Origin of the sequence: Pseudonocardia sp. HH130629-09, from assembly GCF_001294645.1 — a bacterium.
GTDB lineage: Bacteria > Actinomycetota > Actinomycetes > Mycobacteriales > Pseudonocardiaceae > Pseudonocardia.
This window is the reverse complement of sequence record NZ_CP011868.1, coordinates 57,672-114,138: the sequence shown is the minus strand read 5'-3', so window position 1 is coordinate 114,138 and position 56,467 is coordinate 57,672. Positions and strand designations below refer to the sequence as shown.

The following is a 56,467-nucleotide window of genomic DNA, read 5'->3' as shown; positions in this document are numbered from 1 at the left end:
GCCGGGCGGCCGAACAGCAGCGCGACCCCGGCAGCGGCGACGCCGACGACCAGCACCGCGAACACGGGCTGCCCGCCGATCAACATGATCAGCAGTAGTGGGAGCCCGTAGAGCACGAGCAGCACGATCAGCGCGATCCGCGCCCCGGCAGCACCGAGGAACGCGGCGATCGCCAGCGCGATCCAGACCAGTGCCAGCACCAGGAAGACCACGCCCATGACCCGCACCGCCTGGCCGAACTGGGCCATCGTCATCCCGGACGCGGCCAGCGCGGCGTCGAACTCCCCTCGCGGGATGCCGGAGTCGTTCAGCAGCGACTCGTTGACGGTCACGAACAGCGAACCGATGCCGGTGACCACGAACGGCACCGCCGCCGCGATCAACGCGACGAGCGCGGTCACGACCTGACGAGGCCGGGCCGGACGCCCCTGCGGCCCGCTGCCGAGACCCGCCGGGGGCGGTCCCCAGCCCGACGCGGTGTTCCACTGCGGGCCCTGCCCCGCCTGCGGCCCGGGGCCGGACTGCTGCCCGGGCCGCGGCTGCGCTGCAGAACCCGGCTGCGCTGCGGCGCCGGGCTGCGCTGCGGAGCCGGGCTGCGCTGCGGAGCCCGGCTGTGCCGTCGAGCCCGGGTGCCCGGTCGAGCCCGGCTGCGGTGCCGGCGAGGCGGGTGCCTGCGGCGGCGACGCCGGCGGCGTGGAGCCGCCGTGCCAGCCGTTCGGGTACGGGTTCTGCGGGTACTGCGGGTAGCGCCCCGTCGACGGCCCGGGCCGGTAGTACTGCGGGGCGTCGTGCTGTCCGGGGTCGCTGCTCACGTCGTCCACGGTAGCCGTGCCGGTGTCCGGTTTGCCACGTTCGGCGGTACCCGACGGCGCGATTCACTCTTCGCCGGACGCCCGGCGCCGGGGCCGAGATCGGGATCGGGATCGGGATCGGGATCGGGATCGGGATCGGGATCGGGATCGGGGCCCAGGGTCTGCGAACTCGCTTACCGGGTAAGCGAATTCGGAGAAAGGTGGCCTCGCTGGAACTTCCCCGGGCCGCCCACGGCGGACGCGCTCTCCACCGCGTGAGCAGAACAGAAGTCGTCCCGACGGTGGCGGGATCAGCCCCGGTCGAGCCAGGACGCGACCTCGGTGGCCCAGTAGGTCAGGATCACGTCCGCACCGGCGCGGCGGATCGAGGTCAGCGTCTCCATGATGGTCCGCTCGCGCTCGAGCCAGCCCCGGGCGACGGCAGCCTCGACCATCGCGTACTCACCGGAGATCTGGTACGCCGCGACGGGCACGTCGGCGACGTCGGCCACCCGGCCCAGGATGTCGAGGTAGGCCAGGGCGGGCTTGACCATCACAATGTCGGCGCCCTCGTCGAGGTCGAGCGCGAGCTCGCGCAGGGCCTCGCGCGCGTTGCCGCCGTCCTGCTGGTAGGTCTTGCGGTCACCCGTGAGCTGCGAGTTCACCGCCTCGCGGAACGGGCCGTAGAACGCCGAGGCGTACTTCGCGGTGTAGGCGAGGATGCCGGTATCGGTGAACCCGGCCTCGTCGAGCGCGGCGCGGATGACGCCGACCTGGCCGTCCATCATGCCGCTGGGCCCGACCAGGTGAGCACCCGCGCGGGCCTGCTCGACACCCATCCGCGCGTAGATCTCCAGCGTCGCGTCGTTGTCGACGCCGCCGTCGGCATCCAGCACGCCGCAGTGGCCGTGGTCGGTGAACTCGTCGAGGCACAGGTCGGACATCACGACCAGGTCGTCGCCGACCTCGGAGCGCACGTCGCGCAGGCCGACGTTGAGGATGCCGTCCGGGTCGACGGCGCCGGAGCCGGTCGCGTCGTGGTGCTCGGGGACGCCGAACAGCATCACGCCGCCGACGCCCGCGGCCGCCGCCTCCGCGGCCGCCTTGCGCAGCGAGTCGCCGGTGTGCTGCACGACCCCGGGCATCGAGCCGATCGGGACCGGCTCTGTCGCGCCCTCACGGACGAACATCGGCAGCACCAGCTGCCGCGGACGGACCTCGGTCTCGGAGACCAGCCGCCGCATCGCGGGGGTGGTCCGCAACCGTCGGGGACGCTGCGCCGGAAAACCCATGCGGACCAGGCTACGACCGCGCCGGACACACGTCGGCCCCGCACCACCTCGGGGGGCGGTACGGGGCCGGACGGGGACGGCTCAGCGGCAGTGCCGATGCGCCCTTCGCACGCTCAGCGGCGGCGAGCCTTCACCTTCTTCGGCGGCGGCAGGTTGCCCTCGGCGCGCAGCTTCGCGGTGTGGCTGGCCAGCGCGTCGACCAGGGTCGGGACCCGGGACTCCTCGGGCTGCACGTCGACCCGCAGGCCGAACTCGCGCGCGGTCTCCGCGGTGGCCGGGCCGATGCAGGCGACCAGGGTCCGGGCGTGCGGCTTGCCGGCGATGCCGACCAGGTTCCGCACCGTCGACGACGAGGTGAAGCACACCGCGTCGAAGCCGCCGGTCTTGATCGCCTCACGGATCGGCGCGGGCGGCGGGGCGGCCCGGACGGTCCGGTAGGCCGTCACGTCGTCGACCTCCCAGCCGCGCTCCTGCAGCCCGGCCGACAGCGTCTCGGTGGCGATGTCGGCGCGCGGGAGCAGCACCCGGTCGACCGGGTCGAGGACGTCGTCGTGCGGCGGGAAGATGTCCAGCAGGCCCTCGGACGTCGAGGACTGAGCCTCGTCGATGTCGGGGACGAGCTCGGGCTCGATGCCGAACTCGCGGACCTTCTCCGCGGTCGAGCGGCCGACGCAGGCGATCTTCACGCCGGAGAAGGCGCGGGCGTCGAGGCCGAACTCACCGAACTTCTCCCAGACGGCCTTGACCGCGTTGGTCGAGGTGAACACGACCCACTGGTAGCGGCCGTCGACCAGGCCCTTGACCGAGCGCTCCATCTGCGCGGGCGACCGGGGCGGCTCGACGGCGATCGTCGGCACCTCCTCCGGGATGGCGCCGTGCATCCGCAGCCGCTCGCTCATCACGCCGGCCTGGTCCTTGGTGCGCGGCACCAGGACCCGCCAGCCGTAGAGCGCGCGCGACTCCCACCAGGACAGCTCGCCACGGCGACCGGCGGCCTCGCCGACGGTGAGGACGAGCGCGCCCTCCAGGTCACCGCCGTCGGCGGCGATCCGCCCGACCGACGACGAGATGGTCCGCTGGGTGGAGGTGGTGCCGCCCGCGGTGATCGCGACCGGCGTCTCGTCCGGGACGCCCTGGGCGGTCAGACCGGCGGCGACGTCGCCGAGCAGCGCGCTCGTCGCGTGCAGCACGACCGGGCCCGGGCTCGCGGCCAGCGCGGCCCAGTCGACACCCGCGCGGACGTCGGCCTCGACGTGCGCCGACCCGAGCGCGACACCGGCGTAGGCCGGGACCGCGGTCGAGGACGGGACGCCCGGAACCACGTCGAACGGCGTGCCCGAGGCGGACACGGCCATCGCCTCGGCGACGACGGCGTCGTTGGTCAGCGGGTCACCGGAGACCAGCCGGGCCACCGAGCGGCCCTGACCGGCCTCGCTGAGCAGGTCGCTCGCGATGTCGGCGGGCTGCCCGACGGCCGGGCGCACCTCGGCGCCGTCCGCGGCCAGGGCGAGGATGCCCTCGGGCACGTCCGGGTCGGTGATGACCAGCGGCGAGCCGGTGAGCACGTCCCGGGCACGCACGGTGAGCAGCGCCGGGTCCCCCGGTCCGCTGCCCACGAAGGCGATCCGCCCCGAGGTGTTGGCAGGTCCTGTCATTGAAGAAACTCCCGAATCAGCGGTTGGCGGGACCACCGGGACCTGCGGGGCGCAGGTCCTCGGCTCCCAGGTCGAGAAGCTCGAGGGCGACCGCGGCCCCGATCTTCTCTGCGTCGTCCATGTCTCCGGTGGCGGAGGCGCGCACCACGTCGCCCCCCGCGATGTCCCCGATCCCCAGCGCGCCGCGCAGCGACAGCCGGTCGACCGCGCGGCCGTCGTCGTCGAGGTCGGAGACGACCTCGGCGAGCGCCCCGACGGGGGTGAAGCACTGGGCGTCCAGGCCCGCGAGCACCGCACGCTCGGCGGTGACGGCGAAGCGCACCCCGCTGTCGTCCAGCACCGCGGCCAGCGCCGCCACCAGGTCGGTGTCGGCGGTGCGGCACTCGATCGCCAGCGCGCCCTGGGCCGGGGCGGGCAGCATCTGCAGCGGGTCGATCAGCTCGTCCGCCTCGTCGACGCGGCCCAGCCTGCGCAGTCCCGCGGCGGCCACGACCACCGCGTCCAGCTCGCCGGACCGCACCTTCCCGATCCGGGTGTCCACGTTCCCGCGGATCGGCAGCACCTCCAGCCCCAGGCCGAGCGCGTGCAGCTGCACGGTCCGGCGCGGGGATCCCGTCCCGACCCGGGTACCACGGCCCAGCTCGCCGAGCACCCGACCGCCGGTGACCAGCGCGTCGCGGACGTCCTCGCGCTCGGGGACCGCCGCGATCGTCAGCCCCTCGGGCTGCGCGCTCGGCAGGTCCTTGTACGAGTGCACGGCCACGTCGATCTCGCCGGCGTAGAGCGCGTCGCGCAGCTGCGAGACGAACACCCCCACCCCGATCTGCGGGATCGGCGCCGACGAGCGGTCACCGCTGGTCGAGATGGTGACCAGCTCGCACGGGTGGCCGGCGGCGACGAGCCGGTCGGCCACGGTGGTGGACTGCGCGACCGCCAGCTTCGACGGCCGGGTACCGATCTTCAGGACGCTCACGAGATCTGTTCCGGGGGACGGGACCCGATCGACGGGGTGACGTCGAACGGCACGGCGGGGTCGCTGAAGCGCAGGGCGGCGGCGACGTCGCCGCCGTCGACGCTGGCGTCGGCGCCACGGACCGGGGCGGCGACCGCGGCGGCGGCCTGCGGGTCGAGTTCGAACAGGGTGCGCAGCGCCGCGGCGTAGCTGTCCCCGTCCGGGCCCTCGGCCAGGCGCTTCACCTGGACGGTGGGGGTGTGCAGCAGCTTGTCGACGACCCGGCGCACGGTGCGGGAGAGCTCCTCGCGGACCCGGGCGTCCAGATCGGGCAGCCGCGAGTCGAGGCGCAGCAGCTCGGCGTCGACGACCTCCGAGGCGCGCCGGCGCAGCGCGGTGACCGTCGGCGTGACCTCGGCCGAGCGCTGCCCGGCCAGGTATTGCTGGGCCTCGGCGTCGACCATCTTCTGGGCCACGGCGACCGAGCCGCCGTCGGCGACGTCGAGCAGCCGACGCTGCAGGGTGATCAGGTCGACCATGCGCACGCCGGCCAGCTCGCCGACGGCCGGGTCGACGTCGCGCGGCAGGCCCAGGTCGCACACGACCAGGGGGGTGGTACGGCCGTTCAGCGCCTGCGCGACCGGCTCGACGTCGACGACGTGGCCGATCGCGCCGGTACAGGCCAGCAGCAGGTCCGTCTCGCGCAGCTCGGCGGCCAGGTCGTCCATCACCGCGAAGCGCGCCGTGGTGCCCGGGTCGGCGTGCTCCAGGATCTTCTCGACGAGCCGCTCGCCGCGCTCGGCCGACCGGTTCAGCACGACGATCTCGCCCGCCCCGGCGCGACGCAGGTGGGCCGCGGCCAGCGCGCCCATCGCGCCCGCCCCGACGATGACGGCGCGGCGCCCGGCCAGACCGTCCCCGCCGAACTCGCGGTCGGCGTCGCGCAGGGCCTCCGACACGACCGAGGCGCCCGCCTCGTCGATACCGGTCCCGGCGTGCACCCGTTTGCCGACCCGCAGCGCCTGCTGCACCAGCTCGTGCAGGACCTTGCCGACGGCGCCCGCGGTGTCCGCGGCCGCGTAGGCCCCGCGCAGCTGGCCGAGGATCTGCGACTCGCCGACCACCATCGAGTCCAGGCCCGCCGCCAGCGCGAACAGGTGCTGGACCGCCGAGCCCGCGTAGTGCACGAACAGGTGCTCGGACAGCTCGCCGATCGGGAACCCGGCATGGGCACCGAGCACGTCGGTGATGTCGCCGAGGCCGCCGTGGAACGCGTCCACGACCGCGCAGATCTCGATCCGGTTGCACGTGGAGAGGACGATCGCCTCCTCCACGTGCGAGCGGTCGAGCATCTCCTCGAGCAGCTTGGGCACGTCACCTGGAGCGACCGCGAGGCGCTCCAGCACCTCGACCGGCGCGCTGCGGTGCGACAGGCCGACCACGAGGACGCTCATGGCTCTACGACACCACCGATTCGTTCGTCTTGTCCGTCACCGCGGCGGCACCGGTGTGCCGTCGCACCACGTGGAACGCGAGGACCTGCAGCTCGACCGACAGGTCGACCTTGCGGACCTCGACGTCGTCCGGGACTGTGAGCAGCACCGGAGCGAAGTTGAGGATGGACTGCACACCCGCCGCCACGAGCAGGTCGCAGACCTTCTGGGCAGCCGGTCCCGGCGTCGCGATCATCCCGATGGTGACGCCGCCCCCGGCGCACACCTCGGGGATCTCGCGCGCGTGCCGCACCCGGATGCCGTTGATCTCGCTGCCGACGAGGTCGTCGTCGACGTCGAACAGGGAGCTGACCCGGAAGCCGCGGCCCGCGAAGCCGGAGTAGCCGGCCAGGGCGTGGCCCAGGTTGCCGACGCCGACCAGCGCGACCGACTGCCGCTGGTCCATGCCCAGCTCGCCCTGCAGCCGACCCTGCAGCGAGGCGACGTCGTAACCGACGCCGCGCACACCGTAGGAACCCAGGTAGGACAGGTCCTTGCGGAGCTTGGCCGAGTTGACGCCGGAGGCACCGGCGAGTTCCTCGGACGACACCGTCTCGACGCCCGCGTCGCGCAGCTCACCGAGCACGCGCAGGTACACCGCGAGCCGGGACACGGTCGCCTCGGGCACCGGGCGCGCGGGGCGCTCGCCGGTGCCGTCGGGCGCGGCGACGCCGGACTCGGGCGGCAGGGTCACGGGCCGTCCTCCTCGGGCGTCGGTCGGCGGGCGGCCGGGGTCCCGGCGGCCGTCCTGCTCACGGGGGCTTGTCCGCGGGCGGTCGGTCATCGAGACTGGGCGTGCTCCGTTCGGGGATGTACAGGGGCCGGTCGTCGGCGTGCTCGCGGCACGCCCGCGAACCTGCCGGGCGGGGCGGACGGGCTGCGGACGGACGAGACCCGGCGTCCTCGGCGCCGCAGGGGCACCGTGCCACCGGGACCGGCGACGGGAACCCACGGTAGCCGCTTGTGAAGGCACGCACAAAGTTGCGATCTTGGTCCTCTCCGTGCTCGGCCCCGCCCCTGACCTGGAGCTACCGGTGATCGACGGGCAGGAACCGCTCGTCGTGCGACGACCGCCACGTCGTTCCCCACGACACCACCGTCACGCAGTCCTGACGACCGCTCGTGACACAGCTCTCCGCGCGGAGGGGGCCCGCCGGGATCCAGGTCGGCGCCGCCCATCGGCGTCTCTCAGGTCACGGTGACCGTGCGGGTCGGCCAGCCGGTCGCCGCCCCCGGCAGCGGGGAGCGGCGCTCGGCGGTCTGGACGACGCCGTCGCCGTCGGTGGCACGGCACACCAGGGTGTACCCGCCCGGCGGCAGGTCCAGCTCGGCGCGCCACTGCCGCCAGGTCGCCCCGCCGGCGGGCACCGGCGCGAGCTCGGCGGTGACCCAGGACCCGGACCCGCCGCCGTCCTGCACACCGACCTCGACCCGGCGGATCCCCCGGGGGACCGCCCAGGCGGTGCCGGTGACCACGACCCGGCCGGCGGGCACGCTCGCGTACGAGGCGGGCGACTCGATCCGCGCGGCCGTCTCCATCGGTCCGGGCGGGGCCCACCCGCGGGCGCGCCAGTAGTCGGCGCGCGCGCCGAACGTCGTGAACTCGATGTCGGTGACCCACTTGGTGGCCGAGACGTAGCCGTAGAGCCCGGGGACGACGATCCGCACCGGGAAGCCGTGCTCGGGCGGGAGCGCGACCGGACCATCCGGGCCGGCCATCGCGACCGCGAGCAGCGCGCCGCGGGCGGGGTCGAGCAGCAGCGACGACGGGCTGCCCGCCGTCCAGCCGTCGGTGGAGGTGGACAGCGCCTGGTCCGCGACCGGGTCGGGCTCCGCGGCCGCGAGCAGCGGCGCGAGCTCCACGCCGGTGAACCGGGTGGTGGAGACGAGGTCGCCGCCGACCTCGTTGGAGACGCACGCCATCGTCACCCAGCGTTCGACGAGCGGGCGGGTCAGCAGGTCGTCGAGGGTGAGGGTGAGCTCGCGCCCGACCCGCCCGTGCACCCGCAGGCTCCACGACGCCGGGTCGACCGACGGGACCCGCAGCGCGGTGTCGATCCGGTAGAAGTCGTCGACCGCGGTGGTGAACGCGGCCGCGCCGGGTACCTGTGCCCCCGCGGGCAGCGCCGGTGCGGCCGCGATGCGGCCCTGCGCGGCGAGCATCCGGATCCGGGCGGTGAGCGCCTCGCGTGCGGGCCCGATCCGGCCCGAGGGCAGCAGCGGCGCGGCAGCCGCGGCCCCGGTGCCCAGCACGACCCCGCCCGTCCCCGCCAGCGCGGTGGTGCGCAGGAACCGCCGCCGGGTCAGCGACGACCGGACCGGCCGCCCGTCGGGCAGCGTCCCGTCCGCGGTCGGGGCGGGGATCCGGGCCGCCAGCGCGTGCAGCTTCCGGAACACCGTCACCGCGACGACCGCGGCGGCACCCGCCGGGACCATGTCGAGCTGACCGGCGCCCGACGCCGTCGCCGCGGCGACCACGCCCGCCAGCCCGAGCACCGCGAGCCCCCACGCACCCGGCCACGGTGAGCGGCGCGACAGCGCCCCGAGCCCGGCCGCGGCGAGCGCCAGGACGACGAGCACCCCGGCGACGACGGTGTAGCGGCTGCCGATCCCGGCCCCGACCGTCGCCGCACCGGCGAGCGCGGGCGGGGTGAGCGCCACGACCTGCTCGGCGACGGCGTTCACCGGCCCGGCGGCCGGGGCGATCAGCAGCGCGAGCGCCTGCCCGGCGCCGACGCCCAGTGCGGCCGCGGCGAGCCCGGCCAGGGCGGTGCGGGCGGGCGGCGCGGGACGGGCCAGCCGCGTCCCCCTGCCGGCCGGGCCTCCGGCGGGGAAGGCCCGACCGTCGACGGTGGAGGCCGGACCGCCCGGGGCCGGGCTCACCGCCGGGCCAGGTCCGCGCGCAGGCGCTCCTCGTCGACCCGGAACGAGTCGTGCTCACGGCCGTCGAGCAGCACCACCGGCACCTGGTCGCCGTACTCGGCACGCAGTTCGTCGTCGGAGTCGACGTCGACGGTGTCCCAGCCGGTGTCCGTCTCGGCGCACACCCGGGCCAGCACCTCGGCGGCGTCGTCGCACAGGTGGCAGCCCACCCGGGTCAGCAGTCGTACCCGCATCTCACATCCTCGCCAGTGTCCTCCGGGCGATCTTGCCCGTCGGGGTGCGGGGCAGCTCGTCGACGAACGCGACGACGGCGGGCCGCTTGAACCGGGCGAGCCGGGCCGCGCAGTGCTCGGCGACCGCCTCCTCGGTGAGCTCGGCGCCCGCGACGGGCACGACGACCGCCTTGACCGCGGCGCCGGTCCGGTCGTCGGGCACCCCGACGACGGCGACCTCGGCCACCGCGTCCAGCTCGGCGACGACCTGTTCCACCTCGCGCGGGTAGACGTTGAAACCGTTGACGATGACCAGGTCCGAGGACCGGTCGACGAGGTGCAGGTCGCCGTCGACGTCGAGGTAGCCGACGTCGGCGGTGACGAACCAGCCGTCCTCACCGGGGCCGCCGCAGCCCTCGGGCCAGTAGCCGGAGAACAGGTTGGACCCGCGCAGCGCGATCAGGCCGGTGTCGTCGGCGGGATCGGAGTCGTCGTCGTAGTCGAGGTCGTCGAGCGGGTCCTCGCCGCGCGGTGCCGGCTCCGGGTCGCGCTGCGGCAGCGGCTGCCCCGCGGGGTCGACCAGACGCAGCTCCACCCCGGGCAGCGGCCGACCGACCGAGCCCGGCTTGGCCGGGCGGCCCAGGTCGTTGCTGGTGACGACGGGCCCGCCCTCGGTGAGGCCGTAGCCCTCGTGTAGGTCCAGCCCGCTCGCCGCGCGGAAGTCCGTGAGCCAGCTCGCGGGCAGCGGGGCGCCACCGGAGGTGCACAGCCGCACTCCCGCCATCGCGGCGCGCAGCCGCTCGGGCCCGAGGTCGAGCAGCATCCGGAACATCGACGGCACCCCGGCCACGACGCTGACCCGCTCCTGCACCACCGCCTCGGCCAGCCGGTCCGGGGAGAACCGGCCGGGCAGCACGACGGTGGCGCCGGTCCAGCAGACCTGCAGCAGCCCGGCGGCGAGCCCGTAGACGTGGAACAGCGGCAGCGCCAGCAGGACCCGGTCGACCGCATTGACCGGTGCCGGGCGGAGCTCCCCCGCCTGCTCGCGGTTGGCCAGCAGTGCGCGGTGCGACAGCCGCACCCCGCGCGGACGCCCGGTGGTGCCGGAGGTGAACACGACCAGCGCGATCCGCTCGGGGTCGGCGGGGGCCCGGTCGACCGGGGCGTCCGGGACCGGGGCGGCCAGGTCCGGCGGGCCCAGCAGCGTCGCGCCGACGCCCTCGGCGCAGCCGGCCGCGACGGCGTCGTCGGGCCGGGCGACGACCGCGACCGGCCGGGCCTGGTCGAGCACGACCTCCAGCTCGCGGGTCACCGCGCCTGCGCCGAACGGTACGACGACCGCGTCGGCCCGCAGCGCTCCGAACAACGCCACGCAGTAGTCGGCCCCGTCGGGCAGGCCGATCGCGACCCGGTCGCCGTGGCGGACACCCGCCGCACGCAGCCGGGCGGCCTCGGCGGAGACCGCCGCGTCGAACGCCGACCAGGTCAGGGTGAGCCGTGCCGCGCCGGACAGGTCACGGACGGCGTCGTGCCCGGGGCGCTCGGAGGCGTTGCGCGCCACCAGGTCGGCGAGGTGGGTGGGCCGCTCGGGACGGTGGCCCGGCGCGGGGTCGGAACTCGGCACGGCGGTCTCCATCCTCGGACCCCGCCGGGGCGGGCTCGGCTCGTCGGCACGCGTCACGGCCAGTGTTCCAAACCCGGCCGGGACCGTCGCGCCCCGAGGGACCGTTCACCGCTGTGTACGCCACGTGTCGATTCGGACACGCTTCGCGCACGGTTCGTCCACCGCGCGTATCGGGCCGCTCGCCGGAACGGCACGCGACGAGAGGCGGCGAGTGCGCTGCGCCACTCGACAGACGTCTATGCTCCGCCGCTACATGTAGTTCAACGCGTGAACCGCCGGTTCGTCGCGCGACTCACCCGAGGGAGTGGCATGCAGCTCGACGCCAGCGCGCCACGGTGCACACCGTGCCGCGCCGCGCGGGACGCGCCGGCGGTCCCCGCCCGCCGGGTCGCCCGCCGAGCCGTACCCCGTCCGACCCCCCGGGATCCATGACCCGGCCTACGCGACCGCACCGGCTGCTCCGACAGCAGCGCTCCGAGACCATCCCCGAGACCGTCCGTCCGCCCCGGGCCCCCGAACCCGGCCAGGACAGACCCGACACCGTCCGCCCCCAGCCGGACGGGGAGGTGTCCGTGACTTCAGCGACCTCTGCGCCGTCCCAGCCGACGGGGCCGATCGCGTCCGCTCCGCTGGTCGACGCTCCCCCCACGTACCCCGCAGGCCCCGCGCTACACCGCCCGGACGGCCGGACCACCCGGTCGGGTCCGCCGGGCCGTACCGAGCAGGACATGCCGATGCCACGACGGGCACCGCAGATCTCGCAGGAGCTGCAGCGCCCGGAGGCCGACCCGGCCGACGAGGCCGCCCGCACCGTCGAGGACGCGAACAGCTCCTGGGCACTGGTCGAGGCCTGCCAGGCCGGCGACGTGGCCGCGTTCGGCGAGCTCTACGAGCGCTACCACGACGTCGTCTACCGGTACGTGCTGTTCCGGATGGGCGACCGGTCCTTCGCCGAGGACGTGACACAGGAGACCTTCGTCCGGGCCCTGCGCCGGATCTCCTCGGTCAGCTACCAGGGCCGCGACATCGGGGCCTGGTTCGTCACCATCGCCCGGAACCTGATCTTCGACTACGTCAAGTCCAGCCGCTTCCGGCTGGAGCAGACGACCTCGGAGATCGTCGAGCTGTCGCCCAGCACCGGTGGCCCCGAGCAGCAGGTGCTCGACATGGCCACCAACGACGAGCTGCTGGCCTCGATCGCCAAGCTCAACTCCGACCAGCGCGAATGCATCCAGTACCGGTTCCTCAAGGGCCTCTCGGTCGCCGAGACCGCCGAGCTGATGGACCGCAACGAGGGTGCGGTCAAGGCGTTGCAGCACCGCGCGGTGCGCCGCCTCGCACAGCTCCTCCCGGACGGCCTGCGGTGAGCGGGTCTCCCGCCGGATCAGCCGGAACGCGAGAGGGTGTGTCGATCACTGCGCCGAACGCACTACTCGATGCGGTGAACGGTTGGAAGGCCGTAACTTCGTCCGCAGTCGGTCGTTGTACCGACCGGCGCGCACTGACGGCGCCACACGCGCCGACGAGCAGCGCGAGACTGCAGTGAGGACGGACGGCATGCCCAGGGCATGGGACGACGGGTATCCCGGCGACGACGGTTTCGACCGCGCGCCGGCGGGGGCCCCTGCATCGGAGGAGCTGGCGCACGAGATCGCGCTGGCCGCCGCGCTGGACCGTTCGCGGCGTGACCTCTCGCCCGATCCGCACGCCTCGGCCCGGATGCGGGCACGGCTGTTCGAGGTGCTGGCCGAGGAGGGCGTCGGGGAGCAGTCCGGCGGGCCCTCGTTCGGTGACCGGTTCGGCCGCGTCGACCCGGCCGACCTCACCGCGCCGATCGGCCCGCCGATCGCCGACGACCTCGACTGGGACGCGGTGTCCAACCGCCGCGCCGCCGGCGAGCACGCCCCGGCCGCGGACGACCCGACCGGTCGCGGCGGCCGTCCGCGCCGTGGCCGCCACGTGCTGCCGTCGGACCACCCGGACCACCCCGAGCAGGTGAGCGCCCCGGCCGGACCGGCCCGCGACGCCGAGGCGGGGCCCGGCCGCGACGACTCCGCCCGCCCGGCGCCGTCCGGCGCCCGGATGCTGGACCGCCGCCGCCCGAGCGTGCGCAAGCGCTTCGGCGTCGTCGTCGGCGGGTTCGCCGCGCTCGCGGTGATCGCCGGTGTGACCTCGACCGTCAGCCGCGACGCCCTGCCCGGCGACGCGATGTACGGTATGAAGCGCGCCAGCGAGAGCGTCGGCGGAGTGTTCACCGTCGGCCAGCAGGCCGAGGCCGCCCGCCAGCTCGACCTGGCCCGCTCCCGGGTCGACGAGCTGGAGAGCCTGGTCGCGCGGTCCACGCCGCCGTCGCCGGACGCGGTGGCGTCCGCGATGGGCGACTTCGACCGGGCCACCAGCACCGGCAGCAGGCTGATGCTGGCCGGCGCGGGCACCGACGGCGCGGACACCTCGCGTCTGGCCGAGCTGCGGACCTGGGCGGCCGCCCAGTCCGGGCGCATCACCCGTCTGCAGTCCGACCTGCCCGCCGAGAGCCGCGGGGAGACCTCGCAGGCCATCCGCCTGCTGGACCGGGTGCTGACCCGGGCCGAGGCGCTGCGGGCCGGCACCGGCTGCGCCGCGGACAGCGGCGGTACCGTCGACGACCTCGGCCCGGTGCCCGGCGAGTGCCGCACCGCGGGTGGGCCGTCCTCGGCCCAGGCCGTCGAGCAGTCCGCACCGGTGACGCCGTCGGAGACCGCGACCGGCACGCCGTCGCCGACCTCCGGTCCGGCCACCTCGACCTCCCAGACCCCGACCACCTCGGGGTCCTCGCAGGACGGCGGTGGGCTGCCGCTGCTGGACGGCGGTGGTTCGGCCACCTCCGAGAGCGGGTCGAGCAGCTCGTCGGAGCCGTCGGCGGAGCAGAACCGCCTGCTGCCGCCGATCACGATCCCGCCGCTGCTGCCGGGCCTCGGCCCGGTCACCCTCGGCTGATCCACCCCGGAGACCACGGGCACGGGCCCGGCGCCCGGTACGTCGACACGTGTCACGTACCGGAGGCCGGGCCCGCTCCCGCGTTCCGGCAGTAGGCTGGGGCCGCGCCCCGATCCCCTCGGGACGCGAGACGCCGTCGCACCAGGAAGGCCGCCGTGGTAAGTGATCCCGGGTCCGTCCCCCCTCTCGACCAGAGCGGGACCCGCGAGTCTCACCCGCCCATCGACACCGGGCTCTCCGAGGAGCCGGGGGTGCTGGAGCGGGCGACCGCACTCGACTCCGCGCAGCGGGCGGGGCAGGCCTCCGCCGCCGCGGCCGCCGCGGCCGTCGCCGCCGAGGCCGACGACCACCCCGACGGTCCGGAGGGCGGGGACGGCGCACCGCCGGACCTCACCGCCGCCGCGTTCTTCGACTGCGACAACACGATGATGGTCGGCGCGTCGATCTTCCACTTCGCCCGTGGGCTGGCCGCGCGCAAGTTCTTCACCACCTCTGACCTGGCCGGGTTCGCCTGGCAGCAGATCAAGTTCCGGGTCGGCGGCCGGGAGGACAAGGGCGGCATCGCGGGGCACCGCGACACCGCGTTGTCGTTCGTCGCGGGCCGTCCGGTCGACGAGGTCGTCGCGCTCGGCGAGGAGATCTACGACGAGCTGATGTCGGACCGGATCTGGGCCGGGACCCGGGCGCTGGCCCAGATGCACCTCGACGCCGGCCAGCGGGTGTGGCTGGTCACCGCGACGCCGATCGAGCTGGCCCGCATCATCGCGCGGCGGCTCGGGCTGACCGGGGCGCTGGGCACCGTCGCGGAGTCCGTCGACGGGCTCTACACCGGGCGGCTGGTCGGCGAGATCCTGCACGGTCCGGCGAAGGCGCACGCGGTCCGCGCGCTGGCCGCGTCGGAGGGTCTGGACCTGCGTCGCTGCACCGCGTACTCGGACTCGGTGAACGACGTCCCGATGCTCTCGGCGGTCGGCACCGCGGTCGCGGTGAACCCGGACTCGGAGCTGCGCGACGTCGCGAAGGCCCGCAACTGGCAGATCCGCGACTTCCGGACCGGCCGCAAGGCCGCCAGGATCGGGGTGCCCTCGGTGCTCGGCGCGGGCGCCGTCGCCGGTGCGGTCGCGGCCGGGATGGCCTACCGCAAGCGCTGACCCGCCCGGCCGCTCAGGGGTGGCGGGGCCCCGCGGTAGCGCTCGGCGAAGCGGCGGGCGGCCTCGGCCCGCTCGTCGGCGGTGGCCTGCAGCCGGGTCGCGCGGGCGGTGCCCGCGGGGTAACCGGCCTTTCACCACCCGGTGCTCGACGGACTCCTCCATCACGAACAGCGCGTACTGCAGCGACACCAGCCAGCCGAGCAGCAGGGCGCTGAGCCGCAGCCACGGCGGGCCGGGGATCACCAGGGCCAGCGGCACCGACAGCAGCGTCAGTACCGCCGCCGTGCGCGCGAAGTGGCGCAGGTGCCAGGTCCGGCAGGTCGTGTCGTGCAGCACTCACCCGCGGTACCGCGCGGGCAGCCGCCCGCCGGCTGCGTACCACAGCCACCGCAGCGGGTCCGGCCGTCGGATCATCCCAGGAAGACGTTGCGGCGCTGGGACAGCAGCCGGTACAGCGTGTGCTGGATCGTCTCCCGGACCTGGTCGGTCAGGTTGAACACGAGCATCGGGTCGTCGGCGTCGGACGGCGCGTGGTCGTCGGTGCGGATCGGCTCGCCGAACTCGATGTACCACTTCGACGGCAGCGGGATCAGCCCCGCCGGGCCGAGCAGCGGGAAGGTCGGCGTGACCGGGAAGTACGGCGCGCCGAACAGCCGGGCCAGCGGCGCCAGGTCACCGATCTTGGGGTAGATCTCCTCGGCGCCGACGATCGAGCACGGGATGATCGGGACCCCGGTCCGCAGCGCGGCGGAGACGAACCCGCCGCGGCCGAACCGCTGCAGCTTGTAGCGGTCCCGGAACGGCTTGCCGATGCCCTTGAACCCCTCGGGGAACACCCCGACGAGCTCGCCGGAGGTCATGAGCCGCTCGGCGTCGGGGTTGCAGGCCAGCGTCGCGCCGGCCTTGCGGGCCAGCGAGCCGGACACCGGCATGGTGAACATGAGGTCGGCGCCGAGCAGCCGCAGGTGCCGGTGCGACGGGTGGTCGTCGTGCACCGCGACGGTGGTCATGACCGCGTCGAGCGGCAGCGTCCCGGAGTGGTTGGCGACGATCAGCGCGCCACCGGTCTCGGGGATGTGGTGGGTGCCGATGGTCTCGACCCGGAACCAGCGCTTGTAGAGCGGGCGCAGGGCGGGCAGCACCATCGCGTCGGTGAGCTCGCGGTCGAAGCCGAACTCGTCGATCGGGTAGTCGCCCGCGAGCCTGCGGCGTAGGAACTCCAGGACCTGCTCCAGCGCGGCCTCCCAGGCCGGGCCCTCGGTCTCCTCGGGCTCGGCCGCGGAGGGGACCGGCGCGGGTCGTGACGGCTCCTCCGCCCGCGCAGGCCGGGCAGGCCCCCGGTTGCCCCGGATCGGGATCACCCGCGCCTCGGCCATGCCGTCGCCCTTCCTCGTGCCACCGCGGCCGCCCGGCCGGCCCTGCTCGTGTGCCCGCATGCCGCCGTCCCGGCCCGTCACCGCAGCGCCCGGGCCAGGCCGAGCACGCCCCGTTCGATGGAGGCGATCCGTTCCGGGCCGAGGACCGGCGCCAGCGCCTTGCCGCGCACGAAGTCGTCGAACGCCTGGGTGGTGGTCCACCGTGGTTCGAAGCCGAAGTCGTTGATCAGCCGGGTGAGGTCCACGACCCGGCCGAAGTTGAGGAAGCGCATCTGCTCCGGGGAGAAGTCCACGACGCGCGCGCCCCGCAGCACCCGGCTGACCGGCCCGACCGCACCGCTCGGCACCGGGACGGCGATCTTGCCGGCACGGCGGATGGCCTGGGACAGCATCAGCACTCCGTGCGCGGCGACGTTGAACACACCCGGCAGCTCGTGGGTGGCGGCACGCTCCAGCACGGCGAGGCCGTCCTCCTCGTGCAGTAGCTGGATCCGCGCGTCGTAGCCCAGCACGGTGGGGACGACCGGCAGCGCGAAGTAGCGCGACAGCACGGTGTCCATCCGCGGGCCGATGAAGTTGGCGAACCGCAGGACCGTGGTGGTGACGTCCGGGCGGCGACGGCTGAACCCGCGCAGGTAGCCCTCGATCTCGGCGGCGTCCTTGGCGTACCCGCCCGACGGCAGGTCCTTGGCCCCGATGGCCTCGTCGAACACGGCGGGGTCGCGCGGGCTGGAGCCGTAGACCGCGGTCGTCGACTTGAGCACGACGCGGCGGACGCTCGGCGCCTTCTGGCACGCGGCGAGGAGCTGCATCGTGCCGATGACGTTCATCTCCTTCATCGTCGCGCGGCCGCCCGACGATGCGGGGCTGGCCGAGAGCGACGCGTGCACGACCGTGTCGACGCCTCCGGAGGAGATGACCTTCGCGATGAGCGGGTTGCGGATGTCGGCGCGCACGAACTCGGCGCGGCCCATCCGCTTCAGCAGGTCCCGGGGCGGCGGGACGGTGTCCACACCGAGCACCCGGTCGATGGACGGGTCGGCCGCCAGCCGGGCCGCGAGGTGCCCGCCGAGGAAGCCGCTGACCCCGGTGACCAGCACGACGTTCGGGGTCGGCCGGTCCATGGGCGCTCCGTTCACCGGGGGCTGACGCGAGATCGTCCGATCGTAGACCCGCCCCGTCACACCGGGCAGGTACGCGGACACGTGAGGTGCGCGACGCGTCCGACCGGGGTACGGACCGCCACAACGACACCGGCCGCGCACCCGTCGGAGGGCGGGCACGCGGCCGGTGCGCGAGTCACTTGCCGAGCTTGCGGCGCTGCACCCGGGTCTTGCGCAGCAGCTTGCGGTGCTTCTTCTTCGACATCCGCTTGCGGCGCTTCTTGATGACCGAGCCCATGTGGGTGCTCCTCCTGTGTCGACGCAGATCGTCAGCGACCGCTCCACCGGGTGACCTCGGAGTGGGCCGCCCGCACGATCCGTGCACGTGGACACGAGGCGCGGGCCGGGCGACGCCCGCCGGAGCGGGCGACGACGCGATGCGACCGGTGGGGGTCGGCAGCCGGTTCACCAGTCTACCCGGGCGTACCGGCCGTCACCCCACCGGGGATCAGCCCGCGTCGAAGTAGGCGTTGCGCAGGTAGTCCTCCACCGCGCGCTGCGGCACACGGAACGAGCGACCGACCCGCGCAGCGGGCAGCTCGCCCGAGTGGACGAGCCGGTACACGGTCATCTTGGAGACGCGCATCATCGACGCGACCTCGGCCACCGTCAGGAACTGGACCTGGGACGACCGCAGGGGCTCGGGTCGTTCCGCCGCCATGGGGCACCGCCTTCCTCCCCCGAGAGGGGTTCCCCGGTTCGCCCGGTGGTGGGGGATGCAGATGCAGTCTACCGGGGCGGATGTGACGATCGGTCCGCCAGAGGCGGGCTCGATCGTGCTATGGCACGGCGCGTCCGAGTGACTTTCCGTCACACGATGCGCTGAACGAGGTACCGCTGGTCCGGTCAGCCGCGACCGAGCGCCACCGAGCGGTCGTACGCTGCGGTGACCGCGTCGGCCAGTGCCGCGCGCAGCCCGTGCCGCTCCAGCTCGCGCAGGGCGGCGGCCGTGGTCCCGGCGGGCGAGGTGACGTTCTCCCGCAGCACCGCGGGGTGCTCGCCGGTCTCGCGCAGCATCCGCGCGGCGCCGAGCGCGGTCTGCACGGTCAGCTCGGTCGCGTCCGGGCGGGTCAGGCCCAGCCGGACCCCGGCCTCGATCATCGCCTCGGCGACGAGGAAGAAGTACGCGGGCCCGGAGCCGGACAGGGCTGTCGCGGCGTCCTGCTTCGCCTCGTCCAGGCGCAGCACCGCACCGACGGTGGACAGCAGCGTCTCGGTCTCGTCGAGGTGCGCGGGCGTTGCGTGCGCGCCCGGGGAGATCGCGCACATCGCCGCGCCCAGCAGCATCGGGGTGTTCGGCATGACGCGCACGACCGGCGTGCCCTCGGGCAGGGCGCCCTCGAACAGCGAGGTCGGCAGGCCCGCGCACAGGGACACGACGAGCGCGCCCGGCTCCAGCACTCCGGCGACCTCACCGAGCAGCGTGACGACGTCCTGCGGCTTGACCGCGACGACCACCGTCCCGGCCCCGCGCACCGCCTCGTCGACCGGGGCCGCGGTCACCCCCAGCGACGCGGTCAGCTCCTGCGCCCGGGCCGGGGACCGCTCGGCCACCACCAGGTCACCGGCGTCCCGCCCGGCCGCCAGCAGCCCGCCGAGCAGCGCCTCGCCGATCCGTCCCCCACCCAGTACCGCGATCCTCGTCATGGGAGGAGCGTAGGAACCCCTCAGCCGGCCTGTGGGGCCAGGGCGAGCTGGCGGGCCTGGCAGACGGTGCGGCCGTGCGCGTCGACGACGGTGACGTCCTCGTCGAACTGCGCGCTCGACACCCCACCACCGACCGACGGGCTCGCCACGGCGCAGGAGCGGGACTCGACCCGCAGCCAGCCCGGAGCCGGGCGGCCCCGCAGCAGCGCGGTGAGCTGCACCGTCGGCGCCCAGCCGAGGGAGCCGCCGAGGTTGAACACGGTCGGGGGCAGGATGTCGCCGGACATCAGCGCGAACAGCACGTCGGGCTCCTCCCCGCGCGGGCGGACCCAGCCGGCCATCTCCGGCGGCCCGGTCTCGCCGCGCAGGAACGGCAGGGCACCGCGCGGGTAGCGCAGCTCGCAGGCGGCGGCGAGGCCGCGCGCGCCACCCTCGGCCGAGGCCGGGTCGAGCGCGTCCGGGTCCGGTTCGACGGCGAGCGCGGAGCCGTCGTCCAGGCGCGGGGCGTCGGTCGGGAGCACACCGGCGGTGACCGTGGAGTGCAGCATGAGCCGGCCCTGCTGGTGCAGTCGGACGGCGACCGTGGACACCGTCCGCCCGATCTTGAGCGGGTCGGTCGTGATCTCGACCGGCCCCAGGTCCGGCGCGCGCAGGAAGTCCACGGCGACGGCGAGCGGGTCGGGTGCGGGTGCCTCGTCGGCCGCGAGGCGGGCCAGCCCGGACTTGGCCATGAGCACCATCAGCAGGCCGCCGAACGCCTTGTCCCCGATCGCCCAGGTCCCGTCGAGCCGGGCGCGGAACCGGCCGTCCCCGAGGTGCTCGATGTCGTGCGCGTCGGCGAACGGCCGGACCGTCGTACTGCTCATGCGAGCATGTTACCCACGGGTAGGAGCGATGGCGGACATCGTCGGCGTGAGGTGCAGCCGGGCGAACAGCAGCGACTCGGCGAGCAGGCCGGTGCGTTCCTGGCGGGTCCGGCAGCGCCGGGTCGACACCTCCAGCACGACGGTGCCGCCGTCCGCGGCGAACCGGGAGTCGGCCAGGCGCTCGCACACCTCGGCGCACGGCTGCGTCCCGCGGCCGGGGACCAGGTGCTCGTCGCGCGGGGCGCCGGAGCCGTCGGTGAGGTGCAGGTGGGTGAGCCGGTCGCCCATCCGCTCGGCGAGGTCGAGCGCGTCGACCCCGGCCGCGGCGGTGTGCGACAGGTCCAGGGTGTACGCGCCGAACCCGATCTCCGTCGGGTCGTGGCCCAGCGCGTAGGGCACGGTGCTGATCGCGCCGCGGGTCACCGGGAACATGTTCTCCACCGGCAGCGTGACGTCGTGGACCTCGTGGGCGCGGGCGACCTCGTCGGCGAAGACCCCGGCGTAGCGGCGCTGCCAGCGGAACGGCGGGTGCACCACCACGGTGCGCGCGCCCAGCCGGGCGGCGACCTCGACGGTGCGCCGCAGCCGGTGCACCGGGTCGGCGCCCCAGACCCGCTGGGTGACGGCCAGACAGGGCGCATGCACCGCGAGGATCGGCACCCCGTGTCGGTGGGCGAGACGCTCGACCGCTCGCGGGTCCTGGCTGACCGGGTCGGTCCAGATCATGAGCTCGACGCCGTCGTAGCCCAGCTCGGCGGCGATCTCGAACCCGGCGGCGACGCCCTCCGGGTAGACCGAGGCCGTGGACAGCGCGACGGGTGCCGACCCGGTCGGGTCGGCGACGGGCGGGCGCGACGGTGTCACGAAACGTGGAGTCGTCGCGCCGTCGCTCATCGTTACCGGTCCAGCAACACCAGGATCGCCGGGGACACGGTCAGCAGCAGTCCGACGAGAACCGCGAACAACGTGGTCTTCAGGTCGTCGTTGCGCAGCAGGGCCCGCACACCGAGCACCAGCCCGACGGTCAGCACGACCGCGAGCGACAGCGCGACGATCGGCAGCGAGGTCCACAGGAAGCGGAACAGCACCCAGATCGCCGCACCGGCGACGGCGCCGCCGATCCACTGGGCGATGACGACCGCCCAGGCCTGGCCGGTCCCCGCCGCACCGGCCGGAGCCTCGTCGTCGAGGCCCGCGGGCGGCTGCGCACCGCTGTCGGTGACGGCGTCGCGGCGCCCGGAGCGGCGGCGCGGGGGCTCGTCGTCCTCGACCGCGCCAGCGGCGAGCTCGCCGTGATCCTCGTAGCCGTCGTGGTCGCGGTCGTCCTGCGGGCGCTCGGGGGCCATCACACCGGTGCGACCGCCGTCGGCGGAGCCGGGCCCGTCGTCGTACCCGGCGGGGCCGTGCCGGCCGTCGTAGCGGGGGTCGGCGTCGTAGCCCCGGTCCCGGTCGCCGTAGCCCTGGTCCCGGTCCTGATAGCCCTGCCGGACGTCGTAGCCCCGGTCGTCGTAGCCCTGCCGGACGGCGTAGTCCTGCTGGTCGCCGTAGCCCTGCCGGTCGTCGTAGTCGTCGGCGAACGGGTCGTAGGCGCCGGTGGGCGGGCCCGCGTCGGCCGGACGCGCACGTCCGGTGGGACCGTCGTGCTCGTCGTCCAGCGGCGGGGCGCCGAACTGGGTGGGCGGGCCACCGTCGTCGTCGGCCGTGGGGGCCGGGCGGCGGGCGCCGAGCCGGCTGGTCGGGATCTCGTCGGCGACGCCGTCGGCCGTGCCGGGCGGGGGGCCGTACGGACCGGACGGGCGCGGGGCGTCGCCGCGGGGTCCCCAGTCCTGGGTGGCGGGGCCGTCGTCGCGGCCGTTCGGTGGGCCCTGCGGCTCGGGGGCGAACGGACGGGCCTGCGTGGCCGGCCCGGGGCCCGCGGCCCACTGCCCGGGGGGCGGGCCCTGTGGCCTGCGGGGCGGGGCGCCGCCGAAGGCCGCGGCCCCGTTCGGGCCGCTGCCGTTCGGGCCGCCGCCGTTCACAGGACTGCCGTGCGGGGCGCCGCCGTTCGGAGCGCCACCGTGGGCGGCACCGCCGTTCGGCGCGTTGCCGTTCGGCACGAACGGCTCCGGCGCGCGCCCGGTCGAGCCCTCGGAGGGGTCGGGGCGGCGCGCGGGCGGGAACGAGGGGTGGTCGAGGGGCGGCGGACCGTCGCCGCCGCGCGGGGCGAACCCACCCGCGCCCTCGGGCGGGCGGACACGGTCGGCGGCCGCCGGGCGTCGCGGCGGGGCCGCCACGTCGGTCCGCGCGGGTGCCGCGGACGACGGGGCACCGGGGCCCTCGTCGTCCTCCGCGGCGCGACGACGGCGGCGTCGTCCGGGCTGCTGGCCGCCGTTGGCGGCCAGGAGCTCCGCGACCGTCCGCTGGCGAGGCTCTCCGCTGTCCACACTCATCACGACCACCGTGCCCTGTGCGTTGTCAAGGGTCCAAGCCCGCCCGGGGATGTCTGCGCCGAGCGGTCGTCCCCGTTCGTCCCATCGAACATGTCGAAGCGCCGGAGGATCACTCCCTCGCGCAACGCCCACGGACAGATCTCGAGTTCGGTCACGCCGAGGGCGTCCATCGCCGCCTGGGCGACGACCGCTCCGGCGACGAGCTGATGCGCCCGGCTGGCGCTCACGCCGTCGAGCTCGGCGAGGTCGGGACCCGACATCCGGGGGATGAACGCCGACAGCTGGCGCAGGCCCTGCGCGGTCAGCGTACGGCGGGCCCCCGGCCCGGCGCTGGACGGCGCGGCGCCGGCCAGCCGGGCCAGCGTCCGGAAGGTCTTGGAGGTGCCCACGGCCCGGTCCGGGCGGCCCGCGGCACGCAGCCGTCCGGCGATGGGGGCGATCTCGTCGCGGACCCGTTCGGTCAGCGCGGCGACCTCCGCCCGCGACGGCGGGTCGGAGGTGAACGCGTCGCGGGTCAGCCGCCCCGCGCCGAGCGGCGCCGACGCGGCGACGTCGGGGGTCTCGTCCCGACCGACGGCCAGCTCCAGCGAGCCGCCGCCGATGTCGAGCACGAGCAGCCGCCCGGCCGACCAGCCGCACCAGCGGCGGACGGCGAGGAAGGTCCAGCGGGCCTCGTCCTCGCCGGGCAGGACCTCCAGCGCCACCCCGGTCTCGCGCTGCACCCGGGCGAGCACCTCGGCGGAGTTCGTCGCGTCGCGCAGCGCGGAGGTGGCGAACGCCAGGAGGTCGTCGCAGCCGGCGGCCCGGGCGGTGTCCCGGGCCCGGTGCACGCTCTCCAGCAGCGCCTTCACCCCGTCGCGGCTCAGCGCGCCCTTGCGGTCGAGATGCTCGGCCAGACGCAGCTGGTCCTTCTCCGACGACATGGGCTTCGGATGGGCACCCCGGTGGGCGTCCACCACCAGCAGATGGACGGTGTTGGACCCCACGTCGAGAACGGCCAGGCGCACCCGGTCAGGTTACCGAGCCGTTATCGACCGTCGGGCAACCCCTGGCTCACATGTCGAACTTGTAGCCGAGCCCGCGCACCGTGACCAGGTGCTTGGGCGCCGAGGGGTCGCCCTCGACCTTGGACCGCAGCCGCTTGACGTGCACGTCGAGGGTCTTGGTGTCGCCGACGTAGTCCGCGCCCCACACCCGGTCGATCAGCTGGGCCCGGGTGAGCACCCGTCCGACGTTGCGCAGCAGGTACTCCAGCAGGTCGAACTCCTTGAGCGGGAGCGCGACCTCGTCGCCGTTGACCGACACGACGTGCCGCTCGACGTCCATCCGCACCGGGCCGGCCTCCAGGACACCGGTGCCGCCCTCGGCCTCGCCGCCGGCCTCGCCGCCGCGGCGCAGCACCGCGCGGACGCGGGCGATGAGCTCGCGCGCCGAGTAGGGCTTGGTGACGTAGTCGTCGGCGCCGAGCTCCAGCCCGACCACCTTGTCGATCTCGCTGTCCCGGGCGGTCACCATGATCACCGGCACGGCGGAGCGGGAGCGCAGCGCCTTGCAGACGTCGGTGCCGCTCATGCCGGGCAGCATCAGGTCCAGCAGCACGATGTCGGCACCGTTGCGGTCGAACTCGCTCAGCGCGTCGTTGCCGTTGGCCGCGACGGCGGTGGTGAACCCCTCCTTGCGCAGCATGAACGCGAGCGGGTCGGCGAAGGACTCCTCGTCCTCGACGATCAGCACCCTGGTCATCTCATCCTCCGGTTCCGGCGGTCTGGGGGGAGCTGCCGACGGCAGCCTCACCGTGCGGGGCGCCGCCGATGCCCATCCGGGCGGGCAGGCGCATGGTGAAGGTCGATCCGGTGCCGGGGCGGCTCCACAGCCGCACCTCGCCACCGTGGTTGGCGCAGACGTGCTTGACGATCGCCAGGCCGAGCCCGGTGCCGCCGGTGGCCCGCGAGCGGGCCGGGTCGACCCGGAAGAAGCGCTCGAAGACCCGCTGCTGGTGCTCGGGGGCGATGCCGATGCCGCGGTCGGTCACGGCGATCTCGATCGAGCCGTCGACCGCGCGCCGGCTCACCGACACCGACGAGTCCGCCGCGGAGTAGGCGATCGCGTTCTCCAGCAGGTTCGTCAGCGCGGTGACGAGCAGCGTGCGGTCGCCGTCGACGACCAGCCCCGAGTTCTCGTCGGCGGTGATCTCGACGGCGTGCGACTCGGCGGAGTTGCGGCTGCGGGCCAGCGCCTCGGAGACGACCTCGTCGACGTCGACGGCGGCCAGCGCGGGCAGCCGTTCGGCACCGGTGAGCCGGGACAGGGCGATCAGCTCCGAGACCAGGTTGCCCATCCGGGTCGCCTCGCGCAGCAGCTTGTCGCCGAACCGGCGGACCTCGCCGACCGCGTCCGGGTCGGGCTCGCCGCCGTCGGCGCGCTCCAGGCCGTCGAGGCTGTCGAGCAGGGCCTCGGCCAGCAGCGCGACCGCGCCGACGGGGGTCTTGAGCTCGTGCGAGACGTTGGCGACGAAGTCACGTCGGGTCGCCTCCAGCCGGGCAACCTCGGAGGTGTCGACGGCCTCGACGAGCGCGAAGCCGTCGCCGAGGGAGCGGATCCGGGCCTGCACCGCGACCGGGCCGCGGGGCGTGCGGTCCAGCGGCGAGAGGTCGACGGTGTAGTCGCCGGAGGCGAGCAGCCGGTCCCCGCCCTGCACCCGTCGGCAGGCGGCGAGCGCGCGCGGGTCGAGCCGCTCGCCGGTGACGGCGCCGAGCGCGGCGGCCCGCCGGTTGTGCAGGAGCACCTCGCCCCCGGCCCCGACGACGGCGAGCCCGGAGCTCGACTGCCGGAACGTGCGGTGCAGCAGCTCGCCGAGGGTGGGGCCGTCGACGGCGACGGGGTCCGCCGGAGGGCGGCCGGTGCCGGGGCTGGTCCGGCCGTGCGACGACCGTCGCGCCAGTGCCACCCCGGCCGCGAGACCGAGGAGCAGGGCGAGGGCCGAGATCAGCCACGCGAGCGTGGTCACGGGTGCATGGTAGGCAGCCGGGGGTACCCCCTGACCAGCGCCGGACACCGGATGGTGACGCCCGCGACCCCTCCGCGCGACACTGTTCGGTCCCCGTTCACCGTGGGTTCAGCGAACCCCGCCCCGAGGTCCCCAGGGTCACTTTCGAGGCTGAGAGCGCCGCGAGGGTGCCCCTGGGAGCACGACGGGGTGGGGTGGGGTCAGCGGCCCTGGTTCGCCACCCCGGCGATGGCCTCCTGCGCCGCGGCCGGGTCGAGGTAGCGCCCGCCGGGGTTCGTCGGCGCCAGGTCGTCGTCGAGGTCGTAGACGAGCGGGATGCCGGTGGGGATGTTGAGACCGGCGATGTCGGCGTCGGAGATCCCGTCGAGGTACTTCACCAGCGCGCGCAGCGAGTTCCCGTGCGCGGCGAGCAGCACGACCTTCCCGTCGCGCAGGTCCGGCACCACGGCCTCGGTCCAGTACGGCAGGAACCGGTCGACGACGTCGGCCAGGCACTCGGTCAACGGCGCGTCGACACCGGCGTAGCGCGGATCGGCGTCCTGGGAGAACTCCGAGCCCTTCTCGATGGGCGGCGGCGGGGTGTCGTAGGAGCGGCGCCAGAGCATGAACTGCTCCTCGCCGTACTGCTCCAGGGTCTGCTTCTTGTCCTTGCCCTGCAGGGCGCCGTAGTGGCGCTCGTTGAGGCGCCAGTCGCGCCTGACCGGGATCCAGTGCCGGTCGGCGGCGTCGAGGGCGATGTTCGCGGTGGAGATGGCACGACGCAGCAGGGAGGTGTGCACGACGTCCGGCGCGACGCCCGCCTCGGCCAGCAGCTCGCCGCCGCGGCGGGCCTCGGCCTCGCCCTGGGAGGAGAGCGGCACGTCCACCCAGCCGGTGAACAGGTTCTTCGCGTTCCAGTCGCTCTGACCGTGACGCAGCAGTACGAGGGTCGGCATGGCTGACAGCCTGCCACCTACCCGCGGGAAAGGTCTCCGAGCACGTCCCCGAACGTGTCCACCAGCACGTCGACCTCGTCGTGGGTGACCACCAGCGGCGGGGACAGCCGCACCGTCACGCCGTGGGTCTCCTTGGCCAGCACCCCGCGCCGGGCGAGCGCGACGCACACGTCGCGGCCGGTGCCGATCCGCGGGTCGACGTCGACGCCGAACCACAGCCCCACCCCGCGCACGGCGGTGATCCCGGGCAGCGCGCGCAGCCGCGTGTCCAGGTGCGCACCGAGCTCGCGGGCCCGGGCCTGGTACTCCCCCGTCGCCAGCAGTGCGCACACCGCGGACCCGACGGCGGCGGCGAGCGGGTTGCCGCCGAAGGTGGAGCCGTGCTCGCCGGGGCGTAGCACGCCCAGCACGTCGCGCCGCCCGACGACGGCGCTGACCGGCACGATCCCGCCGCCGAGCGCCTTGCCGAGGGTGTAGAGGTCGGCGCGCACCCCGGACAGGTCGGTGCACAGCGTCGCCCCGGCCCGGCCGAGCCCGGACTGGATCTCGTCGCAGACCAACAGTACGCCCCGCCGCTCGGTGAGCTCGCGGACCGTGCGCAGGTAGCCCGGCGGCGGCACGAGGACCCCGGCCTCGCCCTGCACCGGTTCGAGCAGCACCGCGACGGTGTCGTCGGTGAGCGCGGCGGCGAGCGCATCGGCGTCGCCGTAGGGGACGCGGTCGAAGCCGGGGGTGAACGGGCCGAAGTCGTCGCGGGCGACCGGGTCGTCGGAGAAGGAGACCACCGTCGTCGTGCGGCCGTGGAAGTTCCCCGCGGCGACGACGATCCGGGCCGCCCCCGGTGCCACGCCCTTCACCCGGTAGCCCCAGGCGCGGGCGACCTTGACCGCGGACTCGACGGCCTCGGCCCCGGTGTTCATCGGCAGCACGGCCTCGGTGCCGGTCAGGGCGGCGAGGTCGCGCTGGAACCCGGGCAGGCGGTCGTTGTGGAAAGCCCGCGCGGTCAGGGTCAGCGTGTCCAGCTGGGCGTGCGCGGCCGCGGTGAGCGCGGGGTGGCAGTGCCCGAAGTTGAGCGCGGAGTAGCCGGCGAGCGCGTCGAGGTAGCGGACGCCGTCGACGTCGGTGACCCAGGCGCCGTCGCCGTGGGACAGCACCACCGGCAACGGCGCGTAGTTCGCCGTGCCGAACTCCTCGGCGAGGGCGATCTGCCGGTCGGTGCCCGGGACCACGGCGGTCACGACCGCAGCTCCAGCGTGGCACACTTGATCCCGCCACCGCCGCGGCGCAGCTCCGAGGTGTCGACGCCGACGGTGCCGAACCCGCGCTCGGCGAGGTCGGCGGCGAACTTCTCGGCCTGCGGCGCGTGGACGACGGTGCGGCCGTCGGAGAAGCAGTTCAGACCCAGCACCGACGCGTCCTCGTCGGAGACGATCACCGCGTCCGGGAAGCGGAACCGCAGCACCTCCTGGGAGGCGTCGTCGAAGGCCGCCGGGAGGTAGGCGACCGCGCCCGGCCCGCCGGCCGGGTCGAGCACCGCGAACGCCGTGTCGAGGTGGTAGTAGCGCGGGTCGACGAGCTGCAGGGACACGACCTCGCGGCCGAACACCTCCGCGGCCTCGGCGTGCGCACGCGGGTCGGTGCGGAACCCGGTGCCGGCGTAGACGGTGTCGCCGACGAGCAGCAGGTCGCCCTCGCCCTCGTTGACGTGGCGGGCCTCGTGCACGGCGAACCCGGCGGCGCGGAACCAGGCGCCGAACGCGGGCCCCTCGGCGGCGCGCTCGGTGTGCCGGAACCGGGCGGTCAGCGCGATCCCGTCGATCACGGTGCCGCCGTTGGCGGCGTAGACCATGTCCGGGTACCCGGGCAGCGGGTCGACGAGCCGGACGTCGAACCCGAGGTCCAGGTAGACCGCGTGCAGGGTCTCCCACTGGGCCAGCGCGAGCCGGGTGTCGGTCGCCTGCTCCGGACGCATCCAGGGGTTGATCCGGTAGCTCACCGTGAAGTGCTCGGGGCGGCACATCAGCACAGAGGTCATGTGCACAGCATGGCGCGCACACCCCGTGCGCTTCCCGGCATGAAGCGCACGATCCGCGCGTGCTGCATCGGTTCTTAGCCGGATCCGGGCGTGCCGGGCTAGCATCCGGCGTCGTGGACGGGATCGACGCGATCGACCGCAGACTGCTGGACCTCCTGCGGGTCGACGGCCGGGCGAGCTGGGCGGACCTGGGCGGGCGAGTGGGCCTGTCGGCGTCGGCGGTGCGGCGGCGGGTGGACCGGCTGACCGCCCGCGGCGTGGTGCAGGGCTTCACCGTGCAGGTGGACCCGGACGCCGAGCGGACCCCGGGCGTGGCGGCCTACGTCGAGCTGTTCTGCCGCGGCACGGTCGCGCCGGCCGAGCTGCAGCGGATGCTCTCCGCAGTGCCCGAGGTCGTCACGGCGGGCACGGTCACCGGGGAGGCCGACGCACTGGTCCTGCTGCGCTCGCGCGACGTGCAGTCCCTGGAAGACGCCCTGGAACGGCTGCGACTGGCAGCGAACGTCGACCACACCCGCTCGGCCGTCGTCCTCACGTGGCTGGTCACCCGTTGAACTCGCCGGGGCACGGGCGTACCGTAAGAGTTGAGAGTTCAACTTCGTTCGATGGAGACCGGGATGCCCGTCCAGCGCCTCAACCACGCCGTCCTCTACGTCCGCGACGTCGCACGCAGCGTCGACTTCTACCGCGACACGCTCGGCTTCCGCCCCGTCGTCGAGCTCCCCGGTGGCCGTGGCGCGTTCCTGCAGGCCGAGGGGTCGACCAACGACCACGACCTGGCCCTGTTCGGGATCGGCGCGCAGGCCGGGGCCTCGCAGGCGGGCCGCGGCACCGTCGGGCTCTACCACCTGGCGTGGGAGGTCGACACGCTCGGCGAGCTCGCCAGGGTCGGCGAGCAGCTCCAGGCGGCCGGGGCACTGGTCGGCGCCTCGGACCACGGCACCACCAAGGCGCTCTACGCGCGGGACCCCGACGGGCTGGAGTTCGAGGTCTGCTGGCTGGTCCCGGCCGCCCTGGTCGACGGCGCCGACGACCACGACATGCGCATCGAGCCGCTCGACCTCGCGGCCGAGATCGCCCGCTACGGCGCGGACACCCGCGGCGGGATCGGCGTCTCGGTCCCGGCCTGAGGCCCTCCGACCCCGGCCCGAGTCACTCCGGTTCCGGCGTGCGGCGTTCCGATCCCGGCCCGCGGCGATCCGGTTCCGAGTGCGGCGTTCCGGCCCCGGTCCGAGGCGCCCCGGTCAGTTCGGCTCGTTGAGGTCCACCCGGTAGCCCGAGCGGGCCGAGAACTGGGCGGTGACCGAGAACCGGTCGCCGCGGACCAGGGTGTGCCGCCACTCCACGGGACGCCCGGCGGACAGGCCGAGCCGCTCGATCGACAGCGCGGCGACGCCCTCGTCGATGCCGAGCAGCTCCCGCTCGCCGCGCCCGGGCAGCACCGCCCGGATGTTCTCCATGCCCCCGTCGACACGGATCCCGCAGCGGCGCCGGTACTCGGGGTAGATGCCGGTGTGGGTGAAGTCGACGTCGAGCAGGGGCGCCGCCAGCTCCTCGGGCAGCCACACCCGATCGACGGCGAGCGGCTCGGCGTCGGCGAGCCGCAGCCGCTCCAGGTGCACCAGCGGCGTGGACTCCTCCAGCCCCAACCGGGCAGCGACCACGCCGTCCGCGCGGACCTCGAAGGTCCGCACCACGCTGCGCTGGGTGCGCCCGGCCGACTCGACCGCCACGTAGAGCGAGTACGGCTCGTCGAGCGGCTGCTCGATCTCCGAGCGCACCGTCGGGCGGGCGACCCGCCCCCGCCCGGCGACGACGGCGCCGTCCTCCCGCAGCCGGCGCAGCGCCTCCCGCACGGTGTGCCTGCTGACCGCGTAGTCGGCGGCCAGCGCGAACTCGCCGGGCAGTGCCTCGTCGAACTCGCCGTCGGACAGCCGGCGGCGCAGGTCCGCCAGCAGCTGCTGCCACAGCGGCATCGCGCCGTTGCGGACCAGTGCTCGCGCCGTCATCGCCCACCCCCTTCGCGCGTGATCACCGTAGGCGAGCGCCGCGGGCTCACCGCACGGCGGCCCGCGTGTGACGCCGGGTGAGCAGCACGCCGACACCCACGACGACGGCCGCGATGAGCCCGGTCATGCCCAGTTCGAAGCGCGAGCCCTCGCGGGCGGCCATGTAGACGAGCACCACCGGGATCACGACGATCACCGCCCAGGTGAGCACCGGGTAGGCCCACATCCGCACCGGCATCGCGACGCCGTCGCGCTCCAGGACCCGGCGCATCCGCAGCTGGGACACCGCGATGACCAGGTAGACCAACAGCGCGATCGCACCGGAGGTCGCGAGCAGGGTCTTGAAGACCTCCTCGGGGAAGGCGTAGTTCGCGATCACCGCGACGAACCCGACCAGCGTCGACCCGAGCACCGCGAACCGCGGCACACCCTGCGAGGTGGTCCGGTTGACCAGGCCGGGGGCCTGCCCGCGGCGGCCGAGCGAGAACAGCATCCGCGAGGCGGTGTACAGCGCCGAGTTCAGGCAGCTCGCGACGGCGACGAGCACCACCACGTCGACGATGAGCTTGGCCGACGGCACGTCCAGCGCCTCCAGCGCCGCCTGGTAGGACCCGACCGCGGGCAGCCGCGGGTCGTTCCACGGCACGATCGCGACCACGAGCAGGATCGAGGCCAGGTAGAACACCGCGATCCGCCAGATCACCGAGCGGGTGGCCCGGCCGATCCCGCGCGCCGGGTCGCCGGACTCCGCCGCCGCGATCGTGACGATCTCGGTGCCCATGAAGCTGAACATCGTCACCAGCACCGCGGCGACCACCGCGCCCGGCCCGTTCGGCAGGAACCCGCCCTCGGACACCAGCCGGGACAGCCCCGACACCGACGAGTCGTCGCCGACGAACCCGGGCAGCAGGCCCAGCACCGCGAGCACCCCGACGACGATGAACGCGATGATCGCGACCACCTTGAGCAGGGCGAACCAGAACTCGAACTCGCCGTAGTTGGCGACGGAGAACAGGTTGGTCACCGTCAGCAGCACGGTGACGGCCAGCGCCCAGCCCCACTGCGGCACCCCGGGCAGCCACGAGTTGAGGATGAGTGCGGCAGCCGTCGCCTCGACCGGGATGACGAGGACCCAGAACCACCAGTACAGCCAGCCGACGGTGAACCCGGCCCACGGCCCGATCGCCCGGTCGGCATAGGTGGAGAACGAGCCGGAGTCCGGCTGCGCGGCCGCCATCTCGCCGAGCATCCGCATCACCAGCACGACCAGCGTCCCGGCGAAGAGGTAGGCCAGCAGCACCGCGGGGCCCGCGGTGGCGATCGCGCTGCCGGAGCCGATGAACAACCCGGCGCCGATCACCCCGGCGATGCTGATCATGGTGACGTGCCGGTCGCGCAGCCCCGCCCTCAGCTCGCCACCGGTCTCCGGCCGGTGCGTGGTCTCCGTCATGGCGCCTCCCCCTCCTCGGTGCCACAGCCGGCGGTGGCCGGTGCGATGCGCAATGGTCACCCGGGCGTCGCCCGTTGTCACACCCCGGTGGGTCTCCGGGGGCGGCGCCTAGCCTGGGCGGCATGGGATTCAGCGCGCAGCTGCGGGAGTCGACGGCCGCGACCTGGGACGCGGCGGTGGGGCACCGGTTCGTCGAGGAGCTGTGGTCCGGCGCCCTGGACCGCGGTGTGCTCCGGCACTACCTGGAGCAGGACCTGCAGTTCGTCGACTCGTTCCTCGCGCTGCTCGGCGCCGCCGTCGCGACGGCCGACCGGTCCGGCCCGCGGGTCCGGCTGGCCCGTCAGCTGGGGCTGGTCGCGGGCCCGGAGAACGACTACTTCGAGCGCTCGCTCGGTGAGCTCGACGGGAACGCCGAACCGGAGCGGGCCGCGCCGACCGTCGGGTTCGTCGACCTGATGGGCGAGGCGCGCGACGCCGGGTACGCCGAGAGCCTGGCCGTGCTGGTCGTCGCCGAGTGGCTGTACCTGGACTGGGCGACCCGGCCGGGCGCGACAACCCCCGACGACCGGATCTCCCGCGAGTGGATCGAGCTGCACCGCGGTGTCGAGTTCGAGGAGTGGGTCGCGTTCCTGCGCGACGAGCTCGACCGTGCCGCCGACCGGCTCGACCCCGCCCACCGCGAGCGGGTCGCGGCGCTGTTCGTGCGCGCGGTCGACCTGGAACTGGCGTTCTTCGACGCCGCCTACGCCGGCTGAACCCTGACGACGGCCTTCACGATCTGCGCCCTGGCGACGACGACGCCGGCGCAGACGGCGGTCACCGAGGTGAACGCGGACCGGCCGGTGCGCCGGTCGAGCGTTCCGCGGAACGCGACCTCCCCGCCCCGCGGGGCCTGAGCGGGCAGCGTGACCGCGGTGGACACCGACACCGCGTGCTCGGCCTCGGTGAGGTGCGGCAGGACGGCGAGCAACGCGCCCACCTCCAGCCCGACGGCCAGCGCACCGGCGTGCGCACCGCCCGCGCCACCGTCGGCGAGCTCACCGATCTCGAACGCGACCCCGGCGGCCGGGTCGGCGTCGTCGACCGGCCGGGCGCCGAGCGCGGCCTGCAGCGGGACGGCGAGGACGAGTGCGACCCGGTGGGCCAGGGCCGGTCCGGTCAGCAGCGGTGCGCTCACCGGGCCGAGTCTGCGCGCCGGGGGTGACCGGGCGTCGACGTCCGGATGACGATCCGGGGCGAGCGGCTGCGAGGATCGCCGGCATGGGAGCCAACCGACGGGCCGTGGTGGTCGGCGCCGGGATCGCGGGCCTGAGCTGCGCGCTCCGGCTGCGGGAGCGGGGCTGGTCGGTCCGGGTGCTGGCCGACGTGCCGGTGAAGGCGTCGACGTCGCACCTGGCCGCGGCCGTGTGGTTCCCGACCCGGGCCGGGCCGCGGGACAAGGTCCTCGACTGGGGACGGCGCACCTTCGCCGAGCTGGCCCGTCAGGCGGCCGACGGCGTCCCCGGCGTCGTGATGCGGGAGTCGCTGACCCTCTATCGGGCGGCGCCGGAGCCGCAGTGGTGGGCCGACGCCGTCGGCGACGTCCGCCCGGCCCGGCCCGACGAGCTGCCGCCCGGCTACGCCCACGGCCTGCGCTTCGCGGTGCCGCTGGTCGAGATGCCGGTGCACCTGCCATGGCTGGCTGCCGAGGCGGGGCGGCGCGGGATCGTCCTGGAACGCCGCCGCGTCACCGCGCTCGACGAGGCAGGGCGGGACGCCGACCTCGTCGTGCACTGTTCCGGGCTGGGCGCGCGCACCCTGGTCGGCGACACCACGGTGACCCCGGTGCGCGGGCAGATCGTGCGCGTCACCAACCCCGGGCTGACGATGTCGGTCCGCGACGAGGCGCACCCCGGCGGCCGCGCGTACGTGCACCCCCGCGCGGACGACTGCGTCCTCGGCGGCACCCTCGACGACGGCGTCTGGGACGCGACACCCGACCCGGCCGCGGGCGAGGCGATCCTGCGGCGCTGCCGCGACATCGTCCCGGCCCCGCGCGACGCCGAGGTCCTGGAGCATCTCGCGGGCCTGCGCCCGGCCCGCCCCGAGGTGCGGCTGGAGGCCGAGCCCGCCACCGCGACCCGCCCGCGGGTGATCCACGACTACGGGCACGGCGGCTCCGGCATCACCCTGTCCTGGGGCTGCGCCGACGACGTCGCGGATCTCGCCGACGCCGCCTGACCCCGGTCCGGCCGTCCGCGGACGCCCGTTCGACGCGGACGACCCGCCGTCGACGGGCAGGCCGCGGCGAACCGCGGCGCGGTGGCTGCCCCGGCGCCCGAACCCGCCCCGGTGACGACCGTGGCTCACACGATGCAGAAGTCGTTGCCCTCCGGGTCCGCCATCCACAGGTGGTCCACATGTGGAGAACCTGGGGACAGGTGCTCCTCGACGACCCGCGCGCCCAGCGCACAGAGCCGCCGCGCCTCCGCGCCCAGCCGCTCGCCGCGCAGCTCGTCCGGCAGGTGCCGGCCCCCGGAGACCTGCAGGTCCAGGTGCAGCCGGTTCTTCACCGTGCGGGGCTCGCCGACCCGCAGGAACGACATCCGCGGGCCCGCGCCCTCCGGGTCGCTGATCGCGGCGACGTCGCCCCACTCGTCGGCGGGCACCTCGTGGTGGACCAGCCACGCCTCCCAGGTCGCGAACCCGGTCGGTGGCGGGGCGGGGGCGTAGCCGAGCGCAGCACTCCAGAACTCCGCGAGCAGGTGTGCGTCGGCACAGTCGACGGTGATCGTCCAGGGAGTCGCCATGGGTGGAGGCTACGGCCGGACCCCGACGGTTCCGCGGCCGCGCGAGTCGCGCCGATGCCCGGTCACGGGGTAGCTCTCCGCTTCCGATCACCCGGTGCACCGGTGGAGGGCGAGTGAACGGTCAGCCTCCCGGGGCAGGTGCACGGCGTCACGACCGACCGGGTGCGGCTGACCGGGATCACCCCGCTGACCGAGGAACACGCGCGCCGCTGAGCCGCCACCGTGGTGCACGTGCGGGACCGAGTGCTCGGCAACCCGATGCTGCTGGACGGGTCCGTCGCGCTGGACGAGGCGTTCGGGCTGCTGGCGTCCCGGTTCCTGGAGACGTTCCCGAACACCGTGCTCGACGAGGTCACCCGCCGCGGGCCGGCCCGCACCCCGGCACTGCCCGCCCGCCTGGTCCGCGGCGTCACCGAGCACCTGCGCGCGCACGCGCACCGTCCCGTCGACCCGACGGAGCTGGCCCGGCTGACCGGGGCCCCGGCCCGGACCGTGCTGGCCGGGCCGCGCCGGGCCGGGACCGACCCGGCCACCGTGCTGTGGCGCGCCCGGCTCCACGGCGTGCGCGACGACCTGTGCGCGACGGGCGACGCGACGGCGGTGGAGCGCATCGCGGGCCGGTGGGGCTTCGTCCGGCCCGGCGGTTCCGGGCGGCCTGCACCCGCGCCGTCGGCGAGACCCCGGAGGAGACCGCGGGCCGCTGACCCGCCCCGTCGCACCGGTACGGTCGCCGGGTGTGGATCGAGCTGGCGCAGCGGCTGTTCGACGTCGTCGAGCCTGCCCGGCCGGCCTCCCCGGACGACGTCGATGCCATCGGCACCGAGCTGGGCCACGAGGTGCCCCCGGACCTGCGGGCGCTGCTCCTCGAGACCGACGGGCTGCACGGCAGCCACGGCGCCGCCCTGGTCCATCCGGCCCGGCAGATCGTCGACGACAACCTGGCCCTGCGCCGCGACCCCGGCCTCGCCGAGCTCTACCGGCCCTTCGACCTGATGATCTTCTTCGCCGACAACGGCGGGGGGGACCTGTTCGGGTTCCCGGCACTGCCGAACCGCCCGGAGGTGGTCGTGTGGGACCACGAGACCGACTCGCACCACCGGGTCGCCGGATCACTGCGGGACTACCTCATCCGCCGGGCGGGCGGCGACGGCGACGACTGGTACCGCCGCTGACCCAGCGCCCTCGGGGAAGTGGTCGCCCGCTGCCCCGACCGCCCGGACGACGTCGATCAGTACATGAGCGCTGTCCGGGCGGCCCTCGACAGCACTCAGGTACTTCTCGACGTGCCGGATCACGGCGGTCGGTAGGAGAACAACTGGATCAGGTTCCCGCACGTGTCGTCCACGACCGCAATCGTCACCTCGCCGGCGGGGGTAGGTCGTTGGACGACGGTCGTGGCGTGCTCCGAGACGAGCCGGTCCACCTCGGCCTGCACGTCGTCGACCTCGAAGCCGACAGCGGGATGCCGTCCTCGACCAGCGCCGACTTGTAGGTCTTCACGGCCGGGTGCACATCGGGCGCGAGCAGCAGCTGCGGGCCCTCCGGGTCGCCGGGGGCGGTGACAGTGAGATGCTTCTATGACTGTCAAGCCGTCCGCGCGCGTAACTGGGTCGCGTTGAGGAGCCGGAAGAGTTCGCGGCTGATGTAGCGCTTGATGACGCGGATGATCTCGCGTCTGGTGGCGCCTTCCGCGGCCCGGCGAGCGTGGTAGGCGCGGGTGCGTGGGTCGTGTCCGAGCCTGGTCAGGGCGACGGTGTAGAGGGCCCGGTCGAGGCGGCGATCGCCGCCTCCGTTGAGCCGGTGGCGACGGGTGTTGCCCGAGGAGGCCTGCAGCGGCGCGACTCCGGCCGACGCGGCGAACGCCGCCTCCGAGTGCATCCGGCCGTGGTGCGACCACGCCTGCAGAACGGTCGCAGCGACCACGGGTCCGAGACCGTGGACGGCGAGAAGCGCCGGGGCCTGATCGGTGAGTGCTGCGGTCAGCGCGGCATGGTTGTCGGCCAGCTCAGCGTCTAGGTGTGATGCCCGGGCACGTTGGTCGAGATCGTGTGACGACATGGTCTGATCTGTAGACGGGTGAAGGCCTCCCGGGTGTGGAGTGGAGCTGTCGAGGAACCGCTCCGCCACCCAGGGAGGCCTTCGTGGCTCACGCTACCCACTCCAACGCCGCTCTCACCCCGCGCGCCCGGCTGCGGCTCGCTCGACTGGTCATCGATGCGGGCCACCCCGAGCGCCCCGGCCCACGCCCGTGCCTCACGTGGCGTGAGCCCCAGGATCTCGTCCGCGGTGTGCGTGGCCACCGTGAGAGCGTGGATCGCGAGCCGCGGAACGGCCAGCGGTTGCTCCGTCCACACCGGACTGCACCGTTGTGGACACCCCCGGACCGCCCGGCATGCCCCCACAGACACCAGAACGGCGCCCGCCCCGCATCGCTGCAGGTCACGGCGCCGTCCCGGGTGGTCGTGCGGGTCAGGCCTTCTCGGTCTCCCGGGCCCGCAGGTCCTTCCGCAGGATCTTCCCCGCGGCCGACTTCGGGATCTGGTCGATGAACTCGACCACGCGCACCTTCTTGTGCGGCGCGACCCTCTCCGCGACGAAGGTCATGACCTCGTCCTCGGTCAGGTCCCCACCCGAGGACTGCTTCACCACGAACGCCTTCGGGACCTCCTCGCCGTCGGCGTCCTTGACCCCGATGACCGCGGTGTCGGCGATCTTGTCGTGGGTCAGCAGCAGCGCCTCCAGCTCGGCGGGCGGCACCTGGTAGCCCTTGTACTTGATGAGCTCCTTGACCCGGTCGACGATCGAGTAGACGCCCTCCTCGTCGACGACGGCGATGTCGCCGGTGTGCAGGTAGCCGTCGGCATCCTTGGTGGCGTCGGTCGCGGAGTCGTTGTTGAGGTACCCGACCATCACGTTCGGGCCCTTCACCCACAGCTCGCCGCGCTCGCCGACACCGACCTCCTTGCCGGACTCCGGGTCGACCAGCTTGCACTCGATGTTCGGCAGCGCGAAACCGGACGAGTTCAGGTCGAGGTCGCCGCGGTCGTCGGGCATGCAGTGGCTGACCGGGGAGAGCTCAGTCATGCCGTAGCCCTGGAGCACGGTGCAGTTCAGCCGCTTGGCGACGGCGCGGCCGAGCTCGCCGTCCAGCGGGGCGGCACCGGAGAAGATCGTCTTCACACAGGACAGGTCGAACTTCTCGACGATCGGGTGCTTGGCCAGCGCGACGGCGACCGGCGGGGCGATGTAGAGCCGGTCGACCTGCAGGTCCTGGGTGATGGTCAGGAACTGCTCGAGGTCGAACTTCGGCATGGTGACGACGGTGGCGCGCGCGTGCAGACCCTGGTTCATCATCACGGTCATGCCGTAGATGTGGAAGAACGGCAGGAACGCCATGATCTTGGTCTCGCTGGTCACGTTGCCCATGACCTGGATCTGGAGCAGGTTCGCCACCAGGTTGCGGTGGGTCAGCACCACGCCCTTGGCCAGGCCGGTGGTGCCGGAGGAGTAGGGCAGCACCGCGGTGTCGGTCGCGGAGGTCGTCAGCTCGGGCGCCGGGGCACCGGAGCTCACGAGGTCGCGCAGCGAGTCGTGGCCCTCGGTGGCGTCGATGGTGAGGACGACGTCCTCGGACAGCCCGGCCTCCTTCGCCCCCACCACGGCGCGGTCGAGGAACGGCGAGACGGTGATCACCATCTTCGCGCCCGAGTCCTTGAGCTGGTGGGCCAGCTCGCCGCCGGTGTACATCGAGTTCGCGCTGGTCACGATCCCGTTGGCACGCAGGATGCCGTGGAACAGTGCCGCCCACTGCGGCAGGTTGGGCGCGAACAGCGCGACGACGTCGCCCTTTCCGATGCCGCGGGCGGCGAGCCCACCGGCGATCTTTTCGACCAGACCGTGGAACTCGGTGTAGGTCAGCTGGTCGCCGGTGGTGCCGTCGACGATCGCCGGCGCATCCGCCCGGTCGCCGAAGCCGTCGGCGAACAAGAACTCGGTGAGCGAGACGTCGGGGATCTCGACGTCCGGGTACGGGCTGCGCAACGACAAGGGTCGCTCCTTCGCGAGGTCCTACGGAACAGAGGCGACGCCGATCATCGCCCATGTGGGGCAGCCGTGCCAGGACCGCACTGCGACGGCGGCCGGGGCGGTCCGGTCCCGCGGAACGGGCCGGGACCGCTGCCGGACCGGACGGCCGGTGGCGAGGTGCCGTGCGGGGCGCCCCGTCGGGCCGGGTGACCCCGCTGCTCACCCCTCCGGTCGTGGCTCCGCCTGTGCCTCCGTCCGTGGCTCCGTGCGACGCAGCAGTTGGTGGGCCAGAGCCCCGACCAGCGCGGCCATCGTCACGCCGCTGCCCAGGACGAGCCGCAGCGTGACCGGGAGCCCCTGGTAGACCGTCGGCATCAGGACCGGCAGCAGCCCGGCCGCCAGGGCGAGCGTCGCCGTCATCAGCGCCCGGTCGTCGCCGAGCCCGCTCCTGGCGACCATCCCGACGCCGAGCGCGGCGACCATCGCGAAGACCACCACCCCCGCGGCGCCGACCACCGCGCTCGGCACGGCCGCGACCCAGCGAGCGACCGGGGCACACACCGACAGCACCGCGAGCAGCACGGCCGTGCCGACGGTGACGTACCGGCTGCGCACCCGCGACAGCCGGACGATGCCGATGTTCTCGCCGCTGGTGACCATCAGCGGTCCCCCGAGGAGCCCGGCGAGCACCGAGGTGACCCCGTCGCCCCGCACGGTCCGGGTGACGTCGTGCCGGCCCACCGGCCGGTCCACCGCCTCGGCGGTGAGCACCGTCTGCCCGGCCGCCTCGGCCATCGCGCCAATCGAGAACAACAGCAGCGGCACCATCGCGGGCAGCAGGAGCTCCGGCGCGCCGAACGGGAACGGCTCGGGCAGCGCCAGCAGCGGACCGGGCGCCGGCGGGGTGATCCGCCCCGCGACCGCGGCCACCACGGCCCCGGCGAGGATGCCGAGCAGGACCGCGAGCCGGCTCAGGCCACCGGGCAGGACCCGATGGGCGACGACGATCGTGCCCACCGTGACCGCGACCAGCGCGAGCGCCCACGGCGACGGCCCCGCCGGGGTGTCCGACACGAGCCCAGCGTTGATCTTCACCAGGTTGACGCCGACGACGATGATCATCGTTCCGAGCACCACCGGCGGGAAGAACCGCATGAGCCGGGTGAACACCGGCGCCAGCACGACGACGGCCAGCCCGGTGACCACGACCGCGCCACTCGCCGCGGCCGGTCCCGCTTCCCGCGCGATCTGCGCGAACAGGGCCACCGCCGCCCCACCGGGCAGCATCACGAAGGGCAGCCGGGCGCCGATCCCGAACGGACCGATGGACTGCAGTGCCGTGCCGATCCCCGACACCAGCAGCAGCGCGGCGAGCAGGCGGGCCCCGGCGGCGGCGTCGAGCTCCAGCGCCGCGGACAGGAGGAAGGCCGACGAGACCGGCCCGGCCACTATCACCAGCAGGTGCTGCACGGACAGCGGCGCCAGCACCCGCAGCGGCACCCGCTGCCCGGTCGGGTCGACCGTCGGCGCGCTCACCGGTCCAGCCAGGGCAGCTCGTCGGGGGCGTAGCGGTAGGCCCGGAACAACGCGTTCGACGGCCCGGGGAAGTTCCGCCGGACCCGTTCGTCGGCGTAGGTGCCGATCTCGGGCAGTACGTACTCCCAGCAGACCCTGCCCTCCCCGGTCACCTCGAACAGCCTGCCGAACCCGGACTCGGTGATCAGGGTGTTGCCGCCCGGCAGCCGCTGGACGGCTCCCATGAACGGGGTGAAGAACGCCTCGGGCTGCGGGTCCCGCCAGCTCCACACGACCTCGTGCAGCTCCGGGTCCAGTTCGACCACCGTACTGAAGGGGACGCTCTCCCCCGGCCGGAACACGCCGTTGTCGAAGACCAGGACGTTGCCGTCCGGGAGCTCCTGGGCGTGGTGCTGCTGGGACACCGTCCCGGGCGCCGACCGGCGCAGGACCTTCCCGCTGGCCCGGTCGATCACGATCACCGCGGAGACCGACCGCAGGCTGGCGAGCACGGTGCCGTCGGTCATCGGCACGACGCTGTTGATCAGGGGCCAGTGCTCGCGCGGGTAGTGCGACCCGAGCGGGTACTCGTCGGGGTCGAGGTGCTCGGCGGCGTGCCAGCGCCACGTCTCGGTCCCGTCGGCGTCGACCTCGGTGATCACGTCGGCGTACACCGCGCCCGCGTGCTCGGTGCCGGGGACGCCCCCGCGGACCGCCGCCGAGGCGGCCGGCCCGAGCTCCTCCAGCACCGTGTAGAGCACGCGGCCGTCGCCGAGGTGGTGCGCGTCGTGGTGGGCGAGCGGGTCGCGGTGCTCGCGCACGACGGTGCCGTCGGGGGCGAGCTCGGCCATCACCCCGCCGCGGTACTTCTCCCAGAACGGGAAGAGCTCCGGGCCGTCGGGATGCACACCGTTGTACGCCAGGTTCCCGTTCGGCAGGATCCGCGCGTGTCTGCCCGCCCGCCACGGAGGCCGCCACTCGTGAACGACGGTGCCCGCCATGTCCACCAGCCGCACCAGGCCGGTCTCCGCGCCACCCGCCGCCAGCGGCGTGTACAGGGTGTACCCGGGGAACGCGTGCTCCGGATCGTGCTCGATCAGTCCGGTGCGTCGCCGTGCCAGCGTCCGCTGGTCCATGAGAACCTCCCACAGGAATCAAACTTTTGACATCAAAAGTTTGAGCCAGTCCGGGCCGGGAGACCAGGCCCGTGTGTGAAAGGTGTGTGACATGTCAGGGCCTCAGGTGGGCGTCGTCGTCCGCGCGCTGCGCCGGGAGCGCCGCGCCACCCTCGCCGACGTGGCCGCGGCCAGCGGCCTGTCCGTCCCCTTCCTGTCGCAGGTGGAGAACGGCAGGGCCGCGCCCAGCATGCGGTCGCTGCAGGCACTGGCCGCGGCCCTGGACACCACCGCCGTCGCGCTGCTCTCGGCCGCGGAGGAGGCGGGCCGGGTCGACGTCGTCGCACCGGAGGACAACGCCATCGCCGACGGGGCGGGCCGGGTCCGCGCCCTCGTCCGCGGGGACCGGCACCTGCACGCGCTGGAGTTCACCGGCAGCACGGGCCGCGCCGGGGACTCCTTCCGCCACCCGCACGACGAGCTGCTCTACGTCGTGCGCGGGACCGCGCGGGTCTGGGCCGGCGACGAGGAGTTCGAGCTCGCCGCCGGCGCCGCGTTGTACTGCTCCGCCGGTGTGGACCACCGCTGGACCGCCCTGACCGATGACACCACCGTGCTGCTCGTGGGCATCAACGATCGGGCCAGGGTGTCGCTGCCGGCCGGCCCGCCGCGGGCCGCGGACCGCCTGTGAGGGTCAGTCGTCGAACAGGTGCTCGAACGCCGTGAGGTTCGCCGTGGACTCGCCGTGTTCGGTGCGCCAGCCGTACTCGCGGCGGATGGAGGAGGCGAAGCCCAGCTCCAGGAAGGTGTTGAAGTCGCCGTCCGCGGCCTCCAGCACCGATCCGAGGACGCGGTCGAGCTCGTCCGCGGTGACGGCGTGCCGCGCCAGCCGCCCGACGAGGTGGATGTCCCCGACCCGGTCCAGGCAGTAGTGCACGCCGTAGAGCTTGGCGTTGCGCAGCAGCATGAACCGGTAGACGCCCTCGTGGTTCTCGTCGGGCCTGCGGCACACGAACGCCTGCACCGCGAGGGTCTGTTCGCGCAGGATCAGCCAGGTCTGGGTCTGGAGCCGGGCCTCGCCGGGGAGGGTGACCAGCCACTGCCCGGGTCCACTGTGGGCGCACTCGGCCCCGGAGTCGGCGAGCGCGGCCCCGATCCGCTGCTCCAGCTCGCTCATGCGTCCCCCCGTCGCCGCGCCGCGAACTCGGTGCGGGCCTCGGCGTAGGCGCCCAGCAGGGCGTCGGTCGTCCGGTCCCAGGAGAAGCGGTGCGCGTGCGTCGCCGCGGTCCGCCCCATCTGCTCGCGACGGCCCGGGTCGAGCGCGAGCTCGCCCAGCGCGTCGGCCCAGTCGGAGATGTCGTGCCCGGTGACGAGCAGCCCTGACCGGCCCTCGGCCACGGCGACCGGCAGCCCGCCCACCCGGGTCGCCACCACCGGCGTCCCGCAGGCCTGGGCCTCCAGCGCGACCAGCCCGAACGACTCGTTGTGGCTCGGGACGGCGACGACGTCGGCCGCCCGGTAGACCGTCACCAGCTCGTCGCCGGCCCGCGGCGGCAGGAACCGGACCAGATCGATGATCCCCAGCTCGGCGGCCAGCTCGTGCAGCGAGGTCGGCTCGGCCAGCCCGGACCCCGACGGTCCGCCCGCGACGAGCACGACGAGGCGTTCACGCAGCCCCGGTACCCGCGCGACCAGCTCGGCGGCGGCGCGCAGCAGCACGTCGGGGGCCTTCAGGCGCTGGATGCGCCCGACGAACGCCAGCACCACGGCCCCGGCCGGAAGTCCCAGCTCGGCGCGCGCCGCGGCCCGGTCACCGGGCCGGAAGCGGTCGGTGTCCACCCCCGGCGGGATGGTGACGGTGCGGTGCGGGTCGGCGTCGTAGAGGTCGAGCAGCTGCTTGGACTCGATCTCGGTGTTCGCCACCAGCCGGTCCGCCTCCGCGACGACCTGGTCCTCGCCGATCACCCGGACCCGCGGCTCGGGGGTGTCCCCGGCGGCGAGCGCAGCGTTCTTGACCTTGGCCAGGGTGTGCGCGGAGTGCACCAGCGGCACCCCCCAGCGGTCCCGGGCCAGCCACCCGACCTGACCGGACAGCCAGTAGTGGGAGTGCACGACGTCGTACCAGCCCGGGTCGTGCCGGGCCTCGGCCCGCAGCACCCCGGCGGTGAACGCGCACAGCTGGCTCGGCAGGTCGTCCTTGCCGAGGCCCTCGAAGGGGCCGGCGGCGACGAACCGGACCGTCGCGCCCGGCTCGAGCTCGACCGTCGGCGGCTGCTCCGACGACGTGGCGCGGGTGAAGATCTCCGCCTCGACGCCGCGGCGGGCCATCCGGATCGCCGTCTGTGCGACGTAGACGTTCATCCCGCCGGCGTCGCCGGTGCCGGGCTGCTCGGTCGGGGAGGTGTGCACCGACAGCACCGCGACACGTCGGGGCAGTCGTTCACTCACCCGAGCATCCTGACACGGCGCCGGAGCGCCAGCGCAGCCACCAGCGCCCGCAGCGGGTCGGCGGCGTGCCAGTCGTCGCCGCGGCCGGGCCACGCCGGGACGGTCACCGTCCCGCCGTCGTCGAGGTCGACGACCAGCCGGTCGTGCCGGTGCAGCCGCCCCGGGGGCGCGGTCTCCCCCAGCGCGGCCAGCGCCGCGGCGACCTCGGGGTCGGCCGTCCACGGGCCGGGGGTGCCGGTGCCGCGGGCCGTCCCGGCGGCCCGGTCCGAGGCCAGCGGCACGTCGAGCAGCTCCGCGAGCGCGGCCGGATCGGGCCCGCCGGGGACCGCGGGCACCGCGTCCAGCGCGGGCAGCACCCACGGCGCGTCGAGGACGACGGCGCGGTCGGTCGGCGCGACCTGCCCGGTCACCGTGCGGACCCGGTCCGGCGGGTCGACGTCGTCGAGGTCCACCCGCCCGTCGGCGACGGCCGCGGCGAGCGCGGCGTAGGCGGCCGCGGCGACCTCCCCGCTCACCATGCGGGCCGGGTCGGCCAGCCGGTCGAGCAGTTCGACGACCTCGTCCGGCCCGTCGACGACGACCCGGTCGCGGACCCCGACCGCGGCGAGCACCGCGTCGTCGACGCCGGGCAGGGCCGCGACCTCGTCGTAGAGCCCGGCCAGACCGGTCGCCGAGCGCAGCCGCCACGTGCTGGGCAGCCGGCCGTCGAGGCGGACGTGGCGCGACAGCCACCAGGCGGTGTAGCCGGTGAGCAGCGCCGCCCGGGTGTCGCGGTCGGCGGCGAGCAGGGCCAGCGCCGCGGGCCAGCGGTCGTCGGCGACGAGGTCGAGGTCGCGCACGGCGGGCGGGGTGTCACCGTCGTCGGGGTAGTGCTCGGCGTCGTGCAGCACCTCAGGGTCGAACGGGACGACCGTGAACCGGTCCAGCACGCCGGCGGCGACCAGGGCGTCGCGGGACACGTCGGCCCACTCCGGCCCCAGCACGCCGACCGGGGCGTCCGGGTCGAGCAGGTCCCGGACGGCGGCGTCGGGCAGGACGAGCTCGTCGGCGCGGGCGGGGCGGCCGTCGTCGTCGGTGAGCGCCAGGGACCCGAACCGCGGGTCCGGCTCAGCGGCGGGGGTGTCGAGCAGAGCGAGGACGGCACGGGCCGCCGCGGTGGTGTCCAGGCCGGCCTCGGCGTCGTCGACGGACCGCTCGACGGCCGCGTGCAGGGCGGGGGCGTCGAGCAGGGTGTCGCGGTCGGCGTCGGCGGCACCGAGACGGCGCAGCAGCGGGTGGACGGCGTCGGGGTGGGCGATCCGCAGCTCGGGGAGCGCCGTCACGGCGGCCGGGGCGTCGCCGTCGGGGAACAGCACCGAGGCGGGCCCGGGCACCAGATGACCGTCGACGAGCGGGACGGGCAGCGCGCCCAGCTCGGCCGCCAGCCCCGGGACGGCGTCGACGGCCGGGGCGAGGGCCGCGTACAGCTCCCGCCACCAGCCGGGAGCCGCCTCGACGCCGGTCAGCCGCTCGGCCAGCGCTGCCGCGCCGACCCGGTCCACGCCGAGCGCGGCGGGCGGGACGACCCCGGATGCGACGAGCCGGGCGAACGCCGGGTCGCACGCGGCGAGCAGCTCCGCCACGCCGTCGCCCGGGACGTCGAGCCACTCCGCCCGACTCGGCGCGAGCAGTCCCGCGTCGTCCTCCGCGTCGTCCTCCGCCGCCCCCGGTGCGGTGCCGGTGGGGGATGCGGCGGCGGGGAGCCACGGGGTGTGGGCGAGGGTGGTGAGGAGGGCGTCGCGGAGTCGACCGTCGAGCGGCGAGCGCGGGAAGCCCGGCTCCGGCACCAGCCCGGCGCGGTCGGCGGGGTCGACCCTCCGGACGAGGTCGGCGTAGACGGCCGCCGCGGCGTCCACCAGCACGTCGAAGGCCGGGTCGTCGGCACGGATCCGGCGGCGGTCCGGGTCGAGCGGGAACGGCGCGATCAGCCGGGCGGGCAGCGAGAGCTGCTCGGCGCTGCGGGTGGGTGCGTGCAGGACCTCGCCGTCGTCGGGTCCGTGCGGGGCGGGCCGGTCGCCGCGCAGTCGCAGCGCCCAACGGACGCCCGCGGCCCCGGTCACCAGCAGGTACCCGGTGTCCCCGACCCGCACCCGGCCGTCGCCGAGGTCGGAGCGGGCGACGGTCGCCGGGCCCGCGGTCACCGACTCCAGCACCGGGAGCGCCAGCAGCAGGTCACCGGCGGTGCGGGCGAGCTCGTCGAGCAGGTCGTGCGGGTCGATGCCGGGTACCGGACGCAGCCGGACCTCGGTGGCGAACCCGGGCGGCGGCGGCTCCTCCTCCGGCGCGGGCCAGGCCAGCCGCAGCACCGGCACCCGGGCGTCGTGGGCCAGCTCGGCAGCCGCCTCACCGCCCAGTGCGGCCACCTCGACCGCGGTCCGGGCGGCGGAGAACGCGACGCCGCCCGCGGCGGTCACCAGGCGCGGCGCGGTGCAGACGGCGAGGACCGCGGCGAACCCGACGCCGAAGCGGCCGGTCGCGCCGGCGGTGTCCCGCTTGGCCGAGGCCCGCAGCGCGGCGAGCGCGGCGACCCCGGCGGCGTCGAGCGGGGCCCCGGTGTTGGCGACGCGCAGCTCACCGTCCACCACGACGGCCCGGACCCGGCCGGGCAGGTCCGCGGCGAGCGCGGCGTCGGCGGCGTTCTGGAGCAGCTCGGCGACCCAGGTGTCGGCGTAGCCACCGCGGCGCAGGTCGTCCTCGGCGTTGACGTCCTCCCGGAACCGGGTCGGCGACGACGACCAGGCCGTCAGGACCCCGTCCCGCAGCGCCGCCGTGCCGAACGGGTCGGTGCCGCCCGCAAGGCCGGTGGGGCTCAGGACCCGACCGGCTCGAGGTCGACGCCGTCGTCGTAGACCAGCGCCGAGACGTGGACCGGGGAGCCGGACGGCTCGGTGACCGAGGAGTGCGCGCCACAGCCGAACTCGACGGCGACGACCTGGGCGTCGGCCGGGGAGGAGCCGTTCGCGCAGACCCCGAACACCCCGTGCAGCGACCCGGCGAGCGGCACCAGGAACCCGCAGGTCCCGCAGGACGCCGGCGCGGACCGGGCGAGGTCGGCGGCCGGGCCGCGCTCCCCGTCCTGCCAGCGTTCGGCGGCGGCGATGCGGCCCTCGTAGGACAGCACCCGTTCGCGGCCGAGCCCGACCTCGCGGGCCAGCGCGTCGACGGCCGGGTCCCCGGAGTCGACGTAGCCCGGCACCAGGCGCGGGTCGTCGGCCGGGGTGGGCAGCAGGTCGCCGGGCTTGAGGTCGCCGGGACGCACGCGCTGGTCCCACGGCACCCAGTCGGGGGCGACGAGCGCGGTCGAGCCGGGCAGCAGCACCGACTCCGAGACCGTCACCGGCCCGTCGTCGGCCGCGGCGGCGACGGTGACCGCCCAGCGCCAGCCGCGGTAGCCGGGCAGGTGCGCGGCGAAGGAGTGGGTGACCGAGCCGTCGTCCTCGACGGTCGTGCCCAGGTGCGCGCCGACGGCGGCCACGGCCGCGTCGGCCCCCAGCTCGTCGGCCGCCTCCTCGACGGCCGCGGCCCGCGCCTCGTCCACCGCGTCGAACAGGTGCGACGGCGCGGGAGTCGCCCTGGGCTGCGGCGTCTCCGCCCGCTCGTCACCGCAGTCGCCGACCTCGACACCCACCTCACCAGTGCTCACCTCACCAGTGTGCCACCCGCGCCCGGGCATCCTGGGCGGGTGCCCGCCCGAGCGCTGCTCCCCCGCCCGTCCGCGACGGGCCTGCTCCCCCTCCTGCCGGCCCTGGTGCTGGCCCTGGTGGCCTGCGGTGCCGCCGCCCCGGCGGCCGGGCTGCCCGCCCCGGGCCCGGTTCCGGTGGTCCGGCCGCAGGTCCTGGCCGAGATCCCGCACGACCCGCAGGCGTTCACCCAGGGCCTGGAGCTGCGTGACGGCACGCTCTACGAGGGGACCGGCCGGGTGGGGCGCTCGCAGCTGCGCGCGCTGGACCCGGCGACGGGTGCGGTGCGGGCGGCCAGCCCGCTGCCGCCGGCCTACTTCGGGGAGGGCGTCACCGTCGTCGGGGACCGGATCTGGCAGCTGACCTGGCAGGACGGGGTGGCGGTCGAGTGGGACCGTGCGACGCTGCGGCCGCTGCGCGAGGTGCCCGTCGACGGCGAGGGCTGGGGGCTGTGCCTGCTCGGCGACCGCGTGGTGCGCTCGGACGGCGGCGACCACCTGTTCTTCCACGATCCGGCCGACCTGGCGCCGACCGGCTCGGTGGCGGTCACCCTGGACGGCGTCCCGGTGACCCGGCTCAACGAGCTGGAGTGCGTCGGGGACCGGGTGTGGGCCAACGTCTGGCAGACCGACGACATCGTGCGGATCGACCCGGCGACCGGGGTCGTCGACGCCGTCGTCGACGCGACCGGGCTGCTGCCGGCCGGGCAGCGGCCCGGTGCCGACGTGCTCAACGGCATCGCCCACGTCGATGGCGACGAGTACCTGCTCACCGGCAAGCTGTGGCCGACGACGTTCCGGGTGCGGCTCCCGGTGCCCCCGGCCTGACGCGCGCTGCGCCGGCCGGGTGACACCACCCGCCGGGATCGCCGGAACCGTCGGTGCCCGCCTGCACAATGACCGGGTGGCACCGAACCCGTTCCGCAGCCGCCGCCGGGCGGCCGCGTCGAGACGTGGCCAGGAACCGCGCACCACCCCGGTCAGGGCTCCGGCCACGACCCCGATCGCCTCGGACCCGGCGCTGCGCCGCGGGCGCCCCGCCGGCGCCGCCACCGACGAGCTGCCCCGGCCCGGCCCGGCCTCCGTCCCCCGCAGGCCGACGGTCACCCGGGTCGCCGTGCACCGCACCCGCGAGCTGGGCGGTCGCGCGGTCGCGCTGTTCCGGCGCGCCGCGACCGCCGACGGCGCCGACCGGTCCGGGCTGACCGCGCTCACCTACGCCACGATGCTGACCTACGCGCTCGACGCTGCGGTCGCCGTCGCGCTGGCGAACACGCTGTTCTTCGCGGCGGCGACGGCGGAGTCCACCGCGAACGTCGCGCTCTACCTGGCGATCACCGTCGCACCGTTCGCGCTGGTGGCGCCGGTGATCGGTCCCGCGCTGGACCGGTTGCAGCGGGGCAGGCGGATCGCGATGGCGGTGTCCTGCGCCGGGCGCGCGGTGCTCGCCGTGGTGCTGGTGTTCCACCTCGACGACTGGCTGTTCTACCCGGCCGCGCTGGGGATCATGGTGCTGTCCAAGTCGTTCCTGGTGCTCAAGGCGGCCGTGACCCCGCGGGTGCTGCCCTCGACGATCACCCTGGCGACGACGAACTCCCGGCTCACCACGTTCGGGATGGCCGCGGGCGGGGTCGCCGGGGCCGTCGCCGGCGGGGCTGCGCTGGTCGCGGGCGGGGCCGGGCCGCTGTGGTGGACGGCGCTGCTCGGCGTCGCCGGCGCGGTGCTCTGCCTGCGGATCCCCCGGTGGGTCGAGTCGACCGCGGGCGAGGTGACCGCCGCGGTGCCCGCCGCCCGCCCGGGCTCGCGCCGCTCCCGCGTCCCCGCCACCCGGGCGGTGCTCGTCGCGCTGTGGGGCACGAGCACGGTGCGGGTGCTGACCGGGTTCCTCACGCTGTTCGTCGCCTTCGTGGTGAAGGCCGGGGCCGAACGGTCGCCCGACAGCGACCCCGCCGGCCAGCTGGTGGTGATCGGGATGGTCGGTGCGGCCGCCGGCGTCGGGCTGTTCGTCGGCAACGCGGTGGGCGCGCGCAGCCGGTTCTCCCGGGTCGAGCCGGTGGTGCTGGCCGCGGCCGCGGCGGCGGTGCTGGCCGCGGCGGCGGTGGCGCTGCTGCCGGGGGTGCCGACGGCGGTGGTCGCCGCGCTGGTCGCGTCCACGGCGAGCGCGCTGGCGAAGGTCTGCCTCGACGCGGTCGTGCAGCGCGACCTGCCCGAGCACGCGCGGGCGTCGGCGTTCGGGCGGTCGGAGACCGTGCTGCAGCTGGCCTGGGTGCTGGGCGGCGCGATCGGGGTGCTCGCCCCGCACGACACGTTCCGCACCGGGTTCGTGATCGTGACCGGGGTGGTGGCGGTGTTCGCGCTGCAGGCCGCCCTGGTGCGCCGCGGCACCTCGCTGGTGCCGGGGCTGGGGCCGCGCCCGGCCGCCGTCGCCCGCTGAGGGCCGGCCCGCCCGCCGGGCCCCGGTCCGTACGCTGGTCGGCGTGATCACCCGCCCCCGACCGCGCCCCCGCCGGTCCGCCGGTGTGCTGGCCGGGACCCTGGCCGCGGCCGCCCTCGTCCTCGCCGGGTGCGGTGGCGCGGCCCCGACGGTCACGTTCGACGTCGGCGGCACCGCGCTGGTCGCGGCGCCCACCCAGTTCTGCGACACCAGCCTGCAGAACTGCCAGGACGCCCCGAACGCCCGGGTGACCGCGCCGGTCCCGCCCGGGACGGAGGTCCGCATCACGGTGCCCGAGGAGGTGTCCTCCGCGCCCTGGCAGGTCGCCTACGCGTTCACCCGCGGCACCGACCCGACCCCGGTCCAGCAGCGCAGCGCGATCGCCGCGCCGGGCACCCGGACCGACTTCACGCTGTCCCTGCCCGAGCCGGGCGACCGGCTCGTCACCGCGCAGGTGCAGGTGTTCGGGGCGCCGCCGTCGATCGACCCGGAGAGCACCGACATCCAGTTCCCGGTCCGCGCGACCTGGGTCCTGGTCGGCGAGCAGGGCTGAGCGGGCACGGACCCCGGTCCCAGCGGCACCGCCCCGGGTCCCAGCGGCACCGATCCGGATCTCAGCGGCCCGCGCCGAGCAGCCGGGCCAACGCGGCGTCGGAGTCGGCCTGCGCGTCGCGGTCGTGGGTCGAGGAGAACACCAGCAGCTCGTCGGCGCCGGTGCGGGTCACGAGGTCGTCGAGGCGCTCGGCGACCGTGTCCTCGTCGCCGACGACGGAGCGGGCCAGCGCCCGGTCCAGGGTCTCCCGCTGGCGCCGGGTCGTCACCCGCCGCGGGTCCGGCGGTTCCAGCGGCGGGAACTCGCCGGTGGTGCGGGCCGCGGCGTGCGCCCACGCCTCGGACAGCGCCAGCTGCGGGTCCCCGACGAGCACGTCGACGGACACCACGAGGTGCGCGGCGTCCCCGGCCCGCTCGCGGTAGTCCGCCAGCGTCGCCGGGTCGTCGAGCACCGGGCCGCCGACGACGACGGGCAGCCCCAGGTCACCGGCCAGGGCCAGGCCCGCCCCGGTCGCGAGCAGGAACAGCGGGACGGCGTGCTCCAGCCGCGGCCGGGCGGTGACCGGGCCGCTGCCGTCGAGGTAGGCGCGCAGCTCGTCGAGGGCGGCGCGGAACGCGGCGTCGTCCGCGGCCCCGGCACGCAGGGCACGGCGCACCGGCTCGGTGAACCCGGGCGAGCGCCCGATCCCGAGGTCGATCCGCCCGGGGTGCAGCGCCTCCAGCAACGCGACCTGCTCCGCGACGACGAGCGGCTGGTGGTTGGGCAGCATGATCCCGCCCGAGCCGACCCGGATCCGCGACGTCGCCGCGCCCACCGCCGCCATCAGGACCGGCGGGCTGCCCGACGCGATCCCGGGCACGGCGTGGTGCTCGGCCACCCAGAACCGGTGGTAGCCGAGCTGCTCGGCGCGCACCGCGCGCGCCACCGTCCCGCGGACCGCGGCGGCGTCGGGCTCCCCGGCCCGCGTCCGCGAGCGGTCCAACATCGACAGGCGCACACCCGCCCCAACACCGCCCGCCCCCGCGACCATTCCGCCCCGCCCCGCCCCGCCGCGGCCCGGCGGGGCGTGTGGGTCAGCCGTCCAGGTCGCGGGCCACGGCCCGCACGGCCTCGGCGGCCAGCTTGCAGGTCTTGCGGTCGGGGTAGCGCCCGTGCCGCAGCGCCGGCTGGATCTTGTTCTCCAGCAGGCCCATCATGTCCTCGATGAGGCCGTGCAGCTCCTCGGCCGGGCGGCGCGTGTTCTCCACCGCGGACGCCTGCTTCTCGACGATGCGCACGGACAGCGCCTGCGGACCACGGCGGCCCTCGGCCATCCCGAACTCGACCCGCTGGCCGGACTTGAGCGCCTCCACGCCGGACGGCAGCGCCGCCTTGCGCACGTAGACGTCCTCACCGCCGTCCTGGGAGAGGAACCCGAAGCCCTTCTCCGCGTCGTACCACTTCACCCTGCCGGTGGGCACCGTCGTCCTCGATTCCTGCTTGCTGTGTTGCTGCGTGCGCGACAAACGCGCCCGGGCTCCCCGGACGCGCCGTCACCGATGGTACGCCTGGGAACCCGTCCGGGGTCAGGCGTTTCGGACGTTCGCCGCACCCTCCAGGTCCAGCAGCCCCACCGACTTCTCGCGCATCTCGACCTTGCGGACCTTGCCGGTGACCGTCATCGGAAACTCGTCGACGACGAGCACGTAGCGCGGGATCTTGTAGTGCGCCAGCTTCCCGGTGGCGAACTCGCGCAGCGTGTCGGCGGTCATGGTCGCCGCACCGTCGCGCAGCACCACCCAGGCACAGAGCTCCTCGCCGTAGCGCTCGTCGGGGACCCCGATGACCTGGGCGTCGACGACGTCGCGGTGGGTGTAGAGGAACTCCTCGATCTCGCGCGGGTACACGTTCTCCCCGCCGCGGATGACCATGTCCTTGATCCGGCCGGTGATGTTGAGGTAGCCCTCGTCGTCCATCACGGCGAGGTCGCCGGTGTGCATCCAGCGGGCGCGGTCGATGACCTCGGCGGTCTTCTCCGGCTGCTCCCAGTAGCCCAGCATCACCGAGTAGCCGCGGGTGCACAGCTCGCCGGGCTCGCCGCGCGGCAGCGTCCGACCCGTCTCCGGGTCGACGACCTTGACCTCCAGGTGCGGGTGCACCCGCCCGACCGTGGACACCCGCCGCTCGAGGGAGTCGTCGGCGCGGGTCTGGGTCGACACCGGGCTGGTCTCGGTCATGCCGTAGGCGATGGTCACCTCGGTCATGCCCATCCGGTCGACGACCTGCTTCATCACCTCGACCGGGCACGGCGAGCCGGCCATGATCCCGGTGCGCAGGGTGGACAGGTCGTAGGAGCCGAAGTCCGGGTCGTTGAGCTCGGCGATGAACATCGTCGGCACCCCGTAGAGCGAGGTGCAGCGCTCCTGCTGCACGGCGTGCAGGGTCGCCTTCGGGTCGAAGCCCTGCGCCGGGACGACCATCGTCGCGCCGCTGGTGGAGCAGGCGAGGTTGCCCATGACCATGCCGAAGCAGTGGTAGAAGGGCACCGGGATGCAGACCCGGTCGGCCTCGGTGTAGCCGCAGGTCCGGCCGACGTAGTAGCCGTTGTTGAGGATGTTGTGGTGCGACAGCGTCGCGCCCTTCGGGAACCCGGTCGTCCCGGACGTGTACTGGATGTTGATCGGGTCGTCGGCCGTCAGCGACGCCTGGACCTGCGCCAGCTCGTCGCGGCGGGAGGCGTCCCCCGCGGCCAGCGCGTCCCACTCGGGCGATCCGGTGATCACGACCTGCTCCAGGTCGGGGCAGTCCGGCCGGACCTCGGCGATCATCTTCTCGTAGTCGGAGGTCTTGAACGACGACGCCGACACCAGCGTCGAGATCCCTGCCTGCTTGAGCACGAACTCCAGCTCGTGGGTCCGGTAGGACGGGTTGATGTTGACCAGGACGACGCCGATCTTGGCCGTCGCGAACTGGGTCAGCGTCCACTCCGCGGTGTTCGGCGACCAGATCCCGAGCCGGTCCCCCACGGTGAGCCCGGTCGCGAGCAGCCCGGTGGCCAGGTCGTCGACGGCGGCCTGCAGCTCGCGGTAGGTCCAGCGGCGCCCGGTCTGCACCTCGACGAGCGCGTCGTTGCCCGGGACCCGGGCGACCGTGCGGTCGAGGTTGTCGCCGATGGTGTCGCCTAGCAGCGGGGTGTCCGAGATCCCGGACGCATAGGACGGGACAGCGGGGGTTCCGGCGGGGATCACGACGTCGTACTCCTCGGGTGGCTCAGTGCTGGTCGTCACATCCTCACTCCGGACGACGCGGTTGCCAACACCCGTCGGCATCACGCGACATCACGACGAGGACAGGCGGCGCCTCCCGGACTCGGCGACCTTCGCCGCCCCGCGCCGTGCCCCGTGGGCCGCGCGGCGCAGCGGCCGCGGGGAGGGCTCGGGCCAGGGCCCGACCGGCACCAGCACCCGTTCGGCCGGGGCGAACCCGGCGGGGTAGCCGGGCACCCGCCAGGTCCCGGCCGGCGCGTCCGGCGGCAGCCACTCCGGCCGCCACATGCCCAGGGCGAGGTCCAGGTCGGCCAGCCGGGGGGCGAGCTCGTCGGTCAGCTCGGTGCGCAGGTGCTCGGCCCACAGCCGTACCCGCAGGTCACGCACCTGGTCGCCGGAGGTGACGAACGCCGTCGACAGCTCGGTGTCGGTGCCGCGCATCGAGCGGGAGAAGAAGTTGGCCGACCCGATGGAGGCGAAGACGTCGTCGACCAGCGCGAGCTTGGTGTGGACGGTGAGGTCCTCGATCCGGTGCATGATCACGTTGCCGCGGTCGCCCGGTGCGAGCTGGTCGATCACGCCGCGCTGGACGTCGCCGGTGACGCGGCGACGGAACTTGTTCACCCCGGCGTCGACCGGCTCCTTGCGTCCCGAGCAGACGAGCACGACCTTCACCCCGCGGGCGGCGGCGTCGCGCAGCAGCCCGTAGAGCCGGAACGCCCGTCGCCCGCCCGGGACCTCGAAGAAGTACTGGTCCTCCAGGTAGACGTAGCGCCGGGCGCCGCGGATCGCCGCGGCCAGCGTGTGGAAGACCTCCTGCACGCCGTGCCGCGGGAGCACCGTCCAGTGCCGCCGGTAGAGCATCCCGAAGTGGTCGATCTTCCACGGCCGCAGCGAGCGCAGGACCTGCACCGCGGTGCCCGGGGAGGGGTACGGCGGGGCGGGTGGCGACGGCGGCAGGTCGGCGACGAACGGCTCGGGGTTCATCGGCTCCCAGTCGGTGGGGCCGACCATGAACCGGCGCGGCGGGAGCGTGGCGGCCTCGGTCCACCGGCCGCGGTAGACCTCCCACACCCGGGCGGCACCGGGCCCGCGCAGCGCGGCGGCACCGTCGTGCCAGCCCCAGCGCTCCTCGCCGATGGACAGCCGGTCGTGCGGCTCGGCGTCGAACCGGTTGGCGGACAGGTCCAGCCCGCCGACGAACGCCGTCAGCTCGCCGCCGACGTGGGTGAGCACCACCTTCTGGTGGTGGCAGCCGATCCCGGAGCCCGACCAGTCGAGCAGCACCCGTCCAGCCAGCTGCGGGCGGCGGCGCAGCTCCAGCGCGGCGAACGCGTTCGCCCGGAACGGCCCGATCGCCACCCCGGGCACCGACCCGGAGAACACCGCCGCGGTGAGCAGCACGCGCAGGTCGACCCCGGCGTCGACGAGGCGCGCGAAGCGGTCGGCGAGCGCCTCGTAGCCCTCCTCGTCGGGGGCCAGGCCACGCAGGTCCATGCCGGGTTCGAGGTTCAGGCCGGTGACCAGCACCGTGTCGCCGGGTCCCGCCCGGTCGAACAGGTCCCGCAGCCGGGCGAAGTAGTCGACGCCGTCGATGATCGGCTCCCACTCGGTGTCCTCGACGAACGTGGGGCACTCGGCGGTGGCGGGGGCGAGGTAGCGACGGGTGAGGGACGCGAGGTCGGCGGGGGGTGTGCCGGGCATGCGCCGGACGCTATCCGGGTGACCGGGGGTCGCGCCTATCCTGCGGGCATGGCACGCCCTGGCACGGTCGACCGGGTCTCCGCAGCAGTCTCGGTGGCGGGGGCGGTGGTGGTCGGCGGCTGGTTCGTCGTGGCCGGCCTGCAGACCGGTCGGGCGATCCCGTTCGTGGCGGCCGCGGTGGCCGTCGCGGTGTTCGGGTTCCTGGCCCGGCGGTCGTGGCGGCTCGCGCGCCGGGCCGAGCTCGCGCCCGCGGTGCCGGCGACGGAGGTCGTGGTGCCCGGCGCGGGCGGTGCGACCTCGACGCTGCCGGACGCGGTGCGGGTGGTGCCCGCATTGTCGGCGGAGGGCCGGGAGCGGCTGGACCGGGTGCTGGACGTGCTGGTCGCGGCGGGGGTGCTGCCGGACGGGGTGGTGGACCCGGACCGGATCGCGGCATCGGTCGCCGACCACGGCGAGCCGGTGACCAGCGGGACCGTGCTCGGCGCGCTCGACGAGGCGGGACCGGACGGCTGGGACGCGCTGCTGGACCGCCACCCGGCGGAGGACGGCGTGCCCGCCCTGCCCGGTACGGGCGGGCCGCGGCTCGCCTGGCTGTGGACCGACCAGACGGTGTGGGTCGCGGCCCCGTCGTACGACCCGGCCGAGCTGAACGACCTGCTCGACCAGCCCGCGTACGAGCTGTGGGAGTGGGTCGACGAGGCCCGGAGCTAGAGCCCGCCGGTCTGCAGCAGCCGGTTCGGGGTGCCGCCGGTGTCGCCGCCGTCGATCTTCCCCGGCACCGCGTTGTCGACGATCCACTTCTTGACGGTGGTGGCCGGGGCGTCCCCGCGGGCCTGCTTGTAGAGTGCCGCGACCCCGGCCGCGAACGGCGCGGCCATCGAGGTCCCGCTGTAGGAGGCGGTGCCGCCACCGGGGACCGGCGCGACGATCCGGGTGCCCGGCGCGTAGAGCGCGACACAGCGGCCGGTCGAGGA

53 protein-coding genes and 1 pseudogene (2 of these 54 only partly in view) are annotated in these 56,467 nt (G+C 74.9%); 13 read left to right on the top strand and 41 right to left on the bottom strand.

What is annotated here, in order from left to right:
* The 9 genes from XF36_RS32870 to XF36_RS00455 all read right to left on the bottom strand — a co-directional run.
* A protein-coding gene (locus XF36_RS32870) for a hypothetical protein (RefSeq protein ID WP_193393994.1) crosses the window boundary here: on the bottom strand, positions 1-812 show its 5' portion. It extends 49 nt beyond the left edge of the window; only the first 812 of its 861 coding nucleotides appear in the window; the start codon lies at positions 810-812; its stop codon lies off the left edge, out of view.
* A 290-nt stretch (positions 813-1,102) separates the two neighbouring features.
* Positions 1,103-2,083, bottom strand: coding sequence for a porphobilinogen synthase (gene hemB / locus XF36_RS00490; protein ID WP_082375076.1), 981 nt, complete (start codon positions 2,081-2,083; stop codon positions 1,103-1,105).
* Positions 2,084-2,196: 113 nt separating this feature from the next.
* The gene (locus XF36_RS00485; protein WP_060710453.1) at positions 2,197-3,738 is read right to left on the bottom strand and encodes a uroporphyrinogen-III synthase; all 1,542 of its coding nucleotides are present in this window, start codon (positions 3,736-3,738) and stop codon (positions 2,197-2,199) included.
* Positions 3,739-3,754: 16 nt separating this feature from the next.
* The gene (gene hemC / locus XF36_RS00480) at positions 3,755-4,711 is read right to left on the bottom strand and encodes a hydroxymethylbilane synthase (RefSeq protein WP_060710452.1); all 957 of its coding nucleotides are present in this window, start codon (positions 4,709-4,711) and stop codon (positions 3,755-3,757) included.
* Positions 4,708-6,144, bottom strand: a complete 1,437-nt coding sequence (locus XF36_RS00475; RefSeq protein WP_060710451.1) for a glutamyl-tRNA reductase — start codon at positions 6,142-6,144, stop codon at positions 4,708-4,710. The genes hemC and XF36_RS00475 overlap by 4 nt, the downstream gene beginning before the upstream one ends.
* A gap of 4 nt (positions 6,145-6,148) precedes the next feature.
* On the bottom strand, positions 6,149-6,877 hold the full coding sequence (locus tag XF36_RS00470; protein WP_060710450.1) for a redox-sensing transcriptional repressor Rex: 729 nt from the start codon (positions 6,875-6,877) through the stop codon (positions 6,149-6,151).
* A 494-nt stretch (positions 6,878-7,371) separates the two neighbouring features.
* The gene (locus tag XF36_RS00465) at positions 7,372-9,066 is read right to left on the bottom strand and encodes a molybdopterin-dependent oxidoreductase (protein ID WP_060710449.1); all 1,695 of its coding nucleotides are present in this window, start codon (positions 9,064-9,066) and stop codon (positions 7,372-7,374) included.
* The gene (locus XF36_RS00460) at positions 9,063-9,299 is read right to left on the bottom strand and encodes a glutaredoxin family protein (RefSeq protein ID WP_060710448.1); all 237 of its coding nucleotides are present in this window, start codon (positions 9,297-9,299) and stop codon (positions 9,063-9,065) included. The genes XF36_RS00465 and XF36_RS00460 overlap by 4 nt, the downstream gene beginning before the upstream one ends.
* Position 9,300: 1 nt before the next feature.
* Positions 9,301-10,902 carry a class I adenylate-forming enzyme family protein gene (locus tag XF36_RS00455; RefSeq protein WP_349675523.1) on the bottom strand — a complete coding sequence of 534 codons (1,602 nt, stop codon included), beginning with the start codon at positions 10,900-10,902 and terminating at the stop codon, positions 9,301-9,303.
* Positions 10,903-11,630: 728 nt separating this feature from the next.
* Here XF36_RS00455 and XF36_RS00450 point away from each other — a divergent pair.
* From XF36_RS00450 to XF36_RS00440, 3 genes are all read left to right on the top strand, one after another.
* Entirely contained in the window at positions 11,631-12,269 is a 639-nt protein-coding gene (locus tag XF36_RS00450) for a sigma-70 family RNA polymerase sigma factor (RefSeq protein ID WP_060710446.1), read from the top strand.
* A gap of 190 nt (positions 12,270-12,459) precedes the next feature.
* Positions 12,460-13,878 carry a DUF5667 domain-containing protein gene (locus XF36_RS00445; RefSeq protein WP_060710445.1) on the top strand — a complete coding sequence of 473 codons (1,419 nt, stop codon included), beginning with the start codon at positions 12,460-12,462 and terminating at the stop codon, positions 13,876-13,878.
* Between the two features lie 221 nt (positions 13,879-14,099).
* Positions 14,100-15,029 carry an HAD family hydrolase gene (locus XF36_RS00440; RefSeq protein ID WP_193394016.1) on the top strand — a complete coding sequence of 310 codons (930 nt, stop codon included), beginning with the start codon at positions 14,100-14,102 and terminating at the stop codon, positions 15,027-15,029.
* A gap of 171 nt (positions 15,030-15,200) precedes the next feature.
* On the opposite strand, the pseudogene XF36_RS35055 reads toward XF36_RS00440, so the two are convergent.
* The 15 genes and pseudogenes from XF36_RS35055 to ddaH form a co-directional block, all read right to left on the bottom strand.
* Positions 15,201-15,365, bottom strand: a pseudogene (locus XF36_RS35055) (DUF5313 family protein); the annotation flags it as partial.
* A 74-nt stretch (positions 15,366-15,439) separates the two neighbouring features.
* Positions 15,440-16,405, bottom strand: coding sequence for a lysophospholipid acyltransferase family protein (locus XF36_RS00435; protein ID WP_020625774.1), 966 nt, complete (start codon positions 16,403-16,405; stop codon positions 15,440-15,442).
* Positions 16,406-16,482: 77 nt separating this feature from the next.
* Positions 16,483-17,529, bottom strand: a complete 1,047-nt coding sequence (locus XF36_RS00430) for an NAD-dependent epimerase/dehydratase family protein (protein WP_060710443.1) — start codon at positions 17,527-17,529, stop codon at positions 16,483-16,485.
* A 175-nt stretch (positions 17,530-17,704) separates the two neighbouring features.
* On the bottom strand, positions 17,705-17,806 hold the full coding sequence (locus XF36_RS29760) for a 30S ribosomal protein bS22 (RefSeq protein ID WP_010241351.1): 102 nt from the start codon (positions 17,804-17,806) through the stop codon (positions 17,705-17,707).
* A 210-nt stretch (positions 17,807-18,016) separates the two neighbouring features.
* Positions 18,017-18,229: a helix-turn-helix domain-containing protein gene (locus tag XF36_RS00425; protein WP_020625776.1), complete on the bottom strand. Its 213-nt coding sequence runs from the start codon at positions 18,227-18,229 to the stop codon at positions 18,017-18,019.
* Between the two features lie 185 nt (positions 18,230-18,414).
* Positions 18,415-19,215 (bottom strand): pyrroline-5-carboxylate reductase, encoded by an 801-nt coding sequence (proC, locus tag XF36_RS00420; RefSeq protein ID WP_020625764.1) that lies wholly within the window; start codon positions 19,213-19,215, stop codon positions 18,415-18,417.
* A 20-nt stretch (positions 19,216-19,235) separates the two neighbouring features.
* Entirely contained in the window at positions 19,236-20,081 is an 846-nt protein-coding gene (locus XF36_RS00415; protein ID WP_060710442.1) for a thioesterase family protein, read from the bottom strand.
* Positions 20,082-20,090: 9 nt separating this feature from the next.
* Positions 20,091-20,945: a sugar phosphate isomerase/epimerase family protein gene (locus XF36_RS00410; RefSeq protein WP_060710441.1), complete on the bottom strand. Its 855-nt coding sequence runs from the start codon at positions 20,943-20,945 to the stop codon at positions 20,091-20,093.
* Between the two features lie 32 nt (positions 20,946-20,977).
* Complete coding sequence (locus XF36_RS00405; protein ID WP_145981216.1) at positions 20,978-22,510, bottom strand: hypothetical protein; 1,533 nt, start codon at positions 22,508-22,510, stop codon at positions 20,978-20,980.
* Entirely contained in the window at positions 22,510-23,517 is a 1,008-nt protein-coding gene (locus XF36_RS00400) for a Ppx/GppA phosphatase family protein (RefSeq protein ID WP_060710439.1), read from the bottom strand. Before XF36_RS00400 ends, XF36_RS00405 begins: the two co-directional genes overlap by 1 nt.
* Positions 23,518-23,563: 46 nt before the next feature.
* Positions 23,564-24,253, bottom strand: a complete 690-nt coding sequence (locus XF36_RS00395) for a response regulator transcription factor (protein WP_060710438.1) — start codon at positions 24,251-24,253, stop codon at positions 23,564-23,566.
* Position 24,254: 1 nt separating this feature from the next.
* Positions 24,255-25,517, bottom strand: a complete 1,263-nt coding sequence (locus XF36_RS00390; protein WP_060710437.1) for a sensor histidine kinase — start codon at positions 25,515-25,517, stop codon at positions 24,255-24,257.
* Between the two features lie 200 nt (positions 25,518-25,717).
* The gene (locus tag XF36_RS00385; protein ID WP_020624973.1) at positions 25,718-26,452 is read right to left on the bottom strand and encodes a phosphoglyceromutase; all 735 of its coding nucleotides are present in this window, start codon (positions 26,450-26,452) and stop codon (positions 25,718-25,720) included.
* 17 nt (positions 26,453-26,469) lie between these two features.
* The gene (gene rocD / locus XF36_RS00380; protein ID WP_060710436.1) at positions 26,470-27,690 is read right to left on the bottom strand and encodes an ornithine--oxo-acid transaminase; all 1,221 of its coding nucleotides are present in this window, start codon (positions 27,688-27,690) and stop codon (positions 26,470-26,472) included.
* Positions 27,687-28,487, bottom strand: a complete 801-nt coding sequence (ddaH, locus tag XF36_RS00375; protein ID WP_060710435.1) for a dimethylargininase — start codon at positions 28,485-28,487, stop codon at positions 27,687-27,689. The genes rocD and ddaH overlap by 4 nt, the downstream gene beginning before the upstream one ends.
* 113 nt (positions 28,488-28,600) lie before the next feature.
* Here ddaH and XF36_RS00370 point away from each other — a divergent pair, with 113 nt between their 5' ends.
* On the top strand, positions 28,601-29,041 hold the full coding sequence (locus tag XF36_RS00370; protein WP_020624976.1) for an Lrp/AsnC family transcriptional regulator: 441 nt from the start codon (positions 28,601-28,603) through the stop codon (positions 29,039-29,041).
* A 63-nt stretch (positions 29,042-29,104) separates the two neighbouring features.
* Positions 29,105-29,617 (top strand): VOC family protein, encoded by a 513-nt coding sequence (locus XF36_RS00365; RefSeq protein WP_060714305.1) that lies wholly within the window; start codon positions 29,105-29,107, stop codon positions 29,615-29,617.
* Between the two features lie 114 nt (positions 29,618-29,731).
* Here XF36_RS00365 and XF36_RS00360 read toward each other — a convergent pair whose 3' ends face one another.
* Positions 29,732-30,496: a GntR family transcriptional regulator gene (locus tag XF36_RS00360; protein WP_060710434.1), complete on the bottom strand. Its 765-nt coding sequence runs from the start codon at positions 30,494-30,496 to the stop codon at positions 29,732-29,734.
* 46 nt (positions 30,497-30,542) lie between these two features.
* On the bottom strand, positions 30,543-31,946 hold the full coding sequence (gabP, locus tag XF36_RS00355; RefSeq protein WP_060710433.1) for a GABA permease: 1,404 nt from the start codon (positions 31,944-31,946) through the stop codon (positions 30,543-30,545).
* A 122-nt stretch (positions 31,947-32,068) separates the two neighbouring features.
* On the opposite strand from gabP, the gene XF36_RS00350 reads away from it, so the two are divergent.
* Entirely contained in the window at positions 32,069-32,701 is a 633-nt protein-coding gene (locus XF36_RS00350) for a TenA family protein (RefSeq protein WP_060710432.1), read from the top strand.
* Here XF36_RS00350 and XF36_RS00345 read toward each other — a convergent pair.
* Complete coding sequence (locus XF36_RS00345; RefSeq protein ID WP_060710431.1) at positions 32,689-33,123, bottom strand: hypothetical protein; 435 nt, start codon at positions 33,121-33,123, stop codon at positions 32,689-32,691. The two genes, XF36_RS00350 and XF36_RS00345, sit on opposite strands and share 13 nt — an antisense overlap.
* An 83-nt stretch (positions 33,124-33,206) precedes the next feature.
* On the opposite strand from XF36_RS00345, the gene XF36_RS00340 reads away from it, so the two are divergent.
* The gene (locus XF36_RS00340; RefSeq protein WP_060710430.1) at positions 33,207-34,166 is read left to right on the top strand and encodes an FAD-dependent oxidoreductase; all 960 of its coding nucleotides are present in this window, start codon (positions 33,207-33,209) and stop codon (positions 34,164-34,166) included.
* A gap of 125 nt (positions 34,167-34,291) precedes the next feature.
* On the opposite strand, the gene XF36_RS00335 is transcribed toward XF36_RS00340, so the two are convergent.
* Entirely contained in the window at positions 34,292-34,735 is a 444-nt protein-coding gene (locus XF36_RS00335; protein ID WP_060710429.1) for a VOC family protein, read from the bottom strand.
* Between the two features lie 734 nt (positions 34,736-35,469).
* Between XF36_RS00335 and XF36_RS00325 the strand changes: the two genes are divergently transcribed.
* Positions 35,470-35,907, top strand: coding sequence for an SMI1/KNR4 family protein (locus XF36_RS00325; protein ID WP_060710427.1), 438 nt, complete (start codon positions 35,470-35,472; stop codon positions 35,905-35,907).
* A 412-nt stretch (positions 35,908-36,319) separates the two neighbouring features.
* Here the strand turns inward: XF36_RS00325 and XF36_RS32085 are convergent, their stop codons facing one another.
* The 4 genes from XF36_RS32085 to XF36_RS00305 all read right to left on the bottom strand — a co-directional run bounded on the left by XF36_RS32085 (position 36,320) and on the right by XF36_RS00305 (position 41,412).
* Positions 36,320-36,658, bottom strand: coding sequence for a transposase (locus XF36_RS32085; RefSeq protein WP_168169442.1), 339 nt, complete (start codon positions 36,656-36,658; stop codon positions 36,320-36,322).
* 546 nt (positions 36,659-37,204) lie between these two features.
* On the bottom strand, positions 37,205-38,782 hold the full coding sequence (locus XF36_RS00315) for an AMP-binding protein (RefSeq protein WP_060710425.1): 1,578 nt from the start codon (positions 38,780-38,782) through the stop codon (positions 37,205-37,207).
* Between the two features lie 198 nt (positions 38,783-38,980).
* Positions 38,981-40,297 carry a uracil-xanthine permease family protein gene (locus XF36_RS00310; RefSeq protein ID WP_060710424.1) on the bottom strand — a complete coding sequence of 439 codons (1,317 nt, stop codon included), beginning with the start codon at positions 40,295-40,297 and terminating at the stop codon, positions 38,981-38,983.
* Positions 40,294-41,412, bottom strand: coding sequence for an aryl-sulfate sulfotransferase (locus tag XF36_RS00305; RefSeq protein ID WP_060710423.1), 1,119 nt, complete (start codon positions 41,410-41,412; stop codon positions 40,294-40,296). The genes XF36_RS00310 and XF36_RS00305 overlap by 4 nt, the downstream gene beginning before the upstream one ends.
* A gap of 91 nt (positions 41,413-41,503) precedes the next feature.
* Between XF36_RS00305 and XF36_RS00300 the strand changes: the two genes are divergently transcribed.
* Positions 41,504-42,082, top strand: a complete 579-nt coding sequence (locus tag XF36_RS00300) for a helix-turn-helix domain-containing protein (RefSeq protein ID WP_060710422.1) — start codon at positions 41,504-41,506, stop codon at positions 42,080-42,082.
* A gap of 3 nt (positions 42,083-42,085) precedes the next feature.
* Here the strand turns inward: XF36_RS00300 and XF36_RS00295 are convergent, their stop codons facing one another.
* The 4 genes from XF36_RS00295 to XF36_RS00280 all read right to left on the bottom strand — a co-directional run bounded on the left by XF36_RS00295 (position 42,086) and on the right by XF36_RS00280 (position 47,521).
* Entirely contained in the window at positions 42,086-42,568 is a 483-nt protein-coding gene (locus XF36_RS00295) for a YbjN domain-containing protein (protein WP_060710421.1), read from the bottom strand.
* Complete coding sequence (mshA, locus tag XF36_RS00290; protein WP_060710420.1) at positions 42,565-43,839, bottom strand: D-inositol-3-phosphate glycosyltransferase; 1,275 nt, start codon at positions 43,837-43,839, stop codon at positions 42,565-42,567. Before mshA ends, XF36_RS00295 begins: the two co-directional genes overlap by 4 nt.
* Positions 43,836-46,487, bottom strand: a complete 2,652-nt coding sequence (locus tag XF36_RS00285; protein ID WP_414706226.1) for a sacsin N-terminal ATP-binding-like domain-containing protein — start codon at positions 46,485-46,487, stop codon at positions 43,836-43,838. The genes mshA and XF36_RS00285 overlap by 4 nt, the downstream gene beginning before the upstream one ends.
* Before the next feature lie 200 nt (positions 46,488-46,687).
* Positions 46,688-47,521, bottom strand: a complete 834-nt coding sequence (locus XF36_RS00280; RefSeq protein ID WP_349675522.1) for a DUF3027 domain-containing protein — start codon at positions 47,519-47,521, stop codon at positions 46,688-46,690.
* Between the two features lie 39 nt (positions 47,522-47,560).
* On the opposite strand from XF36_RS00280, the gene XF36_RS00275 reads away from it, so the two are divergent.
* The 3 genes from XF36_RS00275 (at position 47,561) to XF36_RS00265 (ending at position 50,544) form a co-directional block, all read left to right on the top strand.
* Complete coding sequence (locus XF36_RS00275) at positions 47,561-48,385, top strand: glutaminyl-peptide cyclotransferase (RefSeq protein WP_238589055.1); 825 nt, start codon at positions 47,561-47,563, stop codon at positions 48,383-48,385.
* Between the two features lie 76 nt (positions 48,386-48,461).
* A complete protein-coding gene (locus tag XF36_RS00270; protein ID WP_238589054.1) occupies positions 48,462-49,991 on the top strand; it encodes an MFS transporter in 1,530 nt (509 codons plus the stop codon).
* A gap of 43 nt (positions 49,992-50,034) precedes the next feature.
* The gene (locus XF36_RS00265; RefSeq protein ID WP_060710416.1) at positions 50,035-50,544 is read left to right on the top strand and encodes a DUF2771 family protein; all 510 of its coding nucleotides are present in this window, start codon (positions 50,035-50,037) and stop codon (positions 50,542-50,544) included.
* 61 nt (positions 50,545-50,605) lie between these two features.
* Here the strand turns inward: XF36_RS00265 and XF36_RS00260 are convergent, their stop codons facing one another.
* From XF36_RS00260 to XF36_RS00245, 4 genes are all read right to left on the bottom strand, one after another.
* Positions 50,606-51,529 carry an MsnO8 family LLM class oxidoreductase gene (locus XF36_RS00260; protein ID WP_238589053.1) on the bottom strand — a complete coding sequence of 308 codons (924 nt, stop codon included), beginning with the start codon at positions 51,527-51,529 and terminating at the stop codon, positions 50,606-50,608.
* A gap of 88 nt (positions 51,530-51,617) precedes the next feature.
* The gene (locus XF36_RS00255; RefSeq protein WP_043281879.1) at positions 51,618-52,004 is read right to left on the bottom strand and encodes a cold-shock protein; all 387 of its coding nucleotides are present in this window, start codon (positions 52,002-52,004) and stop codon (positions 51,618-51,620) included.
* Positions 52,005-52,109: 105 nt separating this feature from the next.
* The gene (locus tag XF36_RS00250) at positions 52,110-53,771 is read right to left on the bottom strand and encodes an AMP-binding protein (protein ID WP_238589263.1); all 1,662 of its coding nucleotides are present in this window, start codon (positions 53,769-53,771) and stop codon (positions 52,110-52,112) included.
* A gap of 90 nt (positions 53,772-53,861) precedes the next feature.
* Positions 53,862-55,493 carry a phospholipase D-like domain-containing protein gene (locus XF36_RS00245; protein ID WP_060710414.1) on the bottom strand — a complete coding sequence of 544 codons (1,632 nt, stop codon included), beginning with the start codon at positions 55,491-55,493 and terminating at the stop codon, positions 53,862-53,864.
* Between the two features lie 48 nt (positions 55,494-55,541).
* On the opposite strand from XF36_RS00245, the gene XF36_RS00240 reads away from it, so the two are divergent.
* Positions 55,542-56,204 carry a hypothetical protein gene (locus XF36_RS00240; RefSeq protein WP_145981212.1) on the top strand — a complete coding sequence of 221 codons (663 nt, stop codon included), beginning with the start codon at positions 55,542-55,544 and terminating at the stop codon, positions 56,202-56,204.
* On the opposite strand, the gene XF36_RS00235 is transcribed toward XF36_RS00240, so the two are convergent.
* A protein-coding gene (locus XF36_RS00235; protein WP_060710412.1) for a S8 family peptidase crosses the window boundary here: on the bottom strand, positions 56,201-56,467 show its 3' portion. It continues 924 nt past the right edge of the window; the window shows 267 of its 1,191 coding nt (coding positions 925-1,191); the start codon falls outside the window, past its right edge; its stop codon occupies positions 56,201-56,203. The two genes, XF36_RS00240 and XF36_RS00235, sit on opposite strands and share 4 nt — an antisense overlap.

Excerpts from the sequence above, each read along its gene's own strand:
- hemB (WP_082375076.1), bottom strand. The coding sequence starts at position 2,083 with ATGGGTTTTCCGGCGCAGCGTCCCCGACGGTTGCGGACCACCCCCGCG.
- XF36_RS00485 (WP_060710453.1), bottom strand. The coding sequence starts at position 3,738 with ATGACAGGACCTGCCAACACCTCGGGGCGGATCGCCTTCGTGGGCAGC.
- XF36_RS00475 (WP_060710451.1), bottom strand. The coding sequence starts at position 6,144 with ATGAGCGTCCTCGTGGTCGGCCTGTCGCACCGCAGCGCGCCGGTCGAG.
- XF36_RS00460 (WP_060710448.1), bottom strand. The coding sequence starts at position 9,299 with ATGCGGGTACGACTGCTGACCCGGGTGGGCTGCCACCTGTGCGACGAC.
- XF36_RS00450 (WP_060710446.1), top strand. The coding sequence starts at position 11,631 with ATGCCGATGCCACGACGGGCACCGCAGATCTCGCAGGAGCTGCAGCGC.
- XF36_RS00445 (WP_060710445.1), top strand. The coding sequence starts at position 12,460 with ATGCCCAGGGCATGGGACGACGGGTATCCCGGCGACGACGGTTTCGAC.
- XF36_RS00435 (WP_020625774.1), bottom strand. The coding sequence starts at position 16,405 with ATGGCCGAGGCGCGGGTGATCCCGATCCGGGGCAACCGGGGGCCTGCC.
- XF36_RS00430 (WP_060710443.1), bottom strand. The coding sequence starts at position 17,529 with ATGGACCGGCCGACCCCGAACGTCGTGCTGGTCACCGGGGTCAGCGGC.
- XF36_RS29760 (WP_010241351.1), bottom strand. The coding sequence starts at position 17,806 with ATGGGCTCGGTCATCAAGAAGCGCCGCAAGCGGATGTCGAAGAAGAAG.
- XF36_RS00425 (WP_020625776.1), bottom strand. The coding sequence starts at position 18,229 with ATGGCGGCGGAACGACCCGAGCCCCTGCGGTCGTCCCAGGTCCAGTTC.
- proC (WP_020625764.1), bottom strand. The coding sequence starts at position 19,215 with ATGACGAGGATCGCGGTACTGGGTGGGGGACGGATCGGCGAGGCGCTG.
- XF36_RS00415 (WP_060710442.1), bottom strand. The coding sequence starts at position 20,081 with ATGAGCAGTACGACGGTCCGGCCGTTCGCCGACGCGCACGACATCGAG.
- XF36_RS00405 (WP_145981216.1), bottom strand. The coding sequence starts at position 22,510 with ATGAGTGTGGACAGCGGAGAGCCTCGCCAGCGGACGGTCGCGGAGCTC.
- XF36_RS00395 (WP_060710438.1), bottom strand. The coding sequence starts at position 24,253 with ATGACCAGGGTGCTGATCGTCGAGGACGAGGAGTCCTTCGCCGACCCG.
- XF36_RS00385 (WP_020624973.1), bottom strand. The coding sequence starts at position 26,452 with ATGCCGACCCTCGTACTGCTGCGTCACGGTCAGAGCGACTGGAACGCG.
- ddaH (WP_060710435.1), bottom strand. The coding sequence starts at position 28,487 with ATGACCTCTGTGCTGATGTGCCGCCCCGAGCACTTCACGGTGAGCTAC.
- XF36_RS00365 (WP_060714305.1), top strand. The coding sequence starts at position 29,105 with ATGCCCGTCCAGCGCCTCAACCACGCCGTCCTCTACGTCCGCGACGTC.
- XF36_RS00360 (WP_060710434.1), bottom strand. The coding sequence starts at position 30,496 with ATGACGGCGCGAGCACTGGTCCGCAACGGCGCGATGCCGCTGTGGCAG.
- gabP (WP_060710433.1), bottom strand. The coding sequence starts at position 31,946 with ATGACGGAGACCACGCACCGGCCGGAGACCGGTGGCGAGCTGAGGGCG.
- XF36_RS00350 (WP_060710432.1), top strand. The coding sequence starts at position 32,069 with ATGGGATTCAGCGCGCAGCTGCGGGAGTCGACGGCCGCGACCTGGGAC.
- XF36_RS00340 (WP_060710430.1), top strand. The coding sequence starts at position 33,207 with ATGGGAGCCAACCGACGGGCCGTGGTGGTCGGCGCCGGGATCGCGGGC.
- XF36_RS00335 (WP_060710429.1), bottom strand. The coding sequence starts at position 34,735 with ATGGCGACTCCCTGGACGATCACCGTCGACTGTGCCGACGCACACCTG.
- XF36_RS00305 (WP_060710423.1), bottom strand. The coding sequence starts at position 41,412 with ATGGACCAGCGGACGCTGGCACGGCGACGCACCGGACTGATCGAGCAC.
- XF36_RS00300 (WP_060710422.1), top strand. The coding sequence starts at position 41,504 with ATGTCAGGGCCTCAGGTGGGCGTCGTCGTCCGCGCGCTGCGCCGGGAG.
- XF36_RS00295 (WP_060710421.1), bottom strand. The coding sequence starts at position 42,568 with ATGAGCGAGCTGGAGCAGCGGATCGGGGCCGCGCTCGCCGACTCCGGG.
- XF36_RS00260 (WP_238589053.1), bottom strand. The coding sequence starts at position 51,529 with ATGTTGGACCGCTCGCGGACGCGGGCCGGGGAGCCCGACGCCGCCGCG.
- XF36_RS00245 (WP_060710414.1), bottom strand. The coding sequence starts at position 55,493 with ATGCCCGGCACACCCCCCGCCGACCTCGCGTCCCTCACCCGTCGCTAC.
- XF36_RS00240 (WP_145981212.1), top strand. The coding sequence starts at position 55,542 with ATGGCACGCCCTGGCACGGTCGACCGGGTCTCCGCAGCAGTCTCGGTG.